Origin of the sequence: Streptomyces anulatus (assembly GCF_000721175.1) — a bacterium.
GTDB lineage: Bacteria > Actinomycetota > Actinomycetes > Streptomycetales > Streptomycetaceae > Streptomyces > Streptomyces anulatus_C.
Window position 1 is genome coordinate 1 of the sequence record NZ_JOEZ01000019.1, and the last position, 57671, is coordinate 57671.

Consider the following 57671-nt stretch of genomic DNA (forward strand, 5'->3'; position numbering starts at 1 on the left):
GGGGGGGGGCGGGGGTTGGCGGGGTAGGGGGTGTCTTCATAGGGGATGGTGTCGTCGGGGACGTCGGGCTGGGGGTGGAGGCGGGCGCGGGCAAGGAGCTGGTCGATGGCAGTCATAGCGGGCGGGGTCGCTCCGGGGTCGGGGTGGTGAGAAGGGCTTCGACTGTGGCGCGGGCGTGGTGGTCGACGGCGTGGGTGAGGGCAGGGGCGATGCCGAGGACGTGGGCGATGGCCTGGTGGGGGGTGCCGCATAGGTACTGCAGGACGGCGACGTCCATCTGGTCTTCGGGTAGGCGGGCGATGGCGTCGAAGAGGTCGATGAGTTCGGTGAAGACGACGAGGTGCCCGGGAGCTGCGGGATAGTCGTGGACCTCGCGGGTGGAGAACACGGCTGCGCGCAGGTCGGGGCGGCCGTCGCGGTGGCGGGGTGCGCGGAGCATGACGCGGGAGCGCAGCAGGTGCCAGGCGTAGCGGTGGATGTTGTCGCTGGTGGTGGCGGTGTCCCAGCAGACCCAGAGGATGTCGAAGGCTTCGGAGACGACCCAGCGGGCGCGTTGGTCGGTAAGGAGGAAGGCGCGGGCGTAGGCGGTGTAGACGCCCTGGACGTCGTCGGTAAAGGCCTGGTAGGACAGGGGCGGTTCCTCTCCCTGATGCGCGACCTGTTCTATACAGTTTTTGATCCAGTCGTCTCCTTTGTGGGCTTCCCGGGCGGCCGCGGCCCACAGGCGGCGCAGCGGCCGGGTGGGCAGGCCCAGGGCGCGGGTGACGCTGAAGGTGATCTCCCAGGGCGGGTAGTAGTCGTTGCCGCGCAGGAGCTGGCTGATACGGGTCTTGGAGTAGCCGGAGCGCACGACGAGGTCGTCAAGGGTGAGGCCGCTCGCGAAGAGGGAGTTGCGGACGGGCTCGAGCCAGGCGCAGTGGGAGAGACCCGCGTCGGGGGAGATCGGGGCTGGCGGCCGGCCCCGCTTGGCGGTGGTGTGCAGGGGCGAGGGCTGGTGGGCCGGCCCGGGAAGGGACATCATCGCGTTCCCTCCTGGCCATCCGTCCCGGCCGGACCGACATCAGCCGAGCGGGCGGGGCCGCCAGAGGCTGTGAGGGCCTGGACGATCTGCTGGACGAGCAGACCGAGGGAGGGCAACAGAACAGCAGCAGCCGCCGCGTGCCCCAGCACGATCATGATCGTGCTCCACGTGAGGACCGCCGCAAGCACGGCGACGGTCACCACCTTCTTACTCAACATTGCACTCGATTTCTGTAGCGATGGCAGCAACAGCCCTTTCTGACAACGGTGCTGAAGCGCTGTCAGGAAGGACCGCCAGCATGACCTCGCCCCGGTCAACCACGCCACGTGATCATGGAGTTACGGAACAATGGGCCACAACGCCACCGTGCGCTACCGCTCGCCACCCCTACAGCGAGAGCAGATCGGCTGAAGATTCAGCACTTTAGGGCTGATACATCACTTCTGACCGCCAGTAGTGGTGCGTCCGTCATCATGGAAGGCAGAGGCGCGCCACTCGACGCCGCACTCCGTGCGGCCCCCTGTGCTGAAGAACCACCCAAAGAGGGGGCCGCACAATCAACTCCCCTCGGCACCGCCTGCCAGGCCTCACGTCCCGAAGCGCTGCTCGGACACCAACGACGGGCGGACGTCATCAAGGCCGCCGGTTCAGCTGCTGTCCCACCAGAACCTCATGTGGGGTCGACGCGCTGGAGCCGGAGCCGGGGAATTTGACTCTCACGACACCCAACGGCCCGACGTAAGACGTGGAAGGGATCCGGGGTGACCTCATGGACGCTGCCGGAGCCAATGCTGAGCACCCCCGTTTCCAGCCCTGATCTCCGGCCGGGCTGGGCTGGCGAGCCCAAGTGGGACGGGTTCCGGGCAGCCGTCTCGGTCGATGCGGACCAGGTGGTACTGCGCTCAAGGCGGGGCACGGAAATGGGGCAGGCGTTTCCGGAGATCACGGCCGGGACCCAGCAGCTGCCGGATGCGACGGCGTTGGACGGCGAGCTGGTCGTATGGGATGCCGCGGGTCGTCTCGCCTTCGAGCGGCTGCAGAACCGGCTTGCCCGCCGAGGGGCCGGTGCGGTCCGGGCAGCTAAGGAGTGGCCGGCACACTTTGTGGCGTTCGATCTGCTCAGGCTGTCCGGGACCGTTACAACCGGGTGGCCGTACCGGAGACGGCGGGCCGCACTGAAGTCGATGTTCGCCACTCGCCGACTCTCCGCGCCGTGGGCGCTGTGCCCGTCAACCACCGACCCGGAGACCGTGCGCGAGTGGCTGTCATGGGTGTCGGTAGGGATGGAAGGTGTCATCTTCAAAAGCCTCACCGACGCGTACAAACCGTCGGTCAGAGGCTGGGAGAAGTACAAAAACGCGATGAATTGCAGTTAATGCAACATCGTGCGGCTCGCCAGAATCGCCGTTTCCGCTGATCACTCCCCCAACTCCCTTGCCACGTCGGCGTCACAGCGGAGCCGCAACCAGGACGGTAGCGATAGACGCAACATTGATGCGTTTGATACAACAGCCGCCATGGTCGCTGAGGCACCCGGTTCGGCGCGTCTCCTCCTCGCTCCGAACGTCGTACACCTGGCCCCGGAATCAGCGGTGTTCACGGCGATGAAGGAGGGCTGGGCCCGGCAGCAACACGCCCGGTTCCTGAAGGCTTCGACGATCGAACCGCGGCTGCGTCTGATCAACCGGTTCGAGGTGTTCACGGGGCTGTACCCGTGGCAATGGACGCCAGCGGATGGCGAAGCGTTCATCGCGCACCTGCGTAGCGGCGCCGATCCGATCCGTATGTCGACAGCGCGGACCTACGAGGTGACGATCACCTTGTTCGTGGAGTACCTGCTGGACCGCCGGTACGGATGGGTGGACACCTGCCGGGAGCGGTTCGGGCAGGCGCCGCAGGTCGTCTTCCACGAAGCCAACTCGGTCCTGCACACGCTGGAGTACGAGGGTGACCCTCGGCGTCGGCCGCTGACCTACGACGAGGTCCAGGCCCTGTTCGACGCGGCCGATGCCCGGCCGGGCCAAATCCGCGGACACGGGCGGAAGGGGACGCTGACCGCGCTGCGTGACGCCGCGGTGCTGAAGACGATCTACGCGTACGGAACCCGGCGCACCGAGTCCTCCATGGTCGACCTGGTGGACTTGCGACGGCATCGGAAAAGCCCGCAGTTCGGGCAGTTCGGCTCGCTGGCGGTGCGGTACGGGAAGTCGTCCAAGGGGGCGCCGCCGAAGCGGCGGACCGTGCTGCTGGTGCCGGAGATGGACTGGGTGGTCGACGTCCTGGGCGAGTGGGTGCATGAGGTGCGTCCCCGGCTGGCGCCGGGCCGGCATCCGGCTTTGTGGGTGACCGAGCGGGCGGGGCGGATGTCGCCGCGCTCGATCAACGAAGCCTTCACCACAGCTCGGGACGCGGCCGGTCTGGATGGAGCCCTCGATCTGCACTGTCTGCGCCACAGCTACATCACGCATTTGACGGAGTTCGGCTACCCCGCGCGGTTCGTGCAGGAGCAGGTCGGCCACTCCCATGGCTCGACGACAGCCATCTACATGGGTGTCTCCGACGAGTACCGCAACCACCTGCTGGAGGCTTCGCTGAAGCGCCGGCTCGGCGACGACTGGGACCTGACATGATCAAGAAAATGGGCTACGAGTGGCGGCTGCGGCAGATCATGGCCGAGCAGGAGATGTTCCACACCTCAGACCTCGTGCCGCTGCTCGCGGAGCGCGGGGTGAGCCTGTCGCGTGAGCAGGTCTACCGGCTGGTGACGCAGCCTCCGCAGCGGATGAGCATGGACACCTTGGTCGCCCTGTGTGACATCTTCGGCTGTACCCCGAACGACCTCATCAAGCCGACGGTCGTCAACGCGCAGGTGAAAAGGACCGCGGGTGGTATGGAGGAACCGCTGCCGCTGACGGAGCGCCGGACCACGATCCGGCGCCCGGGGACGGCGTCGTGAGGAAGTACCTCACCCCGGACCAAATCCGGTTGCGCGAGGACCTGGCCGGGGCCCGTGACCGGATCGTCGTCCTGCTGAACCTGGCCGTCGGGGAGTCCCTCAGTACGGAGCAGGCTCAGGAGTTCGTCGAGAAGGCGCGGGCATGGAGCGGTCCGAACGCCTTCCGTCTACTGCGCTACCTGGCGTCCAGACCTGACGCGCTGAGTGCGCCGACGCCCGACTGCCCACCCTGCGGGGTGCGGTTGATCGCCCTGCTGATCGAGGCCGGTCACGGTGCGAAGGTAGGGCTGGTGCCCTGTGCCGACTGCGGGCGGACGAACCCGTTGCCGACATACGCCGGGCCCGAAGGACGGCTGTGCCACGGCTGCTCCAGTCGGCGCCTGGCGGTTCCGTGCGCGCGGTGCGGCAAGCTCTCGAAGGCAGTGGCACGACGTCCGGACGGACGGATCTGCCAAGTGTGCAAGGAGAAGGAGCCGGGCTCGCGCAAGGAGTGCGTCAGCTGCCGCCGGATGATGATTCCCACCCGGCACCTGCCCGACGGCACCTACCTGTGCCAGACCTGCGCCCCCAAGAAGCTCCAGACGTGCTGCCGCTGTGGCCGCCGGCGGCGGGCGAACGCGCTGACCGCTGACGGGCCCGTCTGTGGGACCTGCTACGCGAGCCCTGCGCGCCGGTGCGGCATCTGCGAGCAGGTGGGGCCCATCAGGGTGCGGGCAAAAGGCGAGGCTCCCGACATCTGCTACCGCTGCTACGTGCGGCCGGAGAAGCTCTGCACCGTATGCGGGCGGATCCGTCGCGGCCACCACATCGAGCACGGCAATGGACCGTTCCACTGCGATGGGTGCGTCCCACGCGAGGCCCGCAAGCGGCAGCTGCACGTGTGCGCATTGTGCGGCCAGGAGCGGAAGGTGGGCGTGTTCTGGCCGGTAGGCCCCGTCTGCCCCTTGTGCTACCGGACTGCCCTGACGCAGCCGGAATCGTGCACGAGGTGCGGCCGGCAGCGCATTCTCGTGGGCCGCACCCCGGCCGGCGGCCGGATCTGTAAGGGGTGCTCCTTCCCCGACGAGCGGCCCGATTACTGCTCGTCCTGCCAGCAGCCGGCTGATCTCCTGCCTGGACGCCGCTGTCCACGCTGCACCCTGCTCGCCAAGGTGACCAGCTTGCTCTCACGCGACGGAACCACGCTCGACGCCTCTCTGCGGCCGCTCGCCGATGTACTCAGCGACGCTCCCAACCCCTACCCCGTCCTGGCCTGGCTGCGCCGAAGCCCCGCCGCGCGCCTTCTGGGCCAGCTGGTAACCGCGCCCGACGAACTCGACCACGCGGCCCTGGACGCGCTGCCCCAAGGACACGCCACCACCTACGTCCGCAGCCTGCTCACCACCGCAGGCCTGCTTCCGCCACGCGATGAGAACCTCGCCCTGCTCATCAACTGGACGGACCGCACGCTGGCCAAGCTGCCGGGACATCAGGCGGCCCTGATCCGTCCGTTCGCCGAGTGGCACATCATCCGCGACGCCCGTCGGCGCTCGGCGCGCGGCCGCTACACCTACACCGCCCACAAGGGCGACTGCGGCAACATCCGGGCCGCCATCGACTTCCTCACCTGGCTGGACACCCAGCAATGCACCCTCCAGAGCCTCACACAGGAAGACCTGGACATGTGGGCAATCTCAAGGCCCACTCTGCGAGCCCGCTCCATCCCTTTCATCCGCTGGGCCGGCGCCCGCCACCTCACCCGGGCCGGCCTGACCATCGAGCACCGGCCCTCCCAGCTCCCCGGCCAGTTCCAGATCGAAGAAGACCACTACGAGGAACTGCGCCGGTGCCTGAACGATCCCACGCTTCCGTCGGACGTTCGCATCGCCGCAGCCCTCATCCGCCTCTACGCCCTCCCTCTGACCCGCATCGTCGAACTCACCACCGACCACCTCCACCACGACGCGGATCACACCTACCTGACGATCATCCGCCACCCCGTCGTCCTGCCGCCGAAGCTCGCCCGCCTCATCGACGACCACCTCGAAGACGGATCCCGGCACAGCAACGAAGCCACCAGGTACCTTCTGCCGGGCCGAGCCCCCGGGCGGCCCCGCAACCCTGCGGGACTGTCCGACAAACTCCAGCGCTACGGCCTGCCCGCCCGCGCAGCCAGGAACACGGCCATGATGCAAGCGCTCGCCGACCTGCCACCCGGCGTGCTCGCCGACTTGATCGGCATCCAGCCGAGAACCGCGGAACGCTTCGCAGCCATGGCCGGCGAGAACTGGTCCGACTACCTGGCCGCAGCTCACCCGCGCCCGCGACCAACGATTCACTGAGGCGTGCCTATCAGGCTTCGATAGGACTGGGCAGCAAGCTTGGGACCTGTGGCCGACCAGCTTCGATGGCTTGATCACGAGGTGGTCGTTGGTCCGACTCACTACGCTGAGCGCCTTCGCGCGTCGGGAGGTTCGGTTGGTACGGCGGAACACGCTCGGGCAGGACTTCCGGCGGCTGTGGGGCGCCTACGCGGTCAGCGCAGCGGGCAGTGCCGTCGGCATGGGGGCGTTGCCGCTGATCGCCCTTCTGATGCTGGATTCCTCGGCATTCCAGGTCTCGGTGCTCGCTGCGTTGTCTGCGATGGCCAGCGCGCTGATCGCCCTGCCACTCGGTGTGCGAATCGAGCACCAATACAAACGGCCGGTTATGATCACCGCCGACCTGGCCCGCTGCGTGCTGCTGGTCAGCATTCCCGTCGCCATAGCGTTCGACAGGCTCACCTTCACCCAACTGTGCGTCGTCGGCGTTCTCCAGACGGCCGCGTCTGTCGCATTCGACGCGGCCAGTGGAGCACATCTGAAAGCACTCCTCCCGCCCGAGCACCGCCTTCGTGCCAACAGCCTGTTTGAGACGACCAACTGGATCAGCGTTAGTGCCGGCCCGCCCGTCGGAGGGCTTCTGATCGGGACCCTGGGCGCGGCGGCCACGATGGTGGTCGACGCTCTGTCCTTCCTCGGATCGGCTGTGGGCATCCGGCGCATCCGGCAGCCCGAATCCGCGCCACCGGCACGATCCGCCACCGCTCACCTGAGCCGGGACATCGCGGCCGGCTGGCAGTACCTCCTGCGCCACCCAGGACTACGGCCGCTGTTCTTCAACGCCCTGCTCTTCGGCGGATCCGTCATGATGGCCTCCCCGCTGATGGCCGTCCTCATGCTGGATGACCTCGGCCTGGCACCGTGGCAGTACGGACTCGCTCTGGGACTGCCGTGCCTGGGCGGTGTACTGGGCTCGCGCCTGACTCCGCTCCTCACCCGGCGATTCGGACAGCGTCGCATTCTGCTGGTGTCCGGTGTCGCACGCACGCTGTGGACGATCCTGCTGCCGCTGACGCCCTCCGGCGCCCTCGGCCTGTGTGTCATCGTGGCCGCCGACTTCGGCCTGCTCTTCTCCGCCGGGGTCTTCAACCCGTCGTTCACCACCTACCGCATGGCCGCCACACCAGACGCCTTCATGTCCCGAGTCGGCACCTCCTGGTCCGTGGGCGCGAAGACGTGCCAGGCCGCCTTCGTGATCGCCGGCGGCCTCATCGCCGCCACTGCAGGCGTACGCGGCGCCCTGCTCATCGCCGGCCTGCTGTGCATAGCGAGCGCGCTACTTCTGCCATGGCGAAAGGCGCGCTTGTCCAGCGGGCATGTTCCCTCGCCTACGACAGAAGCGGTCCCGTCCCCGGCCACGGACAGCCCGGCCGCGTAGCGGCTTCCCGGGCTGCAGGGATTCGTCAGCCAGCTCGGGCGTCTGCGGCTTTGGTGCCGGCATACGGGGCCACAGCACTCGGCCCAAACTGCCCGGGCCTTCGACACGTGCTCGGCAGCCAATACGAATATTGGCAAGCCCGGCAGGACCACCTGCAGCAGAGCTCGCGAGGTCTCGGCCCTGGCCGACCAAGCATGGCCAGCGCTTTGGGCGAGGACAAAGCAGATATCCGGTTGCTCGCCTGTGAAGGCGGTGGATGCAATGTCCGGCATGGTGACTGAGGTCCGCCCGCCGCGACACGATGAGATGGCTGCGTACTACCGGGCATTGCCGTACGCGAGTGGCTTGCCGAGCTGGGAGCCCGCGGACGCAGCGTGGCACGGCGGCCCCGAGCCGTGGCCCCCGCAGCGCACGCCCGCGAGCGGGGACCAGCTTGAGAAGTGGGCCGCAGCAGATATCAAGGACAAAGCGTTCCACCCGATCGCGGCATTCGTCGACGGCAGATGCGTCGGCGCATCGGCAACCATCTCCTTCGAGGTGACGGTTCCCGGCGGGGGAACGGGGAGGATGGCCGGCGTCACTGCCACCGGGGTGATCGCGACGCACCGCCGGCGCGGGTACCTGCGGCAGATGATGCAGGCCATGTTCGATGCGGCTCTCGAGCGAGGCGAGCCGTTGGCGATGCTCAGCGCGAGCGAGGGCAGCATCTACGGACGGTTCGGGTTCTCGCCCGCGACCTACCGCACTCGGTGGGAGCTGGCCCGTCACGAAGCCGCCCTCCTTCCGGCCGAGCCCGATCCCGGGTCGCTGGAACTGGTTGACGCGGCCCGGGCGAAGAAGGCGTGGCCTCGGGTGCATGCGCAGGTGCGTGCCCACCGCATCGGGGAACTCAGCCCTCTCCCCGGACGCTGGGACGGGCTGTCCGACGAAGCAGACGGCACCAACGGGCCACTGCGCTATCTCACCCACCGCGACCAGCACGGCAATGTGGACGGCATCGCCAACTTCCGGCTGCCATGGTCCCCGACCACGGACCGTGCCGGAACGCTCGTGGTGGAAGCCCTGGAGGCAACGAACCCCGTGGCCTACCGGGCCCTGTGGGGACTACTGATCGACTTCGACCTCACCAAAACCGTCGTAGCAGCCGGTCGGCCACGCGACGAACCCCTGCGGTGGATGCTCACCAACCCGCGGGCGATGCGCATCACCCGCCAGACCGACAACCTATGGGCGCGCCTTCTCGACGTCCCCCGCGCCCTGACGCAACGTACGTACCTGACGCCCGGCGAGCTGACGTTCACTATCGACGACGACCGGATGTGCCCGGCGAACAACAGGACCTGGCATCTGAGAGCAGACGGCCCCGTGGCGATGTGCGTTCCCACCGACGAGACGGCCGACCTGACCCTCACGCTCTCAGCGCTCAGCTCCCTCTACTTCGGGGGCATGTCGGCGCACCACCTGGCGTATGCGGGCCACATCGCTGCGCACACCGACGGTGCGATCGGGCAGCTGGCTCGGATGTTCTGGATCGACCCCGAACCGCACAACTCCTTCGGCTTCTGACGAGGCGGTGCCTGTCGAGTGATGCCTTCGGCTGGTCAGGCCGCTTGGCCGTAGCCCTCGGTGCGTGGACTGTCGGGGGGTGACCCAGAAACGTCACGTGACTGAAAGACGTTGAGCAAGTGCTCCCCGGGTCGAGGAGATCCGGGATCATGAAGCATGCTCCCGGATGACTGGCACCTCACCCAAGACGTTGACGACTTCCTCGCCCGAGCCGGGGACTTCCTGCGCTCGCGCCCCGCCCTCCACAACACGCCGCTGACGGACATCGAGAAACTGCGGATACGCAGGCCGGACGCACACGGCCTCATCACCGCCGTCTTCGGCCGACTGGAGGCCGGAGGCGAGGTCCACGCGGTCTTCTACCTCACTTCCCGCGGCCGCCTGGGCCTCACCCCCCTCTCTGTCGAGCAGACCGACGCCCTCGCCGCCCACCTGGCCGTCCTTGGCCACTCGCCCGCCAACGTCATCGCGGACCACGACACCGCCACCGCATTCGCCGCCTCCTGGCAGCGGCACACGGGCGCGGCGCCAACACGCTACTGGCGGACGCATCTCTACCGTCTCGGCACACTCACCCCGCCGCAGCCGCACCCGGAGGGCCGGGGCCGTCCAACGGACCGGGCAGACCGCGAACACGTCGTGCGCTGGTGCCGTGAGTTCTGCGTCGACGTCGGAGAGCAGTCCTCCATCGACTTGATCGACGCCGGATCCTGGGACGACTCGCGCTTCGGCGACCGGCACTTCACCTTTTGGGAGACCCCGGACGGCACCCCCGTCTCGATGGCGGCTGCGACCTCGGTCATCGGCGGCGTGGTCCGGGTGGATCCCGTCTACACCCCGGCCCATCTCCGGGGCCGCGGCTACGCGGGCGCTGTGACGGTCGAGGCGAGCCGGGCAGCGCGTGCCGCGGGCGCGACGGACGTCGTCCTGTTCACGGACCCGGACAACCCCACCAGCAACGCCCTCTACCAGCGTCTGGGATACGTCCGTATCGCCGACTTCGCCGGATACAGGTTCTCCTACGACGCACCAGAGGCAGGATGACCAGCTCCCCTGGACAATGGCCCAAGAAGGTTCACCAGTAGCTCCCGCATCGGCAGTACGGCGGGCTATGCGCACCATCTGCCGCGGACTGCTGCGCGAATAGTGCATGAATCGAATACTGCCTCTTCGCCAGTAGGTCCGCGAGACGAGTGAGGCGATCGTCGGCGCGGTCACCGGCTCCCTGGCTCATCCGCGGACGCTGCTGCTCGGCAGGTACGACACCGAAGGCAGCTTCCAGTACGTCGGCCGTACCACGGCCCTCTCCCGCACAGCAGGCACTGCAGTCGCCGTCCTGCTCACGGCCGGACTGCGCGGCCATCCGTGGACGGGCTGGTCGTTCTCCGCCGGGTGGAGCAGCCGGGAGCAACTGGACGTCACTTTGGTGCAGCCCGAACTGGTGGTGGAAGTCGGCGTCGACGTCGCCCGTGACGCCTCAGGCCGGTGGCGTCATCCTGCGCGCTGGCACCGCATTCGAGCCGAGATGCATCCGATGCAAGTGCCGAAGTTCGGAGAACCGGACTAACCGTCAGCTGAAGGCGATGGTCCAGAAGCGACTCTAGCTATGCCGAGCTGGCTCTTCTTGGAAAGCCGCACCAAGATGCCTCGATGTTGTATTGAATGCAACACGTGGAAGAGAGAGTCAACCTGCCTGGCTCGGCGCGTATGGTCCTCGTCGACAACGTGGTGCCGTTCGATCCCGAGCCTCAGATCTTCGAGGCGATGCTGGAGGGATGGGCGCGGCAGCAACGCGTGCGTTTTTTGAAGAAGGAGACGATCGACCGGCGGCTGGCCCTGGTACGCCGGGCGTCTCGGTTCTCTGGGCAGTATCCCTGGCAGTGGAGTGCTGCCGAGATCGAGGCGTTCATCGACGGCCTGCGTTCAGGTAGCCGGCCGATCAAGGTGTCCACGGCACGGGGCCACCTGACCAACTTGCAGCTGTTCTTGGGCTTCGCGACCGACCCTCGATACGGGTGGGCGGCCGTGTGCACGGAGCGGTTCGGTCAGGCACCGCAGCAGGTGCTCGGCGAGTGGAACACGATCACGCACGCGAATGAGTACGAGGGGTCACCAGAGCGACGCCCTTTCACCTACGCCGAAGTGCAGGCGCTCTTTGATGCGGCTGACGGGCTGGTGGAGTCCGTCCGGGCCCGGCGGCGGAAGGGGGCTCTCGCGGCTCAGCGCGATGCCGCGCTGTTGAAGATGTTCTACGCCTTCGGGCTGCGTCGGCGGGAGGCGTGGGGCTTGGATCTCGCAGACCTGCGCAGGAACCCGAAAATGCCGGCCCTGGGGCAGGTGGGCGTTGTGCGGGTGCGGTGGGGGAAGTCGTCGCGCGGCGGACCGCCGAAGCGGCGAACCGTTCTGTTGGTGCCGGAGATGGATTGGGTCGTCCCCGTCTTGCAGCAGTGGGTGGACGAAGTGCGGCCGCTGTTCTCGCCCGGGGCTCACCCGGCGTGGTGGGTGACCGAGCGCCGCGGTCGGATGTCGTGCCGGCGCATGGATGATGTCTTCGCTTCGGTTCGCGAAGCGGCGGGCCTGGACGAGGCGTTGGACCTCCACTGTCTGCGGCACTCCTACATCACGCACCTGATCGAGTTCGGATACCCGGAGCGGTTCGTCCAGGACCAGGTCGGTCATCGGTATGCATCGACGACGGCCATTTACACCGGTGTGTCGTTGGAGTTCCGCAATCGTCTGCTGACGCAGTCGCTGCGTGATCGTCACCCTGAACTGTGGGAGCCTGCTCTGTGATCAAGAAGATGGGAATCGTCTGGGGGCTGAGGCTGAGGATGGCCGAGCACGGACTGTTCCAGACCACGGATCTTGTGCCGCTGCTGGCTGAACGCGGCATCCACCTGTCCCGCGAGCAGGTGTACCGGCTGGTGACACAGCCTCCGCAGCGGCTGTCCATGGACACGCTGGCCGCGCTGTGCGACATCCTCGGCTGCACCCCTAACGATCTGATCGAAGTAGAGGTCGCAAACGCGCAGGTCCGCAAGACCGCGGAAGGTACGCCGACACCACCACCGCCAGTGCGGCGCAGCACTATCCGACGCCCCGATTCGACATGAGCCGGCCAGAGCCGCCAGCCGTGGTCCGTGCCCGCGTTGTCGCGCATCTGACGCGGGCGGTGCTCGAACTCGCTGTGGAGGAAGCCGAGCAGGCGCTGGTCGCCGTCAATGCGCACCGCCACATCGGCCTCCACCGCTTGGATGACCATCTGCGTCAGCATCCCGACGCCTTGAGTTCGGGTGACGCGGATATGCCCCCTTCTCTACACCGGCTTCTGCGTCACCTGCACGCGGCCGGGCACCAGGTGACTGTTCCGGCATGCGCACGGTGCGGCAAGCAGCGCCGATTGCCGGAGCGGAGTCCGCAGGGACGCGTCTGTTCCAGCTGTGCTGCCGCAGGCCGAATGAGGGTCTGTGTCCGCTGCGATGTCGTGCGCGTCGTGGCTGCGGCGCTGCCGGAGGGGCCGTTGTGCAGCAGTTGCGTCGCTGCGGACCCGTCGCGGCACGAAGAGTGCAGCGTCTGCGAACGCCGGGCGCGCGTCAACCGCCGTCTGCCTGGCGGTCGGCCGGTGTGCGCGGCCTGCGCACACCGCCCTGCTGAATGCTGCAGTTCCTGCGGACGAACGGGTCTGGTGGCACGACGACTTGAGACCGGCCCCTTGTGTGACAGTTGCTACCGCGCTCACCGTCTGCCGCGGGAGTGCGGACTGTGCGGCAGGACAACCGTCATCCACGTCAGGGCACGCAACGGTGCTCCTGAACTTTGCCGGTCCTGTGCCAAGGGGCCAATGGCCGTGTGCATCGACTGCCGAAGGTTACGGCCCTGTACTGGTCTTCGGGCGGGAGTGCCGCGCTGCAGTTCCTGCCGGTCGCACCCTGTCGTTCCCTGCACGCGGTGCGGGCAGCACAAGCGGCGCCGGGCTCGATGGCCGTTAGGAGGCGTATGCGCTTCCTGCTACGGCTACATCCGCGCGCACCCGCGTCCGTGCGCCACGTGCGGTCGCACTCGGCCCTTGATCGGTCCGGGCCCGGGTGGACGGGGTACGTGCGGAGTGTGCTCCGGCGCCACCAACGCCTATCTGTGCTCGACCTGCGGTTCGGGCCGGGAAACCGAACGTGGTACCCGCTGCGCCCGCTGCGTGTTGCGTGACCGCCTCGCCACCGAATTCCTCAGCAGCCGCGGCGAAGTCCCCGCAGAAGTCCGGCCGCTGCTTGGGGCGTTGGTGCGCGTCCCCAGAGCGCGTTCGATCCTGGTCTGGCTGGACAAGCCACGCGGTGGAGCCGCATGCCTGCGTCGCCTGGTCGCCGACGATCTCCCGCTCACCCACAAGACGCTTGACTCGGCCGACCCCGGACAGGGGGCGACGTCGCTGCGTGCCACCCTCGTCCACCTCGGTGTCCTTCCGCCACGCAATGAGTCCCTGGCAGGCTTGCAGCCCTGGCTGGAGCGCACGCTCACGCCGCTCCCCGCGCAACACCGCCGCACCCTGCACATCTACGCAGAATGGGCCCTCTTGCGACGGGCCCGGCGACGGGCGGCACGAGGTCGCTTCACGCCGGCCAGCGCGGCAGCGGTACGCAGCGCCATTCGCTGCACTGCCGCGTTTCTCACCTGGCTGGACACCCACGACATACCGCTCGCCGACCTGACTCAAGGTGACATCGACACGTGGCTGTCTGAGCACCGGGATCGCCGACATGTCCGGCTGTTCCTGCGCTGGGCCCACGAGCGTCGTCTCACCGGGAATCTTGAGGTCAGCGACCGCCCCCGCGATGAACCCCACTGCTGGTGGAGCGAGTCCGAGCACTGGACGCACCTGCGACGCTGCCTGCATGACGAGGCGCTGCCCCTGGATGTGCGGGTGACCGGGGCCCTCACGCTGCTGTACGGAATGCCGATCACGCGAATCGTTGCTCTCACGCGTTCCGACCTCACAGGCGGCAGCCCGCCTCACCTGCGCATAGGCGAGCATCCCGTGGCGCTGCCCCCCGCTGTCCACCAGCTGCTGCAGCGTCAGGCCGACCACACCGAGCCGATCTCGGCGGTAGGTCGTATCACGCCGCGCCCCAGCTGGCTCATCCCCGGCTACGCCGCTGGGACCCACCACTCAGCCCCCGCACTCGCGCGCAAGATGCGTCTGCACGGCTTGCCCGCCCGCCCCAGCCGTAACACCGCTCTGCTCGCACTGGCCGCAGACCTGCCCGCGTCAGTGCTCAGCGACACCCTCGGCATCAGCATCAGCGCAGCCCTGCAGTGGACCCGGAGAGCCGCCCGCGACTGGAACAGCTACCTAGCGGCTCGTTCTACGGAAGACCGGGACTGAGCGCCGCTTCACGGACCGTTTGCGAGAGTCCCTCAGCGACGTTCGGGGGATGCCTGTCCATGGCGCGGTGAGGGCGGCGGCCACCGAGACGGAGGCGAGGAGGAGGAAGAGCGGTCCGTAGCCGCCCAGGGGTGTGGCGAGGGCGGCGCCCGCGAAGGGGGCGAGGGCTGCGGCTGTGGTTGCCGGTGCGGCGAGGACCCCGGAGAGGCGTCCGTAGTGGGTGGCGCCCCAGCGGTCGGTGATGGCGGTCGCCTGTAGCAGAGTGAGGTTGCCGCGGACCATGCCAGCCACGACCGACACGGCGATGAGCAGGGCGTACGGGCCGGGGACGGCGGCGAAGGCGGCGGTGGTCAGGCCGCCGAGGGCAATCAGGATCGTGGTGCGGGCGGTGGCGGCGGTGCGGCGGGCGAGGGCTGCGTACAGGGTGCGGCCGAGGGTCTGTCCGGCGCCACCGATGCCGAGGGCCCAGGCCGCCTGGCTGGTGGTGTACCCGCGTTCCAGCAGGAGGGGGACGAGGGCGACGACCACGGCGTACATCGCGAAGGCCGAGAGGGTGAAGGCAGTGGCGAGCAGGAGGAAGGGTCGGCTGCGCACGACCCCGGCAGCACCTGCGCTTGTGCCCGTGCGTGCCGGGGCGGTTGCGGGGTTGGGCCAGGGTGCGCGCAGGGCAAGGGCGTGGGCGGGGATGGTGACGGCGGCGAGGATGCCGGCAAGTACGAGGTAGGTGTAGCGCCAGGACAGGTGGCCGGCGAGGGCTGCGGTCAGGGGTGCGAAGGCGGTAGAGGCGAGGCCGCCGGCGAGGGTGACGATCGTCAGCGCGCGCACGTGGTCGGGGGCCCACCAGCGGGTCAGAGCAGCGAACGCCGGCTGGTAGAAGGTGGCTGCCATGGCGAGGCCGGCCAGCGTCCAACCGGCAATGAAGACCGGGATGTTCGGGGCCGCGGCCACGATCAGCAGGCTGACCACGCCGACCACAGACCCTGTGGTCATGACGGCGCGGGGGCCTCGCCGGTCGAGGATGCGCCCGACGCGGATCCCGGTGAGGGCGGAGACGACGAGGCCGAGGGAGAACGCCGCGGTGGTCGCCCCGGCCGGCCAGCCGGTTTCGCTGGTGATCTGGGGGTTGAGGACGGGAAAGGCGTAGTAGACGATGCCCCAGCTCACGATCTGCGTGGCGCACAGGGCGGGCAGGACTGCGCGGGGCCGCGACCGGTCCCCCGATCCGGTCGCGGCCCCGTGTGGAGGGGTGCCCAGGGTGGTCACGAGCCGCAGCAGCCGCCTGCCGGTGCCTCCTCGCCAGCCGTCGCCGCGGCCGTGGCGGGGGCTCCGAGCTGGACGAGCTGCGGAGCGGGCGCGCAGCAGCCACCACCGTCGGCCTCAGCGGCGTCGGGGGCGTCGAAGAGGCCGGCGCCGCCGCAGACTCCGGTCTCGGGCAGGGTCAGTTCCACGCGGTCGGCGGACTCGAGGTCACCGGCGATCGCGGCGGCCACGGAGCGGACCTGCTCGTAACCGGTCATCGCCAGGAACGTCGGGGCACGGCCGTAGGACTTCATCCCGACCAGATACACGCCCTGCTCGGGGTGGGAGAGCTCGCGGTGGCCGTGCGGGTAGACGGTGCCGCAGGAGTGCTGGTTGGGGTCGATCAGCGGAGCCAGGGCCACGGGGGCCTGGAGGCGCTCGTCGAGCCCGAGGCGGAGTTCGTCGAGGAAGGACAGGTCGGGGCGGAAGCCGGTCAGCACGATGACCTCGTCGACCGGGTCCAGGCGGCGGCCGTCCTCGCCGACCAGGACCAGGCGGCCGTCGTCGGCCCGCTCGATCGCCTCGGTGCGGAATCCGGTGACCGCGTCCGCGTGGCCCTCGTCGACGGCGGCCTTGGCGGCCAGGCCCAGGGCGCCGCGGGCGGGGAGCTGGTCGGCTTCGCCGCCGCCGAAGGTTGAGCCGGAGATGCCCCGGCGCAGGATCCACACGCCCTTCGTGCCCGCGCCGTCGTTGGACTTGGCGAGGTCGGCGAGGTAGGCGAGAGCGGTGAACGCGGAGGCGCCGGAGCCGATCACGGCGGTGCGCTTGCCCGCATACCGGCCGCGGACGGCGGGGTCCTTCAGGTCCGGGACGCGGTAGGTGATCCGGTCGGCTGCGGCCTTCTCACCGAGCGCGGCAAGGCCGCTGCCGCCGGCCGGGGACGGCGTGGTCCAGGTGCCGGAGGCGTCGATGACGGCGCGGGCGAAGAGACGCTCCTCCTGGCCGTCGGCGTGGGCGACGTGCACGACGAACGGCTGCTGCTCGCGGTCGGTGTCCACGATCCGGTCCCTGCCCGTCCGGGAGACGCCGGTGACGGTGGCTCCGGTGCGGACGCGTTCGCCGAGGACGTCGGCGAGCGGCTGCAGGTACTGCTCGGCCCAGTCGCCGCCGGAGGGATAGGTGGCGGGGTCGGGGCGCATCCAGCCGGTGGGGGCGAGGAGCTTCTCGGCGGCGGGGTCGACGACCTCGCCCCAGGTGGAGAACAGGCGCACGTGAGACCACTCGCGCACCGCGGCGCCGACGGCCGGGCCGGCTTCCAGGACCAGGGGTTCGATGCCCTGGTCGATGAGGTGGGCGGCGGCGGCCAGGCCGGCGGGTCCGGCTCCGATCACGACGACGGGCAGCTCGGTGGTGGCGGGCGCGTTCACGGCGACTCCTTGCGTGTTTCGACATCTGTCGATGGCTTGCGCGGCCCAGCATGGCACCTGTATTGATGAGCGTCAACATAGACATTCGTCGAACTCAGGGGGATTCGCTGATGGAGCACATCGACGTCGCCGTGATCGGCGGTGGTCAGTCCGGCCTCGCCACCGCCCACGCGCTGCTGCGCCGCGGGCTGCGGCCGGTGGTGCTGGAGGCCTCCGACCGGGCGGCCGGGTCGTGGCCGCACTACTACGACAGCCTCACGCTGTTCTCGCCCGCCCGGTACAGCTCCCTGCCCGGGATGCCGTTCCCCGGCGCCGACCGCGACCGCTACCCGCACCGCGACGAGGTCGTCGCCTACCTCACCGCCTACGCCGGCCGCCTGGACGCAGAGATCCGCACGGGCTGCCGCATAACTGCGGTCCGCCGCACCGGCGACGGCTTCGCGGTGGAGCTGGAGGGCGGCGGCCGACTGTCCGCGCGGGCCGTCGTGGCGGCCTCCGGGACGTTCGGACACCCGCACCGGCCCGCGCTGCCAGGCCTGGAGGAGTTCACCGGGCAGGTGCTGCACGCCGCCGACTACTGCAGTCCGGCCCCCTTCTCCGGCTGCCGGGTGGTTGTGGTGGGGGCCGGGAACTCCGCGGTGCAGATCGCCGCCGAGCTCGCCGAGACCGCCCACGTCACCCTCGCCACACGCGGGCCGGTGAAGTTCGCCGCTCAGCGCATCCTCGGCCGCGACCTGCACTTCTGGACGGTCCGTACCGGCCTGGACACGGCGCCCCTTGGCCGGTTTCTCGCGCGCCCGCCAGCCCAGCCGGTTCTCGACGACGGCCGTTACCGGGCCGCCCTGGCCGCAGGCCGGCCCGACCGGCGGGCGCTGTTCACCGGCGCGGTCGGGCCCAAGCTCCTCTGGCCGGACGGACAGCGGGAGGAGGTTGACGCAATCGTGCTCGCCACTGGCTACCGCCCCGACCTGCCCTACCTCGCCCCTCTCCACGGCGCCCTGGACGACGAGGGAACCCCCCGGCACCGCGAGGGCCTCGCCACCGCTGTGCCGGGGCTGGCGTTCGTCGGGCTGGAATGGCAGCGCAGCCTGTCGTCGAACTCGCTGCGCGGCGTCGGCCGGGACGCGGACCGCGTCGCCCGGCGCCTCGCCGCCCATCTCGCGCGCCGCTGACGGAGCTCTCGGCACTGGTTCGATGTGTGTCAACATAGACGCATGTCGAATGCGAAGGTGCTGCCGCTGCTCGAGCCCGCCGACGGCCAGGGCGTGGCGCCCTGCTGCCCGCCGCTGACCGAACGCCCGATGACCGCCGACGAGGCCGAGACCGCTGCGCGGATGTTCAAGGCCCTCGGTGACCCGGTCCGCCTGCGGCTGTTCTCTGCCGTGGCCTCCCATGAGGGCGGCGAGGCGTGCGTGTGCGACATCTCAGACGTCGGCGTCTCCCAGCCCACCGTCTCCCACCACCTGAAGAAGCTCAAGGAAGCCGGGCTGCTCACATCCGAGCGGCGCGGCACCTGGGTCTACTACCGCGTCGAGCCGTCCGTGCTCGCCGCCATGGGCCAACTGCTGGTAGGTGCATCGGCTGTGTCCTGACCACACTCGGACGCCCGTAACGCCCAGGGACGCTGTGGCGGCGGGCAGTTGCCAAAAGCGATAGTGGACGAGGCGGGCGGTTGCCATCCTGACGGGATGGAGGAAGCAGAAGACCGGTTGAGCCTGCCCCGGCCTCGCTGGGCAAATGCCGAGATCGCCGTCTGGGGCGGTGCCAGCGAGGACGATCTCGCCCTAGCTGGCGGCTATCTGCGAGTCGCCGAGACCGGCGCCCGACACTGGATCGCCCACGGCCCGGACGACCGGATGCCCCTGCCGATCCTCTACAACTACCGGCACAGCATCGAACTGTCGCTGAAGTGGCTAATCCGCAAGGCCGCCCAGTGCGCCCTGCGCGAGGGCTACACAGGAGAAGAAGACCTCAGCCCTGACCAGTTGGACAAGCGTCTGCGCACGCACAACATCAGGAGACTGGCGGACTGCCTCAACCGGTACCTGGCCCTGCTGGACCTGCCCAAGGTGGAACAGCGCATCGACCCGGAGTCCTGGAGTCAGCTGAACTGGCTCGACAGCGAGGATGCGACAGGAGAGACCTACCGGTACGCCGTGGTCGGCCACGGCGCCGGCCGGGCTCCCGCCCGGCCCGTGCAGCAGAACGTCAACTTCTACGAGCAGGTGAACGAGCTGCACAAGCTGGCGCACCTGCTGTGGGGCGGCTACTCGGCTCATCTCGGTGAGTACGAGAACTGGCAGATCGAGTACATGGAGGCCATGGACACGCCTGGCTACTGAAGCGGTGCCTGCTGTCGCTACGGTGTCGGCTTCTTGTGGCGGGTGAGGAGCTCGGTGAAGAAGTCGGAGATGACTTGCGGGCTGTCGGGCCGGGTGAGTTCCCAGCCGCCGAAGCGGTAGATCTCATAGCCGGCCAGCCGCAGGCGGCGGTCCTCGGCGACCATCTCCGAGTACAGCCTGGGCGAGGCGGCGTACGTGGTGCGGCCGTCCGCGCCGGTGGGGTTCTTGATGCCGTAGTGGTGGGCGCCGTCGACCTCGATCACGATGCGGGAGCGGTCGGGGGCCAGCAGCAGGAAGTCCATGCGCTCGCGGTGCAGGGCACCGCTGTGTCCGCCGCTCTTGCGGGTGTAGGGGTCGTAGTGCAGGTAGACCTGCGGGATAAGGGCGGGCAGGTCGAACCCGTCGGGTTCGGCGTAGCGGGCGCAGTACGTGCGCAGGACCGTCTGCTCTGGCAGGGAATCCAGGGAGCGGTACAGCCGCCGGTACAGGGCATCGGCGGCCTCCGGTTCCTCGGTGTCCGGCATGTGGTGCGCCTGCCACCAGGTGACCATCTGCCGCCAGGTCAGGCCCTGTAGCGGCAGTGGGTCCTTGTACACAAGGCAGTTCTCGGCGTTCCGGACGATCTCCACCTCGTTGCTCACCGCGTCCCGCAGCACGATCTGCGGCTTCGGGCCGACGGCCGCGAAGATGAGGTTCTTGAAGGTGCCACGGGGGCCGTTCTTGAAACGCTGCTCGTACTCGGCCTCCTGCAGGTCCTCCAGGGCCTGCCTGGTCGGCCCCAGCAGCTCTTCGATGCACTCGCGGCGCGCCTGCCATCCGCCGCCTCCGGACATGTCGTTCTTGCGCCAGTAGTCGTAGAAGCCGCTGTGATGGCGAAACGGCAGCTGCGGCGACTCCAGGCCCAGGCGTTCGAGGACCGCTCGGTGTGCTTTGACGGCGAGGACGACTTCCTCGTCATTCATCCGTTCGTCGTGGCGTGTGCCCCGGGCGACGAAGTCCTCGTGCAGCAACCGGGTCAGCGCCACGGCCACGTCCAGGTCCGGGCGGTCGGGCAGGGGACCGAACCGCAGGGACTCCATCAGCTCGACATCCAACTGCCATAGCTGACACACCCATTCGCCCGGCCTGTGGTCAGGCCAGTCCGGGTGCTCGTCGGGCCTGTCGCGGAAAAAGTCGTCTGTCTGCATGCGTGCGCATCCCCCTGCCCCACGGCGCCGTCGGGAGGAATTGTCGCTGGTGTCACTGACAAGGGGGAGCTGTACGCAACGGGGTGAACAGGGCGGTGACAGCGCGGCGGCCGCTCCGGTGCCTACGTGAGCAGGCCAGCGACTTCGCGGGCGGCGTCCCGTGCCGGGCGGCCGACGCCGATGAGGGTGGCCGAGGCCGGGCCGGTCCAGTCGCCGTAGCCGAGCAGGTGCAGCCGCGGCTCGCCGAGGGCACGTGTCCCGTCGGTGGGGATGTGGCCGCGCGGGCCGCGCAGGTTCAGCGGGGCGAGGTGGGCCAGTGCCGGGCGGAAGCCGGTGCACCAGACGATCGCGTCCGCGTCGCTCTGGCTGCCGTCGGCCCACCGGACACCGGCAGCGGTGAGCTGGGTGAACATCGGCTTCGCGGTCAGGAGTCCGGCGTCGCGGGCGGCGCGGACGGGCGGCACGGCCACGATGTCGCCGAGCGAAGCCACCCCACCGGTGTCGTTACGGCCGGCGTCGAGGGCGCGGCGGCGGGCGGTGGCGACATCGAACAGGGCACGGCCGTCGATGTCGTCCGGCAGGAACCGCGGCGGGCGCTGCGTCACCCACGTCACCTGGACACGGCCGTCCAGGGCGAGGTCGGCGGCGATCTGGGCGCCGGAGTTTCCGCCGCCGACCACGACGACACGCTGGTCGGCGAAGTCGGCCGGACAGCGGTAGTTCACCGTGTGCAGCTGCCGCCCGGTGAAGGTACTGCGGCCGGGCACGGCGGGCAGAAACGGCCGCGACCAGTTGCCGGTGGCGCTGATGACCGCACGGGCCCGCCAGGTGCCGGAGTCCGCTTCGACCAGGAGCCGGTCTGCATCACGGCGCACGGCGTCCACGCGGGTGCCGTGCTGGACGGGCAGGTCGTAGCGCTTTTCGTAGTCGGTCAGGTAGTCCACCACGTGCCCGGCGCCCGGGTACGTCTCGCCTCCTTGGGCGGGCATGAGGCGGCCGGGCAGCGAGGAGTGCGCGGCCGGGGAGAACAGGTGCAGCGAGTCCCACATGTGCTGCCAGGACCCGCCCGGCGCCGCCTCGGCGTCCAGGATCACGAAGTCGAGACCTTGGCGGCGCAGGTGGTAGCCGGCGGCGAGTCCTGCCTGGCCGCCGCCGACCACCACCACATCCGTGCGCTGGGTCACGGGGCCGTCGTCACCGCGTCGGCGGCGAACTTCCGGCGCCAGGAGAGCGCGACGTAGACCAGGCCGATGAGCACCGGTACTTCGATGAGCGGGCCGACGACGCCGGACAGGGCCTGGCCGGAGGTGACGCCGAAGGTGGCGATGGCGACCGCGATGGCCAGCTCGAAGTTGTTGCCCGCCGCGGTGAAGGCGAGGGTCGCGGTGCGGTCATAGGCCAGACCCAAGCCCTTGCCCAGGAGGAAGGTCCCGAAGAACATCACGGCGAAGTAGACCAGCAGCGGCAGCGCGATCCGGGCGACGTCCAGCGGCTGCGAGGTGATGGTCTTCCCCTGGAGGGCGAAGAGAATGACGATCGTGAACAGCAGCCCGTACAGCGCCCACGGCCCGATCTTCGGCAGGAACCGCTGCTCATAGTCGGCGCGGCCGAGCTTCTTCTCGCCCAGGCGGCGAGTGAGGAAGCCGGCCAGCAGCGGGATGCCGAGGAAGATGACCACATTCAGCGCGATCTTCCACATGGAGATGTCGAGGTGCTCGCCGTCGCCCAGGCCCAGCCAGCCGGGCAGCAGGTCGAGGTAGAACCAGCCCAGCAGGCCGAACGCCAGGACCTGGAAGACCGAATTGAGGGCGACCAGGACGGCGGCGGCCTCGCGGTCGCCGCAGGCCAGGTCGTTCCAGATGATCACCATGGCGATACAACGGGCCAGGCCCACGATGATCAGACCCGTGCGGTACTCGGGCAGGTCCGGCAGGAAGATCCACGCGAGCGCGAACATGACCGCCGGGCCGACGATCCAGTTGATGACCAGCGAGGAGGCCATCAGCTTGCGGTCGCCGATGACGGCGTCGAGCCGGTCGTAGCGGACCTTCGCCAGCACCGGGTACATCATGATCAGCAGACCGAGCGCGATCGGCAGGGAGATCCCGCCAATCTCCACCTTCGCGAGCGCGTCGTTCAGGCCAGGGATGAGCCGCCCCAGACCGAGACCGGCGGCCATGGCGAACAGGATCCACACCGCGAGGTAACGGTCGAGGGTGGAGAGCTTTTTGACGATCGAGTCGTCCCCGGCCGCCTCAGCGCTCTGGGCGCGGGAAGCGGTGGGCTCGGTGGAGGTCACGGGCAGGCCCTCTTGTTCTCGGCGGCTGTGCGGGCGGATTCGGCGAGCGCGGCGAACTGTCCGGACAGGTCGGCCAGGACGTCGGGCTTGAGCTTGTAGTAGGTGAAGCGGCCGCACGGCTCGGTCTCCACCAGCCCGGCCTCGCGCAGCACCTTCATGTGGTTGGACAGGTTGGTCTGCTTGGCCCCGGTCTCCTCCACCAGATGCGTGGTGCACAGCGTCTCGCGCGCCAGCAGGGTCACGATCTGCAGCCGGAGCGGATCGCCCAGCGCCCGGATCACATCAGGATCGACTGAAGTCAGCATGCGCTGATACTGTCACATCACCGTTCGCTGATACCAGCGGATGTTGATGTCATGGGTGGCGTGCAGCCGCCGCGAGACGGGAGAGCCCCTCATGCCCGAGAGCCCCGGCACGAAGCCGTCCGTCCTGTTCGTCTGCGTCCATAACGCCGGCCGTTCCCAGATGGCCGCCGCCTGGCTGACCCGCCTTGCCGGGGACCGCGTCGAGGTCCGCTCCGCCGGCTCCAACCCGGGCGAGCAGGTCAACCCGGCCGCCGTCGCCGCGATGGCCGAGGTCGGCATCGACATCTCCGCCGAGGTCCCGAAGATCCTCACCGTGGACGCGGTGAAGGAGTCCGACGTGTGCATCACCATGGGCTGCGGCGACACCTGCCCTGTCTTCCCTGGCAAGCGCTACCTGGACTGGAAGTTGGACGACCCGGCCGGACAGGGCGTCGAGGCTGTCCGCCCGATCCGCGACGAGATTAAGGCCCTGGTCGAGGATCTGATCGCCGAGATCGCCCCGGCCGAGCCAGAAGCGACTGCGTAAGCGGAGTAGCCGACGTCGTCATCGCGCGCACAGCCCTGTCACTCAGGGGCCCTGCTGGCGTAGGAATACCGCAGCCCTGGAATACGTGCCTGGTACCAGCTGCCCGCCCCGACCTCTCCCCCGCCGATGTTCCCCACTTGGCAGCGTGACGTGCGGTTCGGCGTCAGCCGTGCAGCCTTCGAGCAGTTCGGTGAGCGCGGCGCGAGAGGCGGGGCGCCCCGCACGGACGACATCCCAGCGGAACGTCCGAAAACCACCCGTGCGGACGGCGGACGTCGCCCCGCAAGGCAGCTTTGCCGTCCCTTTACTCTGGGGGTCCGGTGTAGCCGCCTCACCAAGTCACACCAAGACCGCCCGAGCCGATGAGCCACGAAGGAGCAGCAGACCCGCCATGGGTGAACCTCCCAGTGCCAGCCCGCCACGCATGTGTGAGGGATCGGGGGTGGCACGGTGACCGAAGTCCTGCTGCTGCTCCTGGCCTTGGCACTGACCTTGGCGTGTGCGGTGTTCGTCGCAGCCGAGTTCTCTCTGACCACCGTCGAGCGCGCCGACCTGGAGTTGGCTGCGGAGGCGGGCGAGCACGGTGCCGAGGGCGCTCTGAAGGCCGTACGCCGCTTGACTGTCCAGCTCTCCGGCGCGCAACTGGGCATTACGGTGACCTCGCTGGTGATCGGCATGCTGGCCGAGCCGTCGCTCGCGGCGCTACTGCGCGGCCCACTTCAGGTTGTCGGCCTGGGCGGTGCCACCTCACCAGTGGCGACCGTGCTGGCTGTGGCCGCCTCCGCCGTGGTGCTGATGGTGGTGGGTGAGCTGGTGCCGAAGAACTGGGCCATCTCGCGCCCGCTGGCCGCCGCCAAGGTGGCGGCCAGCCCGCAGCGCGGCTTCACCGCCGCGTTCGGCCCCTTCATCCACCACCTGAACAGCACCGCCAACCGGTTCGTACGCCGCTTCGGCCTGGAGCCGACCGAGGAGCTGGCCTCCGCCCGCAGTCCGGAGGAACTGGTCGCGCTCGCCCGGCACTCGGCCGCCGAAGGCGCCCTCGAGGGCGCGGGGTGAGGCCAGCCCGGTCGTGTGCCGTGGCTGCCATTTGCGAGAAACAGAGCTCGCTGCAGCACATTGTTGAATTGGTGACCGATGCCCCGCTGAGGGGAACTTGAGGTTCCTCGGCACGAAGATCAGCCATTATATTTCGATGATTTGCCCGGTTTGGGCGATCAGAAGGGTCCCCAATGGGGAAACGGTAACCATTGTCCGAATTTTCCCATCGGGTGGTTCCGGCCACTCGCTAAAGGCGCCTGTCGGCCGGGCCCGGTACTGATTACTGTCCCTCTCACCTCCAGGGTTCCTGGAGGCGCGGGCACTGCCTAGCGCACACGGTTTCCAGGCCATGAGGTGCGCCGGGCGACATGCCCGCACCGACCAGCAGAAGTACATGCTAGTGAAGTGCAGACTTGCCCGCATCAGTACGGCTACCGCCCTGGTGGTGCTCATCCTCGGTGCCGGCGTGCCGCACGCCGCTGCGTTCGCAGCAGGCGAGGACCTGCCGGACGACGAGATGCTTGTCGGCGTGGACGTCGAGGGCCGGGAGCTCGAAGAGGATCTGCCCGTTCCGGGTGAACCCGAGGACACGGTCACTCCGGAGGCGGACCTGCCGGATGTGGAGCCGGAGAGGATCGAGTGCAAGCCCGGCTGGTTCTTCAAGATCACACGGAACAAGAAGAACACCATGTCCGTCAAGTACTCGACCTTCGTCGAGAACAAGACGTCCCGCACTCTTGATTTCAAGTTCACCTCCAAGAAGTCCGGGACGACCGAGGTCGGCGGGTCGGTGACTATGAGCTTGTCTCACGTGGTGTGAGGTTGATGCGGCATGATGCTGTGCCATGGGTGTTGGTTTGTCGCAGCGGTTGGTTCCTGACGAACTTTGGTCACTGGTCGCACCGTTGCTGCCTTCGTTCGTTTCCCGTCCGCAAGGCGGAGGCACGGCCCCGGTGGATGAGCGGGCGGTGTTCACGGCCGTGGTGTACGTGCTGACCAGCGGCTGTGCCTGGCGGCACCTGCCGGAGACATTTGGCGTCTCGCCGGCCACCGCCCATCGCCGGTTCTCCGCATGGACCAAGGACGGGCTGTGGCGGCGGCTGCACCAGGTCGTTCTGGACGAACTCGGCGCCCGTGGCGAGGTGGACTGGACCTCGGCGATCGTGGACGCCGCCTCCGTCCGCGCGAAAAAGGGGGATCGCTGACCGGGCGCAATCCGGTCGACCGGGGCAAGAAAGGCAGCAAGCTCCATGTCCTGGCCGACGCCCAGGGCCTCCCTCTCACCCTTGGCGTCTCAGGGGCGAACGTTCATGACAGCCAGGCGCTCCTGCCGCTGGTGCTGGGCATACCCGCCATCCGCTCCCGGCGCGGCCCCCGCAGACGTCGGCCCGGCAGGCTCCGCGCCGACAAGGCGTACCACTCCGCCGAGAGGCTGAAGTGGCTGCGCGAGCGGGGCATCGTCCCGCGCATCGCCCGACCCGGCATCGAGTCCAGCGAGCGTCTCGGCCGACACCGCTGGAAGATCGAACGGTCGATCTCCTGGCTCTTCGGCTACCGCCGCCTGACCGTCCGGTACGAGCGCAAAGGCAGCCACTTTCTGGCCTTCCTCGGACTCGCAGCGGCCCTGACCTGCTACAAGAAACTCGCAAAACTCACCACGTGAGACAAGCTCTAAGCAAAATGCCCTCCGGGAACTCCGGGAGGCGTCCCCACCGGGACGCCTCCCGCTTCTTGGGTGAATTCGCCGGGCGCCCGCGTCGCAATAAAGGCACGTATTCACGCCGACAAGAAACAGGAAGGGAAACCGAGATTCCCAGTCTTTCATCTTCGGAAATCGAAGGCGGCTGACGGCCGACGCGGGAAGCTCGTCAACCGGCGCGCTCGGCGAGCAGAGTATGCGGGTTACTGGATTCGTACCAGCCGAGGAATGGAGGACAGACGTCGTAGCCCAGGAGACGCTGCAACTCTTCGGGGTACTCGCGGACCACATCCATCGGCACCGCGAGATACTGATTCTCCTCCTGTCGCATGTTGCCGGCGATATACGACAGGGTCAGCCCGGTACGCGGCTCAGTGGATGCATTATGCCCGCCACCGTGATAGAGACCGCCGAGCCAGATCAGCGCGGATCCGGCCGGCATCTCGGCCGGCACCGCCTCGTCGCGCTGCGGCGCCCGCTCGTCGTCCCAGCGGTGACTTCCCGGGATCGTCATGGTCGCGCCGTTCTCGGCAGTGAAATCAGTCATCGCGACCATGACCTGGAGCCGTGTGGTGGGCGCGGGGTAGGGCCGCAGGTGAGAGGTGTCGTCGCGGTGCAGCCACTGCGCACCCTCGTCGGGCCAGATTTGGATCACCTGGGTTGCGCTGACCTGGATGTTGGGTGAGATGTTCACCTGCTGACCGCTGAACCACACCGGTACGGGCTGCTGAATGAGCCGGCGGGCAGCGCCGAGGAACAACGGATGCAGCGCAACGGAGGCCATGTGCCGGCTGCGGGCGAACAGCGAGGACATCCGTTTGGTCTTGTGGCCGGAGAAATCATTGTCGCCGTAGCCGAACTTCTCCAGCGCGGGACCCAGGTCGGCCCAGAGGGCCTCTCGGGTGTCGGGGTCCAGAAATTCCTCCACGACGACTGCACCGTCCTCTTCGAGGAGATTGCAGACTCGGTCGAGATCGGCGTCGGAACGGACCGTGACAAGGTTTTTGTCGGTCATTTGTTTCCCCTCCATGAAGGCGTGCGGTTCAGGACGTGACGTCCTTGAGGCTCTCGGCGCGCTCTGGCTGCCGGAATCGGTTGATCGCGTCGAGATGCTCGTCGCGCATCGCGGTGTCGCGGACGCCCAGCCCCTCGTGCGGTGCCAGGGCCAGCACGCCGACCTTGCCGATGTGCCGGTTGCGATACACGTCGTCGACTGCCTGCCCGGCGTGTTGCAGGGTGTACGTCCGGGAGAGGGTGGGGTGGATCTTGCCCTTGGCGATGAGGCGGTTGGACTCCCACGCCTCCCGGTAGTTGGCGAAATGCGATCCGACGATCCGTTTGAGCGACATCCACAGGTAGCGGTTGTCGTACTCGTGGCGGTAGCCAGAGGTGGAGGCACAGGTCACGATGGTGCCGCCCTTGCGGGTGACGTACACCGAGGCGCCGAAGGTGTCCCGGCCGGGATGTTCGAAGACGATGTCGGGGTCCTCCCCGCCGGTGAGCTCCCGGATCCGGCGGCCGAACCGTTTCCATTCCGCCGGGTCCTGTGTGTATTCGTCCTTCCAGAACGTGTAGCCCTCGTCCGCGCGGTCGATGACCGCGTCGGCGCCCATCGCCCGGCAGATGGCGGCCTTGGTCGGGCTGGACACCACGCAGATCGGGTTCGCGCCGCCGGCCAGCGCGAACTGCGTCGCGAACGCCCCCACGCCGCCGGATGCGCCCCAGATGAGCACGTTGTCGCCCTGCTTCATCTGGGCGCCGTTGCGGGAGACCAGCTGCCGGTACGCGGTGGAGGCGACCAGACCGGGCGTGCTCGCCTCCTCCCATGTCAGGTGCGCCGGCTTGGGCATCAGCTGGTTCGCTTTGACCAGCGCCAGTTGGGCCAGGCCGCCGAAGTTGGTCTCGTACCCCCAGATGCGCTGGTCCGGGTCGAGCATCGTGTCGCTGTGTCCGTCGGGCGCCTCCAACTCGGCCGACAGGCAGTGCGCGACGACCTCGTCGCCGGGCTTCCACGCGAACACGCCGGGCCCGGTGCGCAGCACGACTCCGGAGAGGTCGGAGCCGATGACGTGGTAGGGCAGGTCGTGACGACGGGCCAGGGGTGAGCGGCGGCCGTACCGGGCCAGGAACGTGAAGGTCGGCAACGGTTCGAAGAGCGAGGACCACACGGTGTTGTAGTTGACCGAGCTGGCCATCACCGCCACCAGTGCCTCCCCGGGCCCGACTTGGGGAACGGCGACCTCGTCGAGGTGCACCGACCGGCGCGGATCGCGGTCCTCGGCCGCGACTCCGACGAATATCTCGGCCTCGTCCGCGTGCAGGGTCACCGCGCGGTAGCTCTCCGGCACGGGCAGTGCGGCGAAGTCCGCCGGCCGGGTGTCCGGGTCGAGAACGGCGCTGATGATGTCTTGCATCTGTGCTCCTCCGTGTACGCGACTGCGGAAGCTGAGGGACCGGCGGGCCGCCGCCCGGGTCAGTGCACGAGCCGTCCCATCAGGCGCTTGAGCTCGGCGGCCGGATCGGTGGTGAGTCCGCCGTGCACGGGACTGGTTTGGATCACGGTGCTGCGGGGTGCGGTGAGCCAGCCGAAGCGCGCCCCGCGGGTGCCGGCCCCGGCGGGACCGCCCTCGGGACCGCCCGCACACACCGCGCGGATGGTGTCCAGGGCCGCGGTGACCATGTCGATGTCGACGTCGGGGTCGAGCGCTCGAAGGCGATCGGCGTCGATGTGGACCGCGGCGCAGAGGTAGTCCGCGCCGGGGCAGTAGAGCAGCGCCCCGACGTTGATCTGTTCGCTGCGGTCGACGCGCGGGACGGCACGCAGCAGGGCGTAGTCGAAGCTGAGGACGGACGGCGTGGCGGTGGTCATGCGTCCTCCTCCGGCCACCACGCGCGGGGTCCGGCGCATCGGGTGAGCAGGTAGTGCACGTAGCGTTGCCGCAGGCCGGCCGGGTCCGCGTCCGGGGGAACGGAGTTCATGCCCAGCAGGAAGCTGTCCGGGACCAAGGCGGTGATCTCGGTCAGTGCCTCGGCGGTCACCGTCTCGGCGAGTGCGGCGTCGAGTTTGGCGAGGACGGCCGGGTCGAGGGTGGCGACCAGGTCGGCGAGCACGTGCTGGGACAGGTCGTACCGGCGCTCGGCCCAGGCGGTGACGGCCGGCCAGGAGTGCTGGAACAGCAGTGCGGCACCGTGGTCGATGGCCCAGAGCTGGCGGTGCCAGATGATCAGGTTGGGATTAGACCAGGTACGGTCGACGTTGGCGGTCAGCGCGTCCAGCCAGTAGATCCTGGCGGCCTCCTCGGCGGGCGGCTCCCATCCGACTCCGTCGTAACCGACCGAGCCGGGCAGAAAGTCCATGCCCAGGTTCTCGCCGGCGCTGGCCCGCAGCAGTTCCTGGATCTCCTGGTCGGGGTCCCGGCGTGCCATCTCCGGGTCGATGTCGACGGTGACGAGTTCGGGGACGCGGATGCCGAGTCGCCGGCCGAGCTCGCCGACGACGATCTCCGCGACCAGGGCCGCGGTGCCCTGGCCCGCGCCACGGAACTTCACGACGTAGACGCCGTCGTTGTCGGCTTCCACCAAGCCGGGCAGCGATCCGCCCTCACGCAGCGGGGTCAGATACTGCGTTCCTAATACTTTTTGCAACAAAACTCATCCTGCTGGTCGTTGTCGGGCATGGAAACGGTGGTCACACGAGCCGGACGGGCAGTCGTGTGACGGCCTTCAGGAAGCGCGGGCCGACCTCGTCGGGGTCGGCGGCCAGGCGCACGTCGGGGAAGCGCCCGAATAGCTTGTTGAGCGCGATCTCGGTCTCCGCCGTGGCCAGCGACGCCCCGGGGCAGAAGTGGTCGCCGGCGGCGAAGCTCAGCTGCGGGTTGTCGTCGCGGGTGACGTCGAGGACGCGCGGGTTGGTGAAGCGCTCCGGGTCGTTGTTGGCGGCGCCGACCACGAGCTGGATCTGGCCGTCCTTGGGGATGGTCACCCCGTCGATCTCGATCGGCTCCGCGGCGAAGCGCGGCAGGGCCATCTTGATCGGGCCGGAGTAGCGCACCAGCTCGCGCACCGCCCGCACGGTGTTCTCCGGCTGCGTCTTGACCAGCTCCAGCTGGTCGGGGTGGGTCAGGAGGTTGAAGAAGCTGAGCGAGATCGAGTGCCGGACCGTGTCGAGCCCGGCCTGCACCAAAACCAGGACCAGAGCGACGAGTTCGACCTCGTCGAGCTTCTCGGTCTCGTCGCTGACCTGGACCAGGTCGGAGATCAGGTCGTCGCCGGGCTGGGCACGGCGCGCGCCTATCAGCCGGATGACCGTGTCGACCATGCCGTGCAGCGCGGGCGGCAGGATCTCCGGGTCGGGGCGGACGAAAGTGGTGAACGCCTCGGACCACTTCAGCCACTGGTCGCGGTACTCGTCGTCGACGCCGAGGAGTTCACAGATGACCGTGGTGGAGATCGGGTGGGCGTACTCGGCGACGAGGTCCGTCTCGCCTCCGGGGTCCATCCGGTCGAGCAGCTGGTCCGCGAGCGACTCGATCCGGGGGCGCAGGGACTTGACCCGGCGCACCGAGAACGCCCGGTCGATCAGGGACCGCACGCGCCGGTGGTCCTCCGGCACCATCGTCATGATCGTCGAGTCGAAGTACTTGAGCAGCTCCTCGGGCACGCCGCGGCGGCGCATGCTGTCGAGGTGGACGCCCTCCGGCGGGTGGTTGCTGACCCGGCGATCGGCGAACAGGCTGCGGACCGCCTCGTAACGGGTGACGACGTAGACGTCGTTGCCATCGGAGAAGCGGCCCGGGCACACCGGTCGGGGCGCTCCTGTCCAGCGTTCCCCCGCCTCGCGGTCGGTCACGAAATTGACGTCGGACAGGTCGAACTCGACGTCCGTCCAATCGAATGTTCCGGTCACCAACATCCCCATTCGCTAGCTTCACAACGCTGATCCGGGTGTTGACGGGGGCCGCTGGCGAGCGGTGCGGCACACTCCGGGTTGAACCAGGCAGCATTCAGATACATGACTGTATCAGAATGCGGTACTGTATCTGAGTTCTCGGAAGGAGGCCGATCATCAGCAAACGACTCACCCGGCAGGAGAGCCGGGAAATCACGCGCCAGGAGCTGCTGCAGGCAGCTGCCGACCTGTTCGCCGAATGCGGCGTCAACGGCACCTCGGTCGAACAGATCGTGGAACGCGCCGGATACACCCGGGGCGCCTTCTACGGCAACTTCGACGGCAAGCAACAGCTGATCCTGGCCCTCCTGGAGCAGCGCACCGAGCGCGAACTGGCCGAGGTACAGGCACTCAGCGCCAACGCCGGCTCGTTCGAGGAGACGATCGAGCACCTGCGCACCTGGCACCGCGAGCGGGACAAGAACTTCGCGAGCTGGCTGGCCCTGCGCACCGAGCTGTGGCTCTACGGCATGCGCGATCCTGCAGTGCTGTCCGTGCTGGCCGACCGCGAGCGCCGCTCCCGCGAGGCGATGGCCCAGGCCCTCACGCAGGGTTTCGCCGCCCGCTCGGTCACCCCGCCCGCGCCGGTGGAGCTGCTCGCCCTGATCGTGCACGCCCTGGACGACGGACTCTCCATCCAGCGCGTGCTCTCGGCCGGCGAGAGCCCGGCCGGGGGCGTCATGGACGTGGTGGATCTGCTGATGCGGTCGTGGACCGCGCTGGCCCGCGCCGGGACCACCGAACCCACCGGTCCGCCCGCCCCGGAGAGCGGCACCACTCCCTGAGCCGTCGGCCGGTCCCTTCTCCCGGCCACGCCATACCGAAGAACTGGAGTACCCCCCATGAGCGAGGAAGCGAAGTCGACGACGGCGGAAGCGGCTCTCGGACCGCCCGTCGCCGCCGACGGTCCGGACCCCAAGCGCTGGCTGGCGCTGATCGTCCTGCTTGCCGCGACTTTCATGGACCTGCTCGACGTCAACATCGTCACCGTGGCGATCCCGAGCATCCAGGAGGACCTCGGCGCCTCCTCGGCCGCCGTCCAGGCGCTGAACGTCGGTTACACCCTGTCCTTCGCGGTCACGCTGATCACCGGCGGCCGTCTCGGCGACATCTTCGGCCGCAAACGGGCCTTCCTGGCCGGCGCCGCCGGCTTCGTCGTGGCCTCGGCCCTGTGCGCCTTCGCCCCCAGCGCCGAAGTCCTGGTGGCGTCCCGAGTGCTGCAGGGCATCGCCGCCGCGATCATGGTGCCGCAGGTCTTGGCGATCATCTACGTGACCTTCCCGGCGGAGGAGATCGGCCGGGTCGTCAGCCTGTACGCCAGCATGATCGGCCTGGCCATCGTCGCCGGACCGCTGCTGGGCGGCGTGCTGGTCTCCTGGGATCCGGGCGGCCTGGGATGGCGGACCGTCTTCGTGGTCAACCTGCCGTTCGGCGCGGCCGCCCTGATCGCCGGCGCGATGTGGATGCGCGAGTCGAAGTCGCCCCGTGCCACCCGGCTGGACCTGGTCGGCATGGTGCTGGTGACCACCGGCCTGCTGTTGCTGCTGCTGCCCCTGCTGCGCGGCCGCGAACTCGGCTGGCCGGCCTGGAGCATCGCCTCGCTGATGGCCTCCGTGCCGGTCCTCGTGGCGTTCGTCTACTACGAGCGGTACAAGACCGCCAAGGACAGGTCGCCCCTGGTCGTCCTCTCCCTCTTCAAGATCCGGACCTTCGGTGCCGGGGTCGGCGCGCAGCTGCTGTTCAGCTGCATCCCGGCCGGCTTCTTCCTCAGCTGGACGCTCTACCTGCAGGGCGGTCTCGGCTGGTCGGCTCTGCACACCGGTCTTACCGCGATCCCGTTCTCGCTGGGCGTCCCGATCGCCGGCAACCTCGCCGTCCGCAAGCTGTTCCCCCTCTACGGGCGCAACTGCCTGTTCGCCGGGGCGCTGCTGATGATGGCCGGGCTTCTGCTGTACGCGTGGATCGCCGACCTGGCCGGCGAATCGATCACCTCCTGGCACGCCGTCGTCCCGATGCTGCTGCTCGGCTCCGGCATGGGCATGCTGCTGGCTCCGCTGACCGGCCTGACCCTGAACAACGTCGAGCCGCGGGAGGCGGGCGCGGCGTCCGGCCTGATCAACGCGGCCGGTCAGCTCGGCGCTGCCCTCGGCGTGGCGATCATCGGTGCGATCTTCTTCTCCGGCCTCGCCTCCCATGCGGGCACGGAGGCCGACCGGGTGCTGCCGAGCGTCCCGGCCGTCGCCTCGCAGCAGGCCGAGATCCGCACCTGCGCCGTCGACGCCCACGACCAAGCCGACCTCACCGCCGTGCCCGACACCTGCCGCGCCCTCGGCACCGATGACCCCGCCCAGCAGGAGGTGATCGGAAACGCCCTGGCCGACATCAACTCCGGGACGTTCACCGCCGCCTTCAGCGAAGCCCTCTACTGGGCGTCCGCAGGCCTGGCCGCGGTGATCTGCCTGCTGTTCCTGCTGCCGCGGCAACCGCGGCGCCTGGGAGTGTCCTGACCGTCCCCGTCCCCCCGACACCTGAGGAGCACCACCACCATGCCCCGCAAGAATTACCAGATCATCGTCTACGGCAAATTCGCGCCGCTCGACGACGACCAGCGCGCCAAGTTGCTGGCCGTGGCCGACAAGCACGACCTGTTCCAGTCGAAGTTCACCGAGGAGGGCACCGTCACCTACGAGCGGACCCTGCTCACCTTCACCTTCCGCTGTGTCGTGAAGGCCGACGCCGAGGACAAGATCGACGAGGTCGTCGCCGGGGCCGAGAAACTGGCCACGGCCGCCGTCCGGGACCTCGGCGCCGATGTGCGCGACCTGCGGTCCGTCTGCACCGACCTGGAGACCATCAAGATCAAGCGACGGGGACGATGACGCCCGAGACATTCACCATTCTCCTTTCCGACTCCGCTCTGCGGCGGGTTTTCTCGGCCATATCCCTGGGCTCGTCGACGTCCGCGGAGATCCTCGCCACGACCGGGCTCGCCGCCCCGGAGGCCGCCCCGGCGATCGGCCGGCTGCTGCGCGAGGGACTGGTCGTCGCCCAGGGCCCGGGCCGGCTGGCCGTCGACGAGGCCGCCCTGGGCGCCGCGGCCGAGACCGCCGGCCTCCGCCTGCAGGAGCAGGCGGAGGCCGAACAGCCCGATCCCGGGCTGCGCGGCTACGTCCGTGGCACGGTGCTGGTCCGGCTGCCGGAGGACGACGACGAGACCCGGCGGGCCGTGCTGGACCACGTCGCGGCGACGACCTTCGAGGCCGACCGGGGGTACGACGAGCGCACCGTGACCGATCTGCTGCGGCCGTGGTGCGAGGGCACCACCGTGGACCCGGTCTCGCTGCGGCGGTTCCTGGTCGACGACGGCTTCCTGCACCGCGAGTCGGGCGCCTACCGGCTCGTCTCCCTCGTCGGGCCCGGCCAGTCATCCTGAACCCGCCGCAACCGGCGAGGACCGCGGGCACCGGACGGCCTCCAGGACGGCGGCCTGGTAGGGCGTGAGCGCCGGCCCCGGCGGGGCGGACGTCGGCCAGTGCGGGTCGCGGCCATACGTGAAGAGCGTGCCGAGCGACGACAGCATGGCCCGGCGTTCGGTCCGCCGGCGGCCGGAGGGCAGCACCTCCCCCGGCCGTCCGGCGCTCTCCAGCGTCTGCCGCAGGCTGCTGAGCAGCACCGGATGGGTGCTGACCTCGACGAAGATCTCGTGGCCGTCCTCGGCCAGCCGGCCGGTGGTGGCGGCGAACCGGACCGGCTCGCGCAGGTTGCGCATCCAGTACTCTGGCCCGAGCTCGGTGCCGGGCACCGGCGCCGCGGTCACGGTCGAGTAGATCGGCACCCGTGACGGCACCGGGCTCAGCGAGCGCAGCGCCGTAGCCAGGTCGTCGCGCAATTCGTCGACGTAGTGACTGTGCGAGGCAACCGTGCCCCGCACCATCCGGCAGTAGACGCCGCGCCGGTCAAGGTCCTCGACCAGAGCGGTCAGCGTGGCGGTGTCCCCGGCCAGCACGGTCGAGCGGGGACTGTTCTCCCCGGCGACGCAGATACGGCCTCCGCTGGCGTCGGCCAGGGCGTGTGCGGCCTCGGGCGACAGCTCGGTGGTGGCCAGCGCACCCCGGCCGGCGATGCGCCGCAGCAGGGCGCTGCGGCGGCATGCGATCAGCAGGGCGTCATCGAGACTGAGCGCTCCGGCCGCGTACCCGGCGGAGATCTCGCCCATGCTGTGCCCGGTCACCGCGTCCGGCTCCACGTGCCAGCTGCGCCACAGGGCCACCAGGGCGATCTGCAACGACACCATCGTCGGCTGCAGCACGTCGATCTCACCGAGACGCGATGCCGCCGGGCCGGCCCGCAGCTGCTGGATCACCGAGAAGCCGGCCAGCTCACGTACCCGTTCGTCGCAGCGCCGCAGCGCCGCGCAGAACACCGGCTCGGTGGCCAGCAGCTCCAGGCCCATGCCGTCCCACTGAGCGCCCTGACCGGCGAAGACGAACACTAGGCCCAGTCGGCGGGACAGCGACGGTGCCGACGTCCGGTCGGCCCACCCCTGCACCAGCTTGTCCAGGCCCGCGGCGAGGTCGTCGTACGACTCGGCGGTGAGAGCGGCCCGGTGTGCCAGGCCGGTCGTCCCGGCTGCCGCGTCGTGGCAGTACCGGGCCAGCGAGGGCAGATCCCGGCCGGCGCGGATCCGGTCGGCGTGCCCGTGGATCGCGGCGAGCAGGCCGTCCTCGGTCTCGGCGGCGACGGCGAACAGCCGTACGGTCACTTCTCCCCCTCACACTCGGACGGCGACCTGGTGCCGGTAGCTCTCCATCGGCAGGCCACTCATCCACGGCACGATGCCCAGCCGGCTGAGTACCTTGATCGAGGCGGGCGGCCGGTAGTCGGCGAACATGCCACCGAACATCAGGATCTGACTGTGCGTGGCGATCGTGCGCACCAACGGGTTCATCCGCTGCCGGTCCAGCGTGCGGCGGAAGCGGCTGCCCGGGGCCATCCGGCGGCGCACCGCGGCGCGGACCTCGCCGGAGACGTCGTGATCGGTGATCCACTTCAGCTGAGGCATCTCCTCGGTGATCCCGCGCATCGTCCGCAGCCGCGGACGGGTGAACACGTCGATGTGCGACAGCGCCCCGCCCGGACGCAGCACCCGCGCGGCCTCGTGCAGAAAACGGCCCAGATCGGGGTACGTGTGCGAGCTCTCGATGTTGATCAGCACATCCACCGAGGAGTCCTCGAACGGCAGCTCCTCGGCATCGCCATGAACGAAGCGCAGGCTCTCGCCCCGCGCCAGGGTGGCCTCGGCCCGGGCGATCGCCTTCGGCGACAGGTCCAGGCCGGTCATCCGGGCGCCGGGAACGAGCCGGGACAGGAAGTTGAGCCCCTCGCCCGTCCCGCAGCCCACCTCGAGGACCGCCCGGCCGGCGCACCCGTCCAAGCCGTCCGGAAGATCGCGCAGAGCCAGGTAGTAGAGCTGCTCGCTGAAACCGTCGGTGCCGAACTCGGTGAACCCGGGCAGCCGGGCCTCGATCTCGGCTGCCAGATCAGGGTCGTGCATCCCCCAGTTCCACAGCTCGCCGCGACCGGACAGGGTGGCCGCCATGTCGTAGATGGAGGAACTGGCCGACTTCATCCCGGCGGCCTTCACCCCCGAGCGGGGTGCTCTGGACTCGTCGAGGTTGATGTCCGCCAGACCGGCGGTGAAGGCGGTCATCACATCGGGTTGGCTCATTGTGGTCTCCGAGTTCGCCGGATCGGTGCGGTCACGCGTCGACGGTGTCGCCGCGCATCAGGTCGTCGGCGCCGTCGGGCACCTCGGCCGGGTCGGAACCGACGTTCTGCGGTCGGTTGCCGCCGTCGACGAAGACCACACTCGGCCGGTACGCGCGAGCCTGTTCCTCGGTCATCGCCGCGTACGAGATGATGATCACCAGGTCGCCGGGGCTGATCAGCCGGGCCGCTGCGCCGTTGATGCCGACCACGCCGCTGTTGGCCGGCCCCTCGATGACGTAGGTGCTGAGCCGGGCGCCGTTGTCGATGTCGACGACGTCGACCTTCTCTCCGGGCAGCAGGTTCGCGGCGGCCATCAACGTCGAGTCGAGCGTGAGCGAGCCGACGTAGTGCAGGTCCGCCTGCGTCACCGTTGCACGATGAATCTTCGACTTGAGCATCTCTCGGTACACCGGGTGGTCTCCGTTCACCATGTCACCGGCAGCTCGTGGACGCCGTAGATAATCGATTCGGGGTTGGTGCGGACCTGGTCCGCGGGTGTCGCCAGACGCAGCTCGGGCAGCCGCCGGGCCAGCGCCTCGAACGCGATCCGCAGTTCCAGTCGCGCCAGTTGCTGCCCGACGCACTGGTGGATGCCGTAACCGAACGAGAGATGCGCCACCGGCGGCCGGGTGATGTCGAGGCGGTCCGGGTCGTCGCAGAGCGCCGGGTCCCGGTTCGCCGCGGCCAGCGACAGGGACACCGCGTCGCCTGCGGTGAGGTGGTGCCCGTCGAAGTCCATGTCGGTGCCTGCCGCACGGATCGAGCCGGCGTGCATGACCGTCACGTAACGCAGCAGTTCCTCCACCGCGTTGGCGCCCAGGCCCGGGTCCGCGGCCAACGCCGCGTACTGGTCGGGATGCGCCAGCAGGGCGAAGGTGCCCAGCGCGATCATGTTCTTGCTGGTGTCGTAGCCGCCCACGAGCAGCACGCTGCCGATGGTCGCCAGCTCCTCGTCGCTGAGATCGCCGTCGGCGACCAGCGTGCCGAGCAGATCGTCGGTGGGCTCTTCGCGTTTGGCACGGATCAGGTCCATCAGCTGCCCACCGACGTTCTGCCAGCCGGCGATCGCCTCCTCCGCGCTGGAGTGGACGGTCAACAGCGCCTTGATGCCCTTGACGAACACGTCACGCCGGTCGGCGGGAACACCGAGCAGCTCGCAGATCACCAGCCCGGCGACCGGCTCGGCGTACGCGGCGACCAGGTCGGTGGGGCCGCCTTCCTCGATCATCCTGCCGAGATACAGCTCGACGTGCTCGGTCAGCCTCGGCTCCATGGTCCGGGTGCGGCGGGCCGAGAACCAGGCGGTCAGCCGACGCCGGTAGTGGGTGTGCTCCGGCGGGTCCATCGCCGTGAACATCCCCGGCGCCAAGTCGGTCCGGTTCCCGGCCATCGGCAGCGGGATCGGCGTTCGCAGCAGGTCGCCGCGCGAGCTCATGCTCCGGGCGGCGAGGAGCCGGCGGACCTGGTCGTAGCCGGTGATCAGCCAGCCGAGGTGGCCGTCGGGGAAGACCATGCGGGCCACCGGTTGTTCCGCGCGCAGCTCGGCGAGTTCGGGTGCGGGGTCGAACGGGCAGGTGCCACGGGTCATGGGCAGGCCGTCGACGGGACGAACGGTCTCGGACACAACGCTCTCCTTTGCTAAACGCCGGTGGACCCGACGATCTCGGCGGCTTCGGTGATGAGTCGGTCGGCCAGCTCGTCGGCGTGCCGGTCGCGCCAGGCCTCGTACGGGGTGCCGCGCAACCAGTGGTTGCAGGCGCCCAGCGCCGGCCCGCAGGCCACCTGGTAGTCCGCGACACGCTCCGGGGTGCCCTCGATCGCCCACCGCTGGGCTTGGGCGCAGTACCAGCGGAAGACCAGGGCCATCCGCCGCTTGGGGTCGGCCGGCTCGCCGGCCGGGACGACCCGCGACGCGAGTTCCTCGAAACCCGCGCCGAAGTAGTCGCGTTCCACCCGGGACTGGATCTGGCCGGGCACGGCGTCCCAGGAGTCGTAGGTGCGCCACAGGTCGTAGAGCTTGCCGGCGCGTACGTGAAAGAGGACGCCCTTCCGCAGCACCCGGGCCCGGCCGCCGAGTTCGAACAGCGCGCCGTACGGGGCGTACGCGGTGTCGTGCACGTCGAGGTCGGGCAGCAGGTCCTTGGCGGGTTCGCTGAGCCCGCTCTCGGCGGTGCAGAGGTTGATCGATCCGGTGAGGATGAAGTCGGCGCCCAGTACGAAGGCGGCGGCGGCCGACTCCGGAGAGCCGATGCCTCCGCCACCTCCGACGCGTACGCCGGAGGCGACCCCGCCGAGCTGCGCCCGCAGCCGGCGCACCGAGGGCAGCAGCGCGGGCAGTGCGCCCTGGTCGGTGTAGTCGGCTCCGTCGCCGACCGCGCAGATGTCGTCGGCCAGGGCGATCCGCTCGCCGGCCGCGGCCTCCTCGGCGGTGAGCAGTCCGTCGTCGACCAGCCGTGCCACGAGGGAGCGCGGCGGCGGCGCGAAGAACAGGCGGGCGGTGTCCAGGCGGGTCACCTTGGCCAGCAGCTTGCGTGGGGCGTGCACGGTGCCGTCCGCGAGGATGCGGGCCCCGGTCAGACGATGCCGCACCAGCGCGGGGGTCACCTCGACGTACGTGGCCGCCTCGACGAGACGGACGTTCTCACGGACCAGCAGGTCGACCATGTCGGCCTCGGCGCGCGGATTGAACGGGTCATGGGTGAGGTTGACCCCGAACGGCGCGGTCGCCCCGGCTGCCGCCCGGATGCCGCGGATCGCGTCGGCGACGTCCGCGAGCGGGAGCCCGGCCGCACCGAAGCAGCCGAGCAGGCCGGAGCGGGCCAGCCGGGCGACCAACGCGACGGAGCTGACGCCGTGGTGCATGCCGCCGGCGACGTAGGCGTGCCGGACCCCGTGGTCGCGCCGGAACTCCGCCGAACCCAGCTCCACGCCCCGCGGCGCCGCAGCACCGACCGGCCCGGTCGGCGCCACGGTTCGTTCCGGCTCGGGTCGGAGCGGGGTGGCCTCCTCCCGGATCCGGGCGATCAGCTTGGTCAGCACCTGCCCCGGGCCCAGTTCGCGGACCCGGAAGTCACCTCGGCCCATCAGCAGCCGGATGCTGTCGGTCCACCGCACCGGGGAGACGATCTGGCGGCGCAGCGTGGCGGCCACGGCGTCCGGCGCGTACGGCCGGGCGTCGACGTTGCTGATCACGGGGATCTTCGGGGCGGCGAACGGCGTGGCGTCCAGCAGGCGCCCGAACTCCTCCGCGGCCTGCGCCATGTAGCGGCTGTGGAAGGGGGCGCTGACGTTGAGCGGGGCACAGCGGGCGCCCTTGTCCTTGAACAGCGCAAGCGCACGGTTAACCGCGTCGGCCGGGCCCGCGATGACGGTCTGGGTCGGCGCGTTGTAGTTGGCGATGTCCAGTCCGGACAGCTCGCTGTCGCGCAGCACCTCCCGGACCAGGTCGGCGTCGACGGCCGAGACCGCCGCCATCGTGCCGCCGGTGACCTGTCCCATCAGCCGGCCGCGTTCGGCGACCAGACGCAGCCCGGTCTCGAAGTCGTACACGCCCGCGGCGAACAGGGCAGCGAACTCGCCGAGGCTGTGCCCGAGCAGGTAGTCGGGCAGGCGGCCGCCCTCTTGCAGGGCGGCCAGCCAGGTGAGGGCGTCGACCACGTACAGGGCGGGCTGGGTGTACCGGGTGTCGCGCAGGTTGCGGCCGGGGTCCTCCAGGCACAGCTCACGGATCGAGTACCCCAGGACGGCGTCGGCCCGTTCGACCAGCTCGGGGAACCGGTCGAACAGGTCTCGGCCCATTCCCTTGGCCTGAGCGCCCTGGCCGGGGAAGACATAGACGTCGAAGCCGTCGCCCGGGGTGGCGGGGTCGGCCACGGGCGTCTCATTGGTCATGGTGGTCACCTCGGTTCGTCGAGCCGGTGCGGCGAGGAGCGAGCGGGTGTCGAGCACCGCCTGGTACAGCACCTCGTCCCGGGCGTACGGGGAGAGCAGCGGCAACACCCGGGACCGGCTGCCCTCGGGAAGCCGCGCCCGCACCAGGTTGGCCATCGACCCGGACGGACCCAGGTCCAGGAAGAGCAGATCGTCGCGAGCCAGCAGCGGTTCGAGGGCTCGTGACAGGTCGAACGGCTCGCGCAGGACCCGCCAGAAGTGGTCCGAGTCGGGGTGGTGCACCTCGGCACCGGTCGTTCCGGAGATCAGCGGGATCGTGGCGGGTCGCGGGGTGAGAGCGCCCACGAGCTTCGTGAACGCGCCGCGCACGCCGTCGATCAGCGGTGAGTGGAACGGGTACAGCACCGGAAGCCGTTGGCAGAGCACACCTGAGGCGTTCAAGTGGCGCTCGATGTCGTCGAGCCGGTCGGCCGTGCCCGCGAGCACGAAGTTGTCCGGCGCGTTGATCGCGGCCAGATGTGCCCCGGCCAGCGCGGGATCGCGGTCGACGAGGGCGGCGTCGGCGAGGACCGCCAGCATCCCGCCGCGCGGGCACTCCGCCTCGAAGAGCGCCACTTGGTCCAGCAGCGAGCGCAGGCATTCCTCGGGGTCGAAGATGCCGGCCACCGTGGCGGCGACGACCTCGCCCAGGCTGGCGCCGAGCACCAGCTCCGGCTCGAAGCCGCGGGCGCGCAGCGTGCGGGCCAGCGCGTACTCGACCATGAAGATGGCCGGCTGCGTGAGCGACAGGCGGGTCATCGCCGTCTCCGCGCCGCGGCCATCGCCATGGATCGCGGCGATGACCGAGTCGCCGTGGACATCGCGCACCACCGCGTCCAGGGAATCCAGGGCATCGCGGAAGACCGACTCGGCACCGTAGAGCCACCGGCCCATGCCGTGGTACTGGGAGCCCTGGCCCGCGAAGAGGAAGACCGGTGTCAGCATGGTGAGGGGTCCTGTTCGGTCGCTCACGCGAGCCCGCGCAGGCGGCCGGCCAGCGCGGCGGGGGTCGGGTTCTCGAACACGTCGGTGAGAGCCAGCCGGACGCCGGTCTCGTCCTTGATGCGCTGCGCGAGCGAAGCGGCGAGCAGCGAGTGGCCGCCGCTGGTGAAGAAGTGGGCGTCGGCGTCCAGGTCCGGCCGACCGAGCAACTCGGCGAAGAGCTTGGTCAGGATGGCGGTGAGCGCGTCGCCGCCGGCCGGTCCCGCGGTGTCGCCGCCGGCCGCGGCCGGTTGTCGCGCGGCGAGGTTCGCCAGTGCCAGGTAGTCGACCTTGTCACTTCCGGTGCGCGGGAACGCCTCCACCGCGAGGAACCGGTGCGGCACCACCGAGCGTGGCAGCCGCTGCCGGGCGTGCTCCCAGAGCTCTTCCACCGCCTCGGGCCGGTGCGGCACCTGGACGAAGGCGGCCAGGCTGCCGTCTGCGGCGGGATCGCCGACCACCAGTACGGCGGCCGCCTCGACGTCCGGGTGGTCGGACAGAACCGCCTCGATCTCGCCCAGCTCGATCCGGTTGCCGCGCAGCTTCACCTGCCGGTCCATGCGGCCCAGCAGGTCGATGCGGCCGTCCGGTCGCCAGCGCGCCACATCTCCTGAGCGGTAGAAGCGTCCCCACTGGGGGTTCACCCCGAAGCGCTCGGCGGTGAGGTCGGGCCGTCCGTGGTAGCCGGAGGCGACACCGACTCCGGCGACGCACAGCTCGCCGCGCAGGCCGATCGGCAACGGTTCCCCGTTCGGGCCGGCGATGAAGACCCGGGTGTTGGCGATCGGCGTCCCCACGTCCACTCGGTCGCCGGGATCCGTCGGTACCCGGCCCGCGGTCGCCCAGATCGTGCTCTCCGTCGGGCCGTAGACGTTCCACAGTTCGGCGCCCGCCGCGGTCAGGGTCGCGGCCAGCCCGCCGGGCAGGGGCTCACCGCCGCTGAGCAGTGTGCGGCCGGCGACCAGATCGGTGATGCGGTCGGCGACCAGTCGCCAGGTGGTCGGTGTCGCCTGGAGGAATCCGATGTCGTGGGCGCGTATCTCCTCGGCCAGCAGGGCTCCGTCGGTGCGGGCCTCGTCGGGCAGCACGACCGTGTGGCCGCCGTGCAGCAGCGGCATCATCAGTTCCAGCGACGAGGTGTCGAAGCTGTATGTGCTGAGCCAGCCGGTGGGCCGCGCCGTCGTAGCGACGCCGAAGCGCACCGCGTAGTCGGTGATGTGGTTGACCAGGCTCCGGTGCGTGATCGGGATGCCCTTCGGCCGTCCCGTCGATCCGGACGTGTAGATCACGTACGCGAGGTCGTCCGGCCCGGCCACGCCGGCCGCGCCGGCGTCTACGGGGACGGTGGGGGCGGTGTCGACGTCAGGGGCCGGGATCGTGCGCCGGTCGCCGGGCGCGGTGAGCCCGTCGCCGGTCACCACCACCCGTGCGCCCGCGTCGTCGAGCTGGTAGGCGATCCGCTCCGCCGGGTGGTGCGGGTCCAGCGGCAGGTACGACGCTCCGGCAAGCCACGTGCCGAACACCGCGGCGGACAGCGCCGCACCTCGCGGCGCGAGCAGCGCGACGACGTCGCCGGGGCGGACACCGGCCGCCGTCAGTCGCTCGGCGGTGTGCACGGCGGCGCACCACAGGCGGCCGTAGCTCACCCGCTGGTCCCCGTCCCGGACCGCGAGGGCGTCCGGATCGGCTGCGGCGCGCTCGGCGAATCCGGCGAGCACCGACGTCAGGTCGACCGGCTGGTGGGTCGTGTTGGCGGCTTCGATGATCGCGCGGTCCTCGGGCGACCAGATCGACAGCAAGCCGACCGGCGTGTCCAGGGCGGCGCCGACGGCGACCAGCAGCGCGTCATAGCGGCGGACCATCAGCTCGACGTCCGCACGGTCCAGGACTCCGGTGTAGAACGCCGCGCGCACGGTTGCGCTGTCACGGTCGGAGGTCACGAAGAACTCCAGGTCGAACTGGCTGAACCCGTTCTCGACCACGACCAGTTCCGCCGCGGCGCCGGCCACCGTGAAGGTGCGCTGGTCGGCGGTGAACGGCACGTAGTTGAACACATGGCGGAACAACACGTTGCGCCAGCCGGAACCGTCGCGCTCGATCACGTCGAGCAGTTCGTCGGCCGGCATGTCCGCGTGAGCCATCGCCTCCATGAACACCCGGCGCGCCCGGCCGACCAGCTCCCGGAAACCGGCCGTGCGCTCGGTCAGCAGGCGCAGCGTGACCAGGTTGCTGTGGTAGCCGACCGCCCCGGCTGCCTCCCGGCCGCGCGTGTTGACCGGCGATCCGATGGTCAGGTCGGGGCCGGCGCCGTGCCCGGCCAGCAGCACCGCGTACGCGGTGAGGAGGACGACCGACTCGGGCGCGCGCAGCTCGCGTTGGAGCCGCCGGACGACCTCGTGCGCCTCGGGCGACAGGACGTGGGTGACCTCGTCGCCCTCCAGCGTGGTGGTTGCCGGGGCCGGCTTCTCGCACCACAGCTCCAAGCCGGACGAGCGGAACCCGGCCATGGTGTCGCGCCAAAACGTCACACTCTGCTCGGAGGGCTCGGGCTCGTGCCAGGCGGGCACCGGGTCCGGCTCGGGGGTCCGGCCGGCCAGCGCCGCCTCGTAGAACTCGACGAGCTGGGCGCGCAGGAGGGCGGTGGACTGCACGTCGGCGATGGCGTGGTGCAGTGCGAGACAGAAGACGTCTTCGTCGGGGCCGTGCAGCAGCAGGGCGCGCAGCAGCGGGCTCCCGTCGGCCCGGAACGGGCGGGCCACGAAAGCGGTCAGCGTGCCGCGCTCGTCACCGTGCCCGGCGGCCTGCTCCGGCTCGATGTGGAGGCTGGGCAGGATGGTCCTGGTCAGGGCGTCGTCGGTGCGGTGGAAGACCGTGCGCAGCACCTCGTACCGGCGTGGCAGCAGGTCGAGTGCCGCGGCCAGGGCCGTCGGGTCGAGGCGGCCGACGACACGGAAGGCCAGCGACAGATTGTTGGCACCGCTGCCGGGCACGAGGTCGTCGAGCAGCCACAGGGCGGTCTCCTTGCGCGAGGCGCGCACGTGGGCGTCCGCGGCGCCGGCCGTCACCGGCGGGCCTGCGAGTCGGCGCCGAGCAGGCCAGCCACGGTCGTGGCGACCTCCGGGGTACGCAGCAGGTCGCGGTGCTCCACCTCGAACCGGACTTCGTCGGCGACTCCGATCGGTGCCAGGCCGGGGGTGGCGCGCATCCGGTTGAGTCCGCTGGCCGGGCTCGCCGAGGTGATGACGGTGGCCCGGGACCAGCCGGGACGCGGGTCCAGTCCGGCGGCGACGCCGAGATAGGTCATGAACGAGCCGACCAGTGCCACCAGTTCACCGGCGTAGCCCTCGTCGAGGCCGGCGCGGCGCAGCGCGGCCGAGCCGATCGGCTCGAAGATCGCGTAGAGCTCGGCGGCGAACTCGGCCGGTGTGGTTCCGGGCCGGGCGGCCAGGCGCTCCGCCGCGCCGGCCAGCTCGTCGACCTCGGCCGGGGTCAGCACGGCGGTCATGTTGCCGATGACCCGGCCGAACTGCAGGTGGACGGTGGGCACGTCGACGAGTTCGGGGTCGAAGACCACCACCTGCGGCGCCGTCGGCTGCCGGGCGGCGATCCGCTCGGCCAGGGCACCGGCGAAGACCGATCCGGCGCAGTAGCCGAGGACCGCCCGGACCGTACGTCCGCTCGCGGCGACCTCGGCCAGCCAGGGCGCGAGGTACTCGTCCTGGTCGATGCCGGGGCCGGGGACCCGGGCCGGGGCGACGGTCTGCCACAGGGCGCAGTCCAGTCCCAGGCTGGGCGTCAGGTCGGTGAAACCGCCCTCGTTGCGGCCCGTCACCGGGAAGTCGGTGGCGAGCACTACGTCGGCGTCCGATGCTGCGTCGAGCACCACATTCCACACGGCAGGGCTTGGCATCTGGCAATTCTCCTGAATATCTAAAGGTCAATGCAGGGCAATTTTTCACGCATCGCCGGAGCCGTTCTTCGCCGATGCTATTCACCAATCGAGGCGTTGTCCACCTCGATTTTTCAGGCAATTTTCGAGCATTTTTTGGCATGCCCCAGCAGGCAAGACCCTTACGGGCCACGCCGAAATGGATGACTAATTCGTCAGCTAGCCGACTATTCCTCCTCGTTCATTCGCGCAACCACGAGATCCGCGAGGGCCTGCGGAGTAGGGCATTCATAAAGCACGTCCGCCGCCCATTCCAGACCGGTCAGCGCGCCCAGGTGATCACGCAGTTCCAGCGCGGTGACCGAGGACAGTCCCAGATCGAAGAACTCGTCGTCGGCGCCGATCTCGGCGCCCGAGTCGTGCCCCAGCACGGCCGCCGCCAGCGCCCGCACCCCGGTCAAGACCTCGGCGTCCCACCGGTCGCGGGGCAGCCTCGCCAGCGCCGCCCGCAATCCGCCGGACGGACCGGACCTGACGGACGCAACGGAGGGTTCGACGCCCGCGGGCGGCTCGGTCACCGCCTCGTCCAGGAGCGCCGGATCGGCCGGATCCTCGTCCGCGTACTCGGCGACGAACACACCTTCCGGCCGGATCCGTGCCGCGGTGTGCCCCTGTCCGATCACGGCGCACAGCCGGGCCCGGGCCCGGGCATCCATCTCCGGCGGAAGGTCGACGACGTGATCCGCGACCGGCAGCGAGCCGTCCCGGGTGAGGACCCACAACGGCACCCCGGGCATCCCGGCCGGTTCGGCGCCGGGCAGGACGATCACCAGATCGGGCCGCTCGGTGGCGTCGACCGTCACCCGGGCGCCGTGTCTGGCCAGCGCGCCGGCGAGGGCATCGGTCAGCTCCGGGTCGTCGCCGGGCGGCGGCACCAGCGCCACGGTCGTGTCCAGGACCGGGGGCGCGGCGTCCGGGACCAGCCGCCACCGCACCGGTCGCCGGGTCGTACCGGCGCCGGGCCGCAACCGTGCCACGGCCGCGAGAACCTGGTGCGGTGTCTCGTCGCCGCGCAGGCCGAGCATGCTCAGCGCGGCCGCCGGGTCGCCGGAGCCCAGCGCCGACCAGAGAGCGTCGGATGCGGGCCGGGGCGCCGGGACCGGGGCCGGTGGTACCAGCTCGGGCCAGTACCGGCGGCCCTGGAACGCGTACCGCGGCAACGGGCTGCGCTGCGGCTCACGGCCCGCGTACACCGCCGGCCAGTCGACGCGCACCCCGTACGTGTGCAGGGCGCCGAGCGCGCCGAGGGCGGCCCGGACGTCCGGGCGGTCCCGCCGGGCCAGCGCCACCGGGGGAACCGGCACTTCGGGCAGACAGGCGCGGACGGCCGGAGCGAGCACCGCGTCCGGGCCTAGCTCCAGGAACGCGGTACCACCCGCCCGGTCCGCCTCCCGCACCGCGTCGAGGAAGCGAACGGAGCCACGCAACTGGTCCACCCAGTACGCCGGCGAGATCATCTTCTCGTCGGTCCGCACCGTGGAGACGATCGGAATCCGGGGCTGCTGGAACGTGACCGCCTCGGCGACCGCCCGGAACCCGGCGAGCGCCGGTTCCACCCGGGCCGAGTGGAACGCCGTCCCGACCCGCAGCCGGCGGGTGCGATGCCCACGGTCGGACAGCACGCCGGCGAGCTCCAGCACGGCGTCCTCGTCCCCGGAGAGCACGACCGCGTCCGGGCCGTTCACCGCGGCGATCGACACCCGGTCGGCATATCCGGCCAGGAGCGGCAGGACCACCGCCTCGGCGGCACGGACGGACACCATCGCGCCACCGGCCGGCAGCCCCGCCATGGCCCGCCCTCGGGCGGTGACGAGCGTGGCGGCGTCGTCGAGCGTGAGCATGCCCGCCAGGTACGCCGCGGACAGCTCGCCGATCGAGTGGCCGATCAGCATCTCCGGCCGCAATCCCCAGGCGCTGACCAGCCGGAACTGGGCCACCTGGAGCGCGAAGAGGGCGGGCTGCGTGTACTCCGTGCGGTCGAGCAGGCTGCCGTCACCCCACACCACCTCCTGCAGCGGGGTGTCCAGCGTGAAGTGCGCGCTCACCTCGTCGAAGGCCCGCGCGTACTCAGGGAACGTCTCGTACAGTCCGCGCCCCATTCCGGGCAGCTGGCTGCCCTGGCCCGTGAGGACCAGGACCAGCCGGTGCCGCGCGGCGGTGGCGCGCAGCACGGCCGGCACGGTGTTCCCCTCGGCGAGGGCGGCCAGCCCGGTCCGCAGCGCGGTCTCGTCCGCGCCGGTGACCATCGCCCGGTGCTTGTGGACGGCGCGGGTGGTGGCCAGCGCGTACGCGACCGCCGACGGATCCGTGGCAGCGGTCGCCGCCAGGCGGGCGGCCTGCTCGCGCAGCGCCGCCTCGGACCGTGCCGACAGCAGCCACGGCACCCCGTCGAGGACCGGCCGTTCCTCCTCCGCGTCCGGCGCCGGCGGTGCCTCCTCAATCACGACATGGGCGTTGGTGCCGCTGATGCCGAATGAGGACACCCCCATGCGCCGCGGCGCTTCGTGGCGTGGCCAGGGCTGCGCCGAGGCCAGCAGGGCTACCTCGCCGGCGGTCCAGTCGACGTGCGGAGACGGCTCGTCGATGTGCAGGCTGCGCGGCAGCACGCCGTGCCGCAGCGACAGCACCGCCTTGATCACCCCGGCCACACCGGCCGCGGCCTGGGTGTGCCCGAGGTTGGACTTGACCGAGCCCAGCCACAGCGGTCGCGGGCGGTTGCCGCCGTACACCGCGAGCACCGCCTGCGCCTCGATCGGATCGCCGAGTACGGTGCCCGTACCGTGCGCCTCGACCGCGTCGACGTCGGCCGGGCCCAGCCCGGCGGCGGTCAGCGCCGCCCGGATCACCCGCTCCTGAGCCGGGCCGTTCGGCGCGGTGAGCCCGTTGCTCGCCCCATCGGAGTTGACCGCGCTGCCACGCAGCACGGCCAGCACCCGGTGACCGTGCTCGCGGGCCCGCGACAGCCGCTCGACCAGGACCACGCCCACGCCCTCGCCCATGCCGGTGCCGTCGGCGGCCGCGGCGAACGGTTTGCACCGGCCGTCCGCGGCGAGCCCGCGCTGGCGGCTGAACTCCACGAACACCGCGGGCGTGGCGAGCACAGTCACCCCGCCGGCGAACGCGAGGTCGCACTCCCCAGCCCGGATCGCCTGTGCGGCCAGGTGCAACGCGACGAGCGACGACGAGCAGGCGGTGTCCACGGTGACGGTCGGCCCCTGCAACCCGAAGGTGTACGCCACTCTCCCGGACAGCACGCCCCCGCCGACGCCCGGCGCGAGGAACCCCTCGGCCGCGGCGCCCTCCAGCAGCCGGCCGTAGTCCTGGTACATGGCGCCCATGAACACGCCGGTTCCGGTGCCGCGTAGCGTGTCCGGGTCGATGCCGGCGTCCTCGCACGTCTCCCAGACGGTCTCCAGCAGCAACCGCTGCTGCGGGTCCATCGCCACGGCTTCCCGCGGCGACACCCCGAAGAAGGCGGCGTCGAACTCGGCCGCTCCGGAGACGAACCCGCCGGAGCGGGTGTACGACGTGCCGGGCGCGTCCGGGTCCGGGTCGTGCAGCTGCGCGAGGGGCCAGCCGCGGTCGTCCGGAAACGGCACGATCGCGTCCCGTTCGGAGACCAGCAGGTCCCACAGGTCGTCCGGGCCGCGGACGTCGCCGGGCAGCCGGCAGCCGATGCCGACCACCACCACCGGGTCGTCCGCGGTGCCGGCGGTCACCGGGGCGGCGCTTGGCCGCTCCGCGCCGGCCAGGCGGTCGGCGAGGTGCCGGGCCAGCGCGGCCGGGTTGGGGTGGTCGAACACGAGCGTGACCGGCAGCCGCAGCCCGGTCGCACCCGAGAGCCGATTGCGCAACTGAACGGCGCTGAGCGAGCCGAACCCGGCGTCCTTGAACGCCCGGTCCGGGTCGATCGTGTCGGGTGAGGCGTGCCCCAGCACTGCGGCGGCGTGCCCCAGCACCAGTTCGAGCAGCACCCGGTGCCGGTCGGCCGGGCTCTTGCCGGCGAGCCGGGCCACCAACTCGGAGTCGGCGGCACCGCCACGGGTGACCGTACGCCGCGCCGGCGCCCCGGCGAGGGACCGCAGGACCGGCGGCACGGCGTCGCCGGTGGCACGCAGCGCGGCCAGGTCGAGCCGGATCGGCACGAGTACCGGCTCGGCGACGGTCAGGGCGGCGTCCAGCGCGGCCAGGGCGGCGTCGCGCGGCAGCGGCGGGAACCCCGAACGACGGAACCGGGCCAGGTCGGCGCCACCGGTCATGGCGCTCTCGTCGACCCACAGGCCCCACGCCAGCGAGACGCCCGGCAGCCCGGCGGCCCGGCGTACCCGGGCCAGCGCGTCCAGGGCGGCGTTGGCCGCGGCGTAGTTCGCCTGGCCGAGACCGCCGAGCACACCCACCGCGGAGGAGAACAGGACGAGCCGGGCCTGCGGGAGCAGTTCGTGCAAGAGCCAGGCCGCGTCGACCTTGGGGCGCAGCACCCGGGCCAGCCGCTCCGGCGTGAGGTCGGCGACCAGCCCGTCGTCGAGCACCCCGGCAGCGTGCACCACGGTGTCGACGGTGGTCGTGCCGAGCAGCTCGGTCAGTTCCGCCCGGTCTGCGACGTCGCAGGCCACCACGGCGACGTGCGCGCCGGCGGCGGTCAGCTCCGCGGCCAGGGTGGCCGCCTCCGGGGCCTGCGGCCCGCGCCGGCTCGCCAGCATCAGGTCGCGGACGCCCAGGTCGTGCACCAGGTGCCGGGCGACGATCCCGCCGAGTGTGCCGGAGGCACCGGTCACCAGGACGGTGCCGAGGTCGCCGGCCGGTTCGCCCGTCGGGGAGACCCGGACCAGCCGCAGCTCCCGGGCGGCGCCGGCGGCGAGGCCCACCTGCGGCTCGCCGGCGGCCAGCGCGGCCGGCACCGCGGCGACGGTGGCGTCATCGTCGCCGGCGAGGTCGAGCACCGCGAAGCGGTCCGGATGTTCCAACTGGGCGCAGCGCACCAGCGCCGCGGTCGCGGCCTCGCCTGGATCGTCGAGCAGCCGCCGGGTCACCACGACGAGAGTGGACGTGGCTCGGCTCTCGTCGGCCAGCCACTCCTGCACCAGGGCGAGCGCCCGCTCGGCGGCCGCGGCGGGTGGGCCGGACGGGGCCGGGACCAGGATGAACGGCGCGACGTCGTCGCTCGGCGACACCCGCAGCAACCGGGCGAGGGCGGGATCGCGGACCGCGTACCCGGCGGCGGGACCGTCCGGCAGCGTCAGGGGCGCCCACTGCGGAAGCAGCAGGTCACCGCGGTCCGGCAGGCCGAGTGCGCCGTCCGGGAGTGGGCTGAGCGCCAGGGACCGCACCGACGCGACCGGCGTCCCCGCCGGGTCGGTCAGTTCGATGCGGACGGCGCCGTCCCGGGCGCCGGTGAGCGTGGCCCGTACGGTGTCCGCGCCCACGGCGTGCACCTGGACCCCGGTCCACTCGAACGGCAGCGCGGGCCGGTCCTGCGCCCCGGTGCGGAGGTCGCTGAGCGCCAGCGGGTGCAGACAGGCGTCCAGCAGCGCGGGGTGGATGCCGAACCCGTCTGGCTCTGCGCCGGGCAGCGCGACCTCGGCGTACAGGTCCCCGGCCCGGTCGCGCCACAGGGCGCGGACGCCGCGGAACACCGGCCCGTACCGCAGTCCGGCGCTGTCCAGCCGTGCGTACAGCTCGTCCACGTCGAGCGGCTCGGCGCCGGCCGGTGGCCAGGCGGTCGCCGCGGGCGGCGGCGGGTCGCCGCCGGGCGTGAGGACGGCGGTGGCGTGCAGGGTCCAGTTACCGGCCCCGACCCGGCCCTGTACGGTCACGTCCCGTGAGCCGTCCGTACCGGGCTCGCCGGCCTCGATCCGCAGCCGGACCTCGGCGTCTTCCGGCACCACGACCGGGACGAGCAGGGTCAGCTGGTCGATCACCGGGCACCCGGCCTCGTCACCGGCCCGGGACACCAGGTCCACCATGGCGGCGCCGGGGAGCACGACATGCCCCTCGACGGTGTGGTCGGCCAGCCACGGGTGGGTGGCGGCCGACAGCCGTCCGGTCAGCACGAGCCGGTCGGCCCCGGGCACGGCAGCGCGCAGGACCGGATGCTCGACGGCGTCCAGGCCCAGGGCGGACGGGTCTCCACCGCCGGCCGGCAGCCAGTACCGCTCGGTCACGAACGCGGTGGTGGGCAGCTCGACCGGCCGGGCCCCGGGCCACACCGCGGACCAGTCCGGACGGACCCCCTGCACATGCAGCTGCGCCAGCGCCCGGACCAGCTGGTCCGGTCCGCCCTCGTCGCGGCGCAGCGTGTGCAGGACGGCGACCTCGGCGCCGATCGCATCCACCGTCTCTTGGGCGCCGGTGGCCACCACAGGGTGCGGGCTGACCTCCAGCAACGTGGTGCAGCCGTGGCCGGCGAGTGCGGTGACGGCCTCGTCGAAACGGACCGGTTCGCGCAGGTTGCGGTACCAGTAGTCGGCGTCGAACGCGTCGTCGCCGTCGATCCACCGGCCCTCGACCGAGGAGAAGAACGGTACGGCCGGCGGGCGCGGGACCACCGGGGCCAGCGCGGCGCGGACCCTGTCCTGTACGCGTTCCACGTGCGCGCTGTGCGAGGCGTAGTCCACGTCCACCCGACGGGCCCGTACCTCCTCGGCCTCCAGCTCGGCGAGCAGCTCGTCCAGGGCGTCACCGTCACCGGAGACCACGACCGAGGCCGTGCCGTTGACCGCGGCCAGGGACAGCCGCCCGTCCCAGGCGCGCAGGCGTTCGCGGACCTGCTCGGCGGGCAGCGCCACCGACATCATGCCGCCGAGGCCGGACAGCTCCACCAGCGCCTGGCTGCGCAGCGCCACCACCCGGGCGGCGTCCGGCAGGGTCAGCGCACCGGCGACGTACGCGGCGGCGATCTCCCCCTGGCTGTGGCCGGCGACCGCGGCCGGGGTCACGCCCACCGAACGCCACACCTCGGCCAGGGCCACCATCATCGCGAACAGCACCGGCTGCACGATGTCGACCCGGTCGTAGTCCTGCTCGCCGCGCAGTACGGCGGTCAGCTCGAAGTCGACGTACGGCGCGAGCGCGGCCTCGCACTCGGCGATCCGGTCCCGGAAGACCGTGTTGCTCTCCAGCAGCCGCACCGCCATCTCCCGCCACTGCGATCCCTGGCCGGGGAAGAGGAAGGCCACCGGACCGGGCGCTCCGGTGACGCCCTCCACCACCGTCGGTGACGGCCGTCCGGCGGCGACGTCGGCGAGACCGGCCAGCAGTCCGTCACGGTCGGCGGCGCAGACCATGGCCCGGTGCTCGTGCGCGGTCCGCGTCGTGACGAGGGACGACGCGATGTCCCGCGGGTCCTGGTCGGGGCGGGCGGCGAGATCGGCGGCGAGCGCTGCGGCCTGGGCGCGCAGTCCGGCGGGCGCCCGGCCGGACACGGCCCAGGCACACGGCCATGACGCTGCGGGCTCGGTGCCGGGTGCCGGGGTGGCCGCCGCGGGCTCCTCCAGGATGACGTGCGCGTTGGTGCCGCTGACGCCGAAGGACGAGACGGCCGCTCGGCGCGGTTCGTCGCCGGCCGGCCACGGCACCGGCTCGGCCAGCAGCTCGACCGCTCCGGCCGACCAGTCCACGTACGGCGTGGGCCGGTCCAGGTGCAGCGTGCGCGGCAGCACCCCGTGCCGCATGGCCAGCACCATCTTGATGATCCCGGCCACGCCCGCCGCGGCCTGGGTGTGCCCGAGGTTGGACTTGATCGAGCCCAGCCACAGCGGTCGCGGGCGGTCGCCGCCGTACACCGCGAGCACCGCCTGCGCCTCGACCGGGTCACCCAGCGGGGTGCCGGTGCCGTGCGCCTCCACCGCCGCGACCTGGGCCGGGGTGAGGCCGGCGTCGACCAGGGCGTCCTGGATCACGCGGCGCTGCGCGGGACCGTTCGGGGCGGTCAGGCCGTTGCTGGCGCCGTCGGAGTTGACCGCGACGCCGCGGACGATCGCGTGCACCCGGTGGCCGGCAGCCACCGCGGCGGAGTGCCGTTCCAGCACCAGCACCCCGACGCCCTCGGACCAGGCGGTGCCGTCGGCGGCCGCCGCGAAGGGCTTGCACCGCCCGTCCGGGGCGAGCCCGCGCTGCCGGCTGAACTCGACGAACGCGCTCGGCGTAGCCATCACGGTGACCCCGCCGACCAGCGCCATGTCGCATTCGCCGCGTTGCAGGGCGCGGACCGCCTGGTGGAGCGCGACCAGCGACGACGAGCATGCGGTGTCCACGGTGACGGCCGGGCCGCGCAGCCCGAGCTGGTAGGCGACCCGCCCGGACACGACGCTGCCGCCGCCCTGGGCGCCGTGGTAGTCGTGGTGCATCACCCCGGTGAACACCCCGGTACGGGTGTCCCGCAGCGCCGCCGGGTCGAGGCCGGCCCGCTCCACCGCCTCCCACGAGGTCTGCAGGATCAGCCGCTGCTGCGGGTCGGTGTACAGCGCCTCCTTCGGCGAGATGCCGAAGAAGCCGGCGTCGAAGGCCGGGGCGTCGTGCAGGAATCCGCCGTCCCGGACCGTTGAGGTGCCGGGGTGGTCGGGGTCGGGGTGGTACAGCCCGTCCACATCCCAGCCGCGGTCGCGGGGGAATCCCGTGATGCCGTCGCGGCCCTCGGCGACCAGCGACCAGAGGTCCTCGGGCGACTCGACGCCGCCCGGGTAGTGGCAGGCCATGCCGACCAGGGCGATCGGCTCGGCGGACCGGCTCTCCGCCTCCCGCAGCCGCCGGCGGGTGACCTGCAACTCCGCGGTGACACGGCGCAGGTAGTCACGGAGTTTGTCCTCGCTGCTCATCGGTCCTCCTGACCCGGTACGGGGCTGCCGAGCTCGGCGTCGATCAGGGCGAACACCTCGTCGTCGGTGGCGGTGGCGAACAGGTCCAGCGGCGCCTCGGCGGTCGCCGGGCTCAGGGCGGTGAGCAGCTCACGCACCCGTTGCACCACCCGGCCGCGGAACACCTCGTCGGTGGCCGCCTCGGTCAGACCAGCGGCGAGGCGGTCGAAGTCGGCGAACAGCGCCGGCAGGTCGTCGGCCCCGCCGGTGCCGCCGTCGAACCGCCCGGCGAGGTGCTCCACCAGGTCGCCGGGGGTGGGATGGTCGAAGACGAGGGTCGCCTCCAGCGTCAGGCCGAGCGCCGCGCCGAGGCGGTTGCGGAACTCCACCGAGCTCAGCGAGTCGAACCCCAGCTCCTGGAAGGAGCGCCCTGGGTCGATCGCGGCGGCACCGGCGTAGCCGAGCACGGCCGCGGCCTCGCCGCGGACCAGGCCGGACAGGCGGGCGCGCAGCTCCGCGGATCCCAGCCCGGCCAGGCCCGGGTCGGCGACGACGGCCGGTGCGGCGCTCAACAGGCCGCGCAGTATCGGGGGCACGACCGCCGGGGTGCCCGGGCCCCACCGCAGCGCGACCACCTCGGGCTCCGTACCGGCCAGGGCGGCGTCCAGCAGGCGCAGTCCCGCCTCGACCGTCAGCGGTGCGAGGCCGGCGCGGGCCAGCCGTTCGCGGTCGGCGGTCATACCGTCGTCGAGGTCCCACGGCCCCCAGGCCACCGAGACCGCCCGGCCACCTGCCGCGACCCGGTGCCGGGCCAGCGCGTCCAGATACGCGTTGGCCGCGGCGTAGTTGCCCTGGCCGGGCCCGCCGAGCACGCCGGCCGCCGAGGAGAAGAGCACCAGCTCGGCCTCGGGCAACAGCTCGTGGAGGTGGTGGGCGCCATCGGCCTTGGCCCGCCACACGGTCTCCAGCCGGTCGGCGTCCAGCGCGGTCACCACACCGTCGTCGAGCACCCCGGCGGCGTGCACCACGGTGCCGATCGTCCGGCCGGCCAGCAGCGCGGCCAGCGCGTCCCGGTCACCGACGTCACAGGCGACCGGCTCGATCCGCGCGGTCAGCCCGGAGAGGCCGGCGGGGACGCGCCCGCTGCGGCTGACCAGGAGCACGTCGGTGAATCCGTGTTCGGCGACCAGGTGACGTACCACCGGGGTGGCGAGGCCACCGCTGCCGCCGGTGACGAGCAGCGTGCCCGGCCGGCGCGGCGGCGGCGCCTCGGTGGCCGGGGCGCGCACCAGGCGGGCCGCCAGCACCCGCCCGTCGCGGACCGCCAACTGCGGCTCGCCGGTGGCCAGGGCGCGCGGCAGGATCTGCGCCGCGTCCGTGCCGGACAGCTCGACGAGACCGAAGCGGCCGGGGTGCTCGGACTGCGCCGAGCGCAGCAGCCCCCATGCGGCGGCCGTGGCCGGGCCCGGATCGGTGGCCACGAAGACCAGGCGGGCGCCGCCGAAGCGGGTCTCGCCGAGCCAGAGCCGGGCATGGGCGAGGACGTCACGGGTCAGCTCGAACGCGGCGGACGCCGACGTCCCCGTCGCGGCGACCGGCACGATCACCACCTCGGCGGGTTCGGTCAGCGCCGTCGGAGTGTCCGCACGGGTCACGGTCACGCCCGCGGCGGTGAGCGCGGCGCCGATACCGTCCCGGTCCGGGCCCACGACGGCGTACCGGCCGGGCGAGCCGGGACCGATGTCGTCGAGGGGCACCCAGTCGACGTGGTACAGCGGGTCGGCCGAGGCTCCGGCGGGGCGCAGGGTCACCGCGTCCACCGAGGCGACCAGCCCGCCGGCAGCATCGGTGAGCCGCACCGAAACGACACCGGGCCGGACCGGGGCGACGCAGGCCCGCGCGGCGACCGCGCCGCTCGCCGCGACCCGGATCGCGGACCAGGCGAACGGCAGGTGGGCCCGGCCGCCGGGGACGAATCCGCCGAGAGCCACCGCGTGCAGCGCCGCGTCCAGAAGAACGGGGTGCACGGCGTACGGGCCGACGTCACCGCCGGGCACGGTGACGTCCGCGTACACGGTGTCGCCGGCCCGCCAGGCGCGGCGCAGCCCCTGGAAGGCGGGACCGTAGCCGGGCAGCCGGTCGTAGAAGCCGGTGAGGTCGAGCTCCTCGGCGTCGCCGGGCAGCGGTGGCGGCTCGGCCGCGACGCCACCTGCGGGGGCGAGCGCGCCCGTCGCGTGCCGGGTCCAGGCCGGTTCTCCGGCGGCGCGGGCGTGCACCTCGAAGGCGCACCGCCCGTCGTCGCCGGGCAGGGCCGCGGTGAGCCGCAGGTCGGCGTCGCCGAACGGCAGCGGCGCCTCGATCACCAGCTCGGCCACGACCGGCCGACCGAGCCGGGCGCCGGCCTGTAGGGCCAGGTCGGCGAAGAACGTGCCGGGCACCAGCGTGGTCCCGTCGACGGCGTGGTCGGCCAGCCAGCCGTGGCCGTCCCGCGAGATCCTGGCCGACAGCACGTGCCCGCCGGGCAGCTCCACCAGGTCGGCCCGCACCCGGCCGGGGTCCGTGCCGGTGGTCACCCAGTGCCG

The 57671-nt window shown here is 70.9% G+C and carries 42 protein-coding genes and 1 pseudogene (1 of these 43 running past the window's edge); 21 read left to right on the forward strand and 22 right to left on the reverse strand.

All coding sequences use genetic code 11. From position 1 onward, the window contains the following. Nucleotides 1–112: 112 nt before the first annotated feature. Both IG90_RS0122965 and IG90_RS39635 read right to left on the reverse strand, forming a co-directional pair. Nucleotides 113–1021 carry an XRE family transcriptional regulator gene (locus IG90_RS0122965; protein WP_233436068.1) on the reverse strand — a complete coding sequence of 303 codons (909 nt, stop codon included), beginning with the start codon at nt 1019–1021 and terminating at the stop codon, nt 113–115. Next, nucleotides 1018–1239 (reverse strand): hypothetical protein, encoded by a 222-nt coding sequence (locus IG90_RS39635; protein ID WP_033894569.1) that lies wholly within the window; start codon nt 1237–1239, stop codon nt 1018–1020. The genes IG90_RS0122965 and IG90_RS39635 overlap by 4 nt, the downstream gene beginning before the upstream one ends. Before the next feature lie 570 nt (nt 1240–1809). On the opposite strand from IG90_RS39635, the gene IG90_RS0122975 reads away from it, so the two are divergent. From IG90_RS0122975 to IG90_RS0123020, 10 genes are all read left to right on the forward strand, one after another. Further along, nucleotides 1810–2397: an ATP-dependent DNA ligase gene (locus IG90_RS0122975; RefSeq protein WP_245170719.1), complete on the forward strand. Its 588-nt coding sequence runs from the start codon at nt 1810–1812 to the stop codon at nt 2395–2397. A gap of 141 nt (nt 2398–2538) precedes the next feature. Then, entirely contained in the window at nt 2539–3651 is a 1113-nt protein-coding gene (locus tag IG90_RS0122980) for a tyrosine-type recombinase/integrase (protein ID WP_030587617.1), read from the forward strand. Next, nucleotides 3648–3977, forward strand: a complete 330-nt coding sequence (locus IG90_RS0122985) for a helix-turn-helix domain-containing protein (protein WP_030587620.1) — start codon at nt 3648–3650, stop codon at nt 3975–3977. The genes IG90_RS0122980 and IG90_RS0122985 overlap by 4 nt, the downstream gene beginning before the upstream one ends. Beyond that, nucleotides 3974–6298 (forward strand): XRE family transcriptional regulator, encoded by a 2325-nt coding sequence (locus tag IG90_RS45275; RefSeq protein ID WP_209443566.1) that lies wholly within the window; start codon nt 3974–3976, stop codon nt 6296–6298. The genes IG90_RS0122985 and IG90_RS45275 overlap by 4 nt, the downstream gene beginning before the upstream one ends. A gap of 136 nt (nt 6299–6434) precedes the next feature. Next, complete coding sequence (locus tag IG90_RS0122995; protein WP_030587626.1) at nt 6435–7715, forward strand: MFS transporter; 1281 nt, start codon at nt 6435–6437, stop codon at nt 7713–7715. Nucleotides 7716–8021: 306 nt separating this feature from the next. Further along, on the forward strand, nt 8022–9281 hold the full coding sequence (locus tag IG90_RS0123000) for a GNAT family N-acetyltransferase (RefSeq protein WP_233436072.1): 1260 nt from the start codon (nt 8022–8024) through the stop codon (nt 9279–9281). Nucleotides 9282–9437: 156 nt separating this feature from the next. Then, the gene (locus tag IG90_RS0123005; RefSeq protein ID WP_030587633.1) at nt 9438–10325 is read left to right on the forward strand and encodes a GNAT family N-acetyltransferase; all 888 of its coding nucleotides are present in this window, start codon (nt 9438–9440) and stop codon (nt 10323–10325) included. 627 nt (nt 10326–10952) lie between these two features. Then, a complete protein-coding gene (locus IG90_RS0123010) occupies nt 10953–12074 on the forward strand; it encodes a tyrosine-type recombinase/integrase (RefSeq protein ID WP_033894570.1) in 1122 nt (373 codons plus the stop codon). Next, complete coding sequence (locus IG90_RS0123015; protein ID WP_030587639.1) at nt 12071–12394, forward strand: helix-turn-helix domain-containing protein; 324 nt, start codon at nt 12071–12073, stop codon at nt 12392–12394. Before IG90_RS0123010 ends, IG90_RS0123015 begins: the two co-directional genes overlap by 4 nt. A gap of 1079 nt (nt 12395–13473) precedes the next feature. After that, a complete protein-coding gene (locus tag IG90_RS0123020; RefSeq protein ID WP_051860222.1) occupies nt 13474–14658 on the forward strand; it encodes a hypothetical protein in 1185 nt (394 codons plus the stop codon). Here IG90_RS0123020 and IG90_RS0123025 read toward each other — a convergent pair. Continuing rightward, nucleotides 14626–15921: an MFS transporter gene (locus IG90_RS0123025; protein ID WP_078585385.1), complete on the reverse strand. Its 1296-nt coding sequence runs from the start codon at nt 15919–15921 to the stop codon at nt 14626–14628. The genes IG90_RS0123020 and IG90_RS0123025 overlap by 33 nt on opposite strands. After that, nucleotides 15918–17324: an NAD(P)-binding domain-containing protein gene (locus IG90_RS0123030; protein WP_030587648.1), complete on the reverse strand. Its 1407-nt coding sequence runs from the start codon at nt 17322–17324 to the stop codon at nt 15918–15920. The genes IG90_RS0123025 and IG90_RS0123030 overlap by 4 nt, the downstream gene beginning before the upstream one ends. A 110-nt stretch (nt 17325–17434) precedes the next feature. On the opposite strand from IG90_RS0123030, the gene IG90_RS0123035 reads away from it, so the two are divergent. The 3 genes from IG90_RS0123035 to IG90_RS0123045 all read left to right on the forward strand — a co-directional run bounded on the left by IG90_RS0123035 (nt 17435) and on the right by IG90_RS0123045 (nt 19666). Further along, nucleotides 17435–18496, forward strand: coding sequence for a flavin-containing monooxygenase (locus IG90_RS0123035; protein WP_030587652.1), 1062 nt, complete (start codon nt 17435–17437; stop codon nt 18494–18496). A gap of 42 nt (nt 18497–18538) precedes the next feature. Next, nucleotides 18539–18916 carry an ArsR/SmtB family transcription factor gene (locus IG90_RS0123040; RefSeq protein WP_030587655.1) on the forward strand — a complete coding sequence of 126 codons (378 nt, stop codon included), beginning with the start codon at nt 18539–18541 and terminating at the stop codon, nt 18914–18916. Between the two features lie 96 nt (nt 18917–19012). Beyond that, nucleotides 19013–19666, forward strand: coding sequence for a hypothetical protein (locus IG90_RS0123045; RefSeq protein ID WP_157846340.1), 654 nt, complete (start codon nt 19013–19015; stop codon nt 19664–19666). Nucleotides 19667–19683: 17 nt separating this feature from the next. Here the strand turns inward: IG90_RS0123045 and IG90_RS0123050 are convergent, their stop codons facing one another. The 4 genes from IG90_RS0123050 to IG90_RS0123065 all read right to left on the reverse strand — a co-directional run bounded on the left by IG90_RS0123050 (nt 19684) and on the right by IG90_RS0123065 (nt 23457). Continuing rightward, nucleotides 19684–20853, reverse strand: a complete 1170-nt coding sequence (locus tag IG90_RS0123050; protein WP_233436066.1) for a hypothetical protein — start codon at nt 20851–20853, stop codon at nt 19684–19686. A gap of 122 nt (nt 20854–20975) precedes the next feature. Continuing rightward, nucleotides 20976–22037: an ArsO family NAD(P)H-dependent flavin-containing monooxygenase gene (locus IG90_RS0123055; protein ID WP_030587664.1), complete on the reverse strand. Its 1062-nt coding sequence runs from the start codon at nt 22035–22037 to the stop codon at nt 20976–20978. Further along, entirely contained in the window at nt 22034–23152 is a 1119-nt protein-coding gene (gene arsB / locus IG90_RS0123060) for an ACR3 family arsenite efflux transporter (protein ID WP_030587668.1), read from the reverse strand. Before arsB ends, IG90_RS0123055 begins: the two co-directional genes overlap by 4 nt. Further along, nucleotides 23149–23457 (reverse strand): ArsR/SmtB family transcription factor, encoded by a 309-nt coding sequence (locus IG90_RS0123065; protein WP_030587673.1) that lies wholly within the window; start codon nt 23455–23457, stop codon nt 23149–23151. Before IG90_RS0123065 ends, arsB begins: the two co-directional genes overlap by 4 nt. 91 nt (nt 23458–23548) lie before the next feature. Between IG90_RS0123065 and IG90_RS0123070 the strand changes: the two genes are divergently transcribed. The 4 genes and pseudogenes from IG90_RS0123070 (at nt 23549) to IG90_RS43705 (ending at nt 26684) form a co-directional block, all read left to right on the forward strand. Further along, nucleotides 23549–23983, forward strand: a complete 435-nt coding sequence (locus IG90_RS0123070) for an arsenate reductase ArsC (protein ID WP_030587677.1) — start codon at nt 23549–23551, stop codon at nt 23981–23983. 450 nt (nt 23984–24433) lie between these two features. Further along, nucleotides 24434–25027, forward strand: a pseudogene (locus IG90_RS0123075) (CNNM domain-containing protein); the annotation flags it as partial. 343 nt (nt 25028–25370) lie between these two features. Further along, nucleotides 25371–25841 (forward strand): hypothetical protein, encoded by a 471-nt coding sequence (locus tag IG90_RS0123080; RefSeq protein WP_157846339.1) that lies wholly within the window; start codon nt 25371–25373, stop codon nt 25839–25841. A 25-nt stretch (nt 25842–25866) separates the two neighbouring features. Then, nucleotides 25867–26684, forward strand: a protein-coding gene (locus IG90_RS43705) for an IS5 family transposase (protein ID WP_411572643.1) whose coding sequence is annotated in 2 segments (ribosomal slippage) — nt 25867–26214 and nt 26217–26684 — 816 coding nt in all. Because the reading frame shifts where the segments join, the coding sequence is not laid out codon by codon here. A 205-nt stretch (nt 26685–26889) separates the two neighbouring features. On the opposite strand, the gene IG90_RS0123095 is transcribed toward IG90_RS43705, so the two are convergent. The 5 genes from IG90_RS0123095 to IG90_RS0123115 are packed head-to-tail and all read right to left on the reverse strand — an operon-like array spanning nt 26890 to nt 31626. Then, nucleotides 26890–27735, reverse strand: a complete 846-nt coding sequence (locus IG90_RS0123095; RefSeq protein WP_030587691.1) for a phytanoyl-CoA dioxygenase family protein — start codon at nt 27733–27735, stop codon at nt 26890–26892. Between the two features lie 28 nt (nt 27736–27763). Then, the gene (gene ccrA / locus IG90_RS0123100) at nt 27764–29134 is read right to left on the reverse strand and encodes a crotonyl-CoA carboxylase/reductase (RefSeq protein ID WP_030587694.1); all 1371 of its coding nucleotides are present in this window, start codon (nt 29132–29134) and stop codon (nt 27764–27766) included. Between the two features lie 59 nt (nt 29135–29193). Next, nucleotides 29194–29589, reverse strand: coding sequence for a DUF3037 domain-containing protein (locus IG90_RS0123105; protein ID WP_030587697.1), 396 nt, complete (start codon nt 29587–29589; stop codon nt 29194–29196). Beyond that, complete coding sequence (locus tag IG90_RS0123110; RefSeq protein ID WP_233436065.1) at nt 29586–30365, reverse strand: HipA family kinase; 780 nt, start codon at nt 30363–30365, stop codon at nt 29586–29588. Before IG90_RS0123110 ends, IG90_RS0123105 begins: the two co-directional genes overlap by 4 nt. Before the next feature lie 43 nt (nt 30366–30408). Next, the gene (locus IG90_RS0123115; protein ID WP_157846338.1) at nt 30409–31626 is read right to left on the reverse strand and encodes a cytochrome P450 family protein; all 1218 of its coding nucleotides are present in this window, start codon (nt 31624–31626) and stop codon (nt 30409–30411) included. A gap of 212 nt (nt 31627–31838) precedes the next feature. Here IG90_RS0123115 and IG90_RS0123120 point away from each other — a divergent pair, with 212 nt between their 5' ends. Genes IG90_RS0123120 through IG90_RS0123135 form a run of 4 tightly spaced genes read left to right on the forward strand, consistent with a single transcriptional unit; the run spans nt 31839 to nt 35101 of the window. Continuing rightward, complete coding sequence (locus tag IG90_RS0123120) at nt 31839–32453, forward strand: TetR/AcrR family transcriptional regulator (RefSeq protein ID WP_245170720.1); 615 nt, start codon at nt 31839–31841, stop codon at nt 32451–32453. Nucleotides 32454–32510: 57 nt separating this feature from the next. Beyond that, on the forward strand, nt 32511–34175 hold the full coding sequence (locus IG90_RS39640; RefSeq protein ID WP_033894572.1) for an MFS transporter: 1665 nt from the start codon (nt 32511–32513) through the stop codon (nt 34173–34175). Between the two features lie 39 nt (nt 34176–34214). Beyond that, the gene (locus IG90_RS0123130; RefSeq protein ID WP_030587711.1) at nt 34215–34547 is read left to right on the forward strand and encodes a DUF6204 family protein; all 333 of its coding nucleotides are present in this window, start codon (nt 34215–34217) and stop codon (nt 34545–34547) included. After that, on the forward strand, nt 34544–35101 hold the full coding sequence (locus IG90_RS0123135) for a DUF2087 domain-containing protein (protein ID WP_030587714.1): 558 nt from the start codon (nt 34544–34546) through the stop codon (nt 35099–35101). Before IG90_RS0123130 ends, IG90_RS0123135 begins: the two co-directional genes overlap by 4 nt. Here IG90_RS0123135 and IG90_RS0123140 read toward each other — a convergent pair. The 9 genes from IG90_RS0123140 to IG90_RS0123180 form a co-directional block, all read right to left on the reverse strand. Beyond that, a complete protein-coding gene (locus IG90_RS0123140) occupies nt 35093–36430 on the reverse strand; it encodes an acyltransferase domain-containing protein (protein WP_051860220.1) in 1338 nt (445 codons plus the stop codon). The two genes, IG90_RS0123135 and IG90_RS0123140, sit on opposite strands and share 9 nt — an antisense overlap. A gap of 9 nt (nt 36431–36439) precedes the next feature. Then, entirely contained in the window at nt 36440–37396 is a 957-nt protein-coding gene (locus IG90_RS0123145; protein WP_030587720.1) for a class I SAM-dependent methyltransferase, read from the reverse strand. A gap of 31 nt (nt 37397–37427) precedes the next feature. Then, entirely contained in the window at nt 37428–37847 is a 420-nt protein-coding gene (gene panD, locus IG90_RS0123150; RefSeq protein WP_030587723.1) for an aspartate 1-decarboxylase, read from the reverse strand. 14 nt (nt 37848–37861) lie between these two features. Then, nucleotides 37862–39061 (reverse strand): cytochrome P450, encoded by a 1200-nt coding sequence (locus IG90_RS0123155; RefSeq protein WP_030587726.1) that lies wholly within the window; start codon nt 39059–39061, stop codon nt 37862–37864. 14 nt (nt 39062–39075) lie between these two features. Beyond that, nucleotides 39076–42312 (reverse strand): ACP S-malonyltransferase, encoded by a 3237-nt coding sequence (gene fabD / locus IG90_RS0123160; protein WP_030587731.1) that lies wholly within the window; start codon nt 42310–42312, stop codon nt 39076–39078. Nucleotides 42313–42335: 23 nt separating this feature from the next. Continuing rightward, nucleotides 42336–45413: a non-ribosomal peptide synthetase gene (locus tag IG90_RS0123165; RefSeq protein ID WP_030587734.1), complete on the reverse strand. Its 3078-nt coding sequence runs from the start codon at nt 45411–45413 to the stop codon at nt 42336–42338. Then, entirely contained in the window at nt 45410–46258 is an 849-nt protein-coding gene (locus IG90_RS0123170; RefSeq protein WP_124288614.1) for a hypothetical protein, read from the reverse strand. The genes IG90_RS0123165 and IG90_RS0123170 overlap by 4 nt, the downstream gene beginning before the upstream one ends. A 206-nt stretch (nt 46259–46464) precedes the next feature. Then, a complete protein-coding gene (locus tag IG90_RS46075; protein ID WP_051870766.1) occupies nt 46465–55110 on the reverse strand; it encodes a type I polyketide synthase in 8646 nt (2881 codons plus the stop codon). Continuing rightward, nucleotides 55107–57671: the 3' end of an SDR family NAD(P)-dependent oxidoreductase gene (locus IG90_RS0123180; RefSeq protein ID WP_030587742.1), read on the reverse strand. 4236 nt of this gene lie beyond the right edge of the window; 2565 of the gene's 6801 nt are visible here — the last part of the coding sequence; its start codon lies off the right edge, out of view; the stop codon is at nt 55107–55109. The genes IG90_RS46075 and IG90_RS0123180 overlap by 4 nt, the downstream gene beginning before the upstream one ends.

Bases quoted from the DNA above. Each gene is read 5' to 3' on its own strand.
- IG90_RS0122980 (WP_030587617.1), top strand. From the start codon at position 2,539: ATGGTCGCTGAGGCACCCGGTTCGGCGCGTCTCCTCCTCGCTCCGAAC.
- IG90_RS0123130 (WP_030587711.1), top strand. From the start codon at position 34,215: ATGCCCCGCAAGAATTACCAGATCATCGTCTACGGCAAATTCGCGCCG.
- IG90_RS0123000 (WP_233436072.1), top strand. From the start codon at position 8,022: ATGGCTGCGTACTACCGGGCATTGCCGTACGCGAGTGGCTTGCCGAGC.
- IG90_RS0122975 (WP_245170719.1), top strand. From the start codon at position 1,810: ATGCTGAGCACCCCCGTTTCCAGCCCTGATCTCCGGCCGGGCTGGGCT.
- IG90_RS0123035 (WP_030587652.1), top strand. From the start codon at position 17,435: ATGGAGCACATCGACGTCGCCGTGATCGGCGGTGGTCAGTCCGGCCTC.
- ccrA (WP_030587694.1), bottom strand. From the start codon at position 29,134: ATGCAAGACATCATCAGCGCCGTTCTCGACCCGGACACCCGGCCGGCG.
- IG90_RS39635 (WP_033894569.1), bottom strand. From the start codon at position 1,239: ATGTTGAGTAAGAAGGTGGTGACCGTCGCCGTGCTTGCGGCGGTCCTC.
- IG90_RS39640 (WP_033894572.1), top strand. From the start codon at position 32,511: ATGAGCGAGGAAGCGAAGTCGACGACGGCGGAAGCGGCTCTCGGACCG.
- fabD (WP_030587731.1), bottom strand. From the start codon at position 42,312: ATGCTGACACCGGTCTTCCTCTTCGCGGGCCAGGGCTCCCAGTACCAC.
- IG90_RS0123050 (WP_233436066.1), bottom strand. From the start codon at position 20,853: ATGCAGACAGACGACTTTTTCCGCGACAGGCCCGACGAGCACCCGGAC.
- IG90_RS0123095 (WP_030587691.1), bottom strand. From the start codon at position 27,735: ATGACCGACAAAAACCTTGTCACGGTCCGTTCCGACGCCGATCTCGAC.
- IG90_RS46075 (WP_051870766.1), bottom strand. From the start codon at position 55,110: ATGAGCAGCGAGGACAAACTCCGTGACTACCTGCGCCGTGTCACCGCG.
- IG90_RS0123135 (WP_030587714.1), top strand. From the start codon at position 34,544: ATGACGCCCGAGACATTCACCATTCTCCTTTCCGACTCCGCTCTGCGG.
- IG90_RS0123105 (WP_030587697.1), bottom strand. From the start codon at position 29,589: ATGACCACCGCCACGCCGTCCGTCCTCAGCTTCGACTACGCCCTGCTG.
- IG90_RS0123070 (WP_030587677.1), top strand. From the start codon at position 23,549: ATGCCCGAGAGCCCCGGCACGAAGCCGTCCGTCCTGTTCGTCTGCGTC.
- IG90_RS0123080 (WP_157846339.1), top strand. From the start codon at position 25,371: ATGAGGTGCGCCGGGCGACATGCCCGCACCGACCAGCAGAAGTACATG.
- IG90_RS0122985 (WP_030587620.1), top strand. From the start codon at position 3,648: ATGATCAAGAAAATGGGCTACGAGTGGCGGCTGCGGCAGATCATGGCC.
- IG90_RS0123045 (WP_157846340.1), top strand. From the start codon at position 19,013: ATGGAGGAAGCAGAAGACCGGTTGAGCCTGCCCCGGCCTCGCTGGGCA.
- IG90_RS0123170 (WP_124288614.1), bottom strand. From the start codon at position 46,258: ATGCCAAGCCCTGCCGTGTGGAATGTGGTGCTCGACGCAGCATCGGAC.
- IG90_RS0123145 (WP_030587720.1), bottom strand. From the start codon at position 37,396: ATGAGCCAACCCGATGTGATGACCGCCTTCACCGCCGGTCTGGCGGAC.
- IG90_RS0122965 (WP_233436068.1), bottom strand. From the start codon at position 1,021: ATGATGTCCCTTCCCGGGCCGGCCCACCAGCCCTCGCCCCTGCACACC.
- IG90_RS0123005 (WP_030587633.1), top strand. From the start codon at position 9,438: ATGCTCCCGGATGACTGGCACCTCACCCAAGACGTTGACGACTTCCTC.
- IG90_RS0123040 (WP_030587655.1), top strand. From the start codon at position 18,539: ATGTCGAATGCGAAGGTGCTGCCGCTGCTCGAGCCCGCCGACGGCCAG.
- IG90_RS0123065 (WP_030587673.1), bottom strand. From the start codon at position 23,457: ATGCTGACTTCAGTCGATCCTGATGTGATCCGGGCGCTGGGCGATCCG.